The organism is Curtobacterium sp. VKM Ac-2887 (assembly GCF_015350935.1).
Lineage (GTDB): Bacteria > Actinomycetota > Actinomycetes > Actinomycetales > Microbacteriaceae > Curtobacterium.
The window spans coordinates 1-57,671 of sequence record NZ_JADKSB010000001.1 but is presented as its reverse complement, the minus strand read 5'-3'; the positions used below and the strand labels follow the sequence as shown (position 1 = coordinate 57,671).

Annotated in this window: 52 protein-coding genes, 1 tRNA gene and 1 riboswitch (1 of these 54 running past the window's edge); of the genes, 26 read left to right on the top strand and 27 right to left on the bottom strand. The window is 70.5% G+C overall.

Features of this window, described 5'->3' with window-relative positions:
• From ITJ69_RS00265 to ITJ69_RS00245, 5 genes are all read left to right on the top strand, one after another.
• Positions 1-244, top strand: the 3' end of a protein-coding gene (locus ITJ69_RS00265) for a GH92 family glycosyl hydrolase (RefSeq protein ID WP_323742852.1). It extends 2,213 nt beyond the left edge of the window; 244 of the gene's 2,457 nt are visible here — the last part of the coding sequence; its start codon lies beyond the left edge, outside the window; its stop codon occupies positions 242-244.
• Between the two features lie 67 nt (positions 245-311).
• Positions 312-590, top strand: coding sequence for a hypothetical protein (locus ITJ69_RS00260; RefSeq protein WP_194671690.1), 279 nt, complete (start codon positions 312-314; stop codon positions 588-590).
• On the top strand, positions 587-2,458 hold the full coding sequence (locus tag ITJ69_RS00255) for an alpha/beta hydrolase (RefSeq protein ID WP_194671689.1): 1,872 nt from the start codon (positions 587-589) through the stop codon (positions 2,456-2,458). Before ITJ69_RS00260 ends, ITJ69_RS00255 begins: the two co-directional genes overlap by 4 nt.
• A 19-nt stretch (positions 2,459-2,477) precedes the next feature.
• The gene (locus ITJ69_RS00250) at positions 2,478-3,005 is read left to right on the top strand and encodes a hypothetical protein (RefSeq protein ID WP_243649375.1); all 528 of its coding nucleotides are present in this window, start codon (positions 2,478-2,480) and stop codon (positions 3,003-3,005) included.
• 48 nt (positions 3,006-3,053) lie between these two features.
• A complete protein-coding gene (locus ITJ69_RS00245) occupies positions 3,054-3,356 on the top strand; it encodes a hypothetical protein (protein ID WP_131921940.1) in 303 nt (100 codons plus the stop codon).
• Here ITJ69_RS00245 and nagA read toward each other — a convergent pair whose 3' ends face one another.
• The 8 genes from nagA to clpS form a co-directional block, all read right to left on the bottom strand.
• Positions 3,357-4,523, bottom strand: coding sequence for an N-acetylglucosamine-6-phosphate deacetylase (nagA, locus tag ITJ69_RS00240; protein WP_194671688.1), 1,167 nt, complete (start codon positions 4,521-4,523; stop codon positions 3,357-3,359).
• Entirely contained in the window at positions 4,520-4,927 is a 408-nt protein-coding gene (locus tag ITJ69_RS00235; protein WP_194671687.1) for a YrdB family protein, read from the bottom strand. The genes nagA and ITJ69_RS00235 overlap by 4 nt, the downstream gene beginning before the upstream one ends.
• Before the next feature lie 8 nt (positions 4,928-4,935).
• On the bottom strand, positions 4,936-5,841 hold the full coding sequence (purU, locus tag ITJ69_RS00230) for a formyltetrahydrofolate deformylase (RefSeq protein ID WP_228504526.1): 906 nt from the start codon (positions 5,839-5,841) through the stop codon (positions 4,936-4,938).
• A gap of 39 nt (positions 5,842-5,880) precedes the next feature.
• Positions 5,881-7,221 carry an MFS transporter gene (locus ITJ69_RS00225; RefSeq protein ID WP_194671686.1) on the bottom strand — a complete coding sequence of 447 codons (1,341 nt, stop codon included), beginning with the start codon at positions 7,219-7,221 and terminating at the stop codon, positions 5,881-5,883.
• Between the two features lie 100 nt (positions 7,222-7,321).
• The gene (locus ITJ69_RS00220; protein ID WP_194671685.1) at positions 7,322-7,747 is read right to left on the bottom strand and encodes a MarR family winged helix-turn-helix transcriptional regulator; all 426 of its coding nucleotides are present in this window, start codon (positions 7,745-7,747) and stop codon (positions 7,322-7,324) included.
• A gap of 76 nt (positions 7,748-7,823) precedes the next feature.
• The gene (locus ITJ69_RS20805; RefSeq protein ID WP_194671684.1) at positions 7,824-8,750 is read right to left on the bottom strand and encodes a GNAT family N-acetyltransferase; all 927 of its coding nucleotides are present in this window, start codon (positions 8,748-8,750) and stop codon (positions 7,824-7,826) included.
• The gene (locus ITJ69_RS00210; RefSeq protein ID WP_123340930.1) at positions 8,747-9,223 is read right to left on the bottom strand and encodes a DUF2017 family protein; all 477 of its coding nucleotides are present in this window, start codon (positions 9,221-9,223) and stop codon (positions 8,747-8,749) included. Before ITJ69_RS00210 ends, ITJ69_RS20805 begins: the two co-directional genes overlap by 4 nt.
• Positions 9,220-9,525: an ATP-dependent Clp protease adapter ClpS gene (clpS, locus tag ITJ69_RS00205; RefSeq protein WP_194671683.1), complete on the bottom strand. Its 306-nt coding sequence runs from the start codon at positions 9,523-9,525 to the stop codon at positions 9,220-9,222. Before clpS ends, ITJ69_RS00210 begins: the two co-directional genes overlap by 4 nt.
• Before the next feature lie 37 nt (positions 9,526-9,562).
• A riboswitch (ZMP/ZTP riboswitch) is annotated at positions 9,563-9,648 on the top strand.
• Positions 9,649-9,701: 53 nt separating this feature from the next.
• Between clpS and glyA the strand changes: the two genes are divergently transcribed.
• From glyA to ITJ69_RS00190, 3 genes are all read left to right on the top strand, one after another.
• Positions 9,702-11,006 (top strand): serine hydroxymethyltransferase, encoded by a 1,305-nt coding sequence (gene glyA, locus ITJ69_RS00200; RefSeq protein WP_333925078.1) that lies wholly within the window; start codon positions 9,702-9,704, stop codon positions 11,004-11,006.
• A 17-nt stretch (positions 11,007-11,023) separates the two neighbouring features.
• Entirely contained in the window at positions 11,024-11,935 is a 912-nt protein-coding gene (locus tag ITJ69_RS00195; protein WP_131921967.1) for a tetrahydrofolate dehydrogenase/cyclohydrolase catalytic domain-containing protein, read from the top strand.
• A 173-nt stretch (positions 11,936-12,108) separates the two neighbouring features.
• Positions 12,109-12,612, top strand: coding sequence for a hypothetical protein (locus tag ITJ69_RS00190; protein ID WP_194671682.1), 504 nt, complete (start codon positions 12,109-12,111; stop codon positions 12,610-12,612).
• A 123-nt stretch (positions 12,613-12,735) separates the two neighbouring features.
• Here the strand turns inward: ITJ69_RS00190 and galK are convergent, their stop codons facing one another.
• Both galK and galT read right to left on the bottom strand, forming a co-directional pair.
• Entirely contained in the window at positions 12,736-13,872 is a 1,137-nt protein-coding gene (galK, locus tag ITJ69_RS00185; protein ID WP_194671681.1) for a galactokinase, read from the bottom strand.
• The gene (gene galT / locus ITJ69_RS00180) at positions 13,869-14,966 is read right to left on the bottom strand and encodes a galactose-1-phosphate uridylyltransferase (protein ID WP_194647437.1); all 1,098 of its coding nucleotides are present in this window, start codon (positions 14,964-14,966) and stop codon (positions 13,869-13,871) included. Before galT ends, galK begins: the two co-directional genes overlap by 4 nt.
• 64 nt (positions 14,967-15,030) lie before the next feature.
• On the opposite strand from galT, the gene ITJ69_RS00175 reads away from it, so the two are divergent.
• Together ITJ69_RS00175 and ITJ69_RS00170 are read left to right on the top strand one after the other, a co-directional pair.
• Positions 15,031-15,876, top strand: coding sequence for a DeoR/GlpR family DNA-binding transcription regulator (locus tag ITJ69_RS00175; RefSeq protein ID WP_194647438.1), 846 nt, complete (start codon positions 15,031-15,033; stop codon positions 15,874-15,876).
• A complete protein-coding gene (locus tag ITJ69_RS00170; RefSeq protein ID WP_194671680.1) occupies positions 15,873-16,805 on the top strand; it encodes an aldose 1-epimerase family protein in 933 nt (310 codons plus the stop codon). Before ITJ69_RS00175 ends, ITJ69_RS00170 begins: the two co-directional genes overlap by 4 nt.
• A 74-nt stretch (positions 16,806-16,879) precedes the next feature.
• On the opposite strand, the gene ITJ69_RS00165 is transcribed toward ITJ69_RS00170, so the two are convergent.
• The 4 genes from ITJ69_RS00165 to ITJ69_RS00150 form a co-directional block, all read right to left on the bottom strand.
• Positions 16,880-17,200 carry a hypothetical protein gene (locus ITJ69_RS00165; RefSeq protein ID WP_111085292.1) on the bottom strand — a complete coding sequence of 107 codons (321 nt, stop codon included), beginning with the start codon at positions 17,198-17,200 and terminating at the stop codon, positions 16,880-16,882.
• A gap of 170 nt (positions 17,201-17,370) precedes the next feature.
• Positions 17,371-18,120 (bottom strand): SGNH/GDSL hydrolase family protein, encoded by a 750-nt coding sequence (locus tag ITJ69_RS00160; RefSeq protein ID WP_194671679.1) that lies wholly within the window; start codon positions 18,118-18,120, stop codon positions 17,371-17,373.
• Positions 18,121-18,149: 29 nt separating this feature from the next.
• Positions 18,150-18,222: transfer RNA gene (locus tag ITJ69_RS00155), tRNA-Lys, on the bottom strand.
• Positions 18,223-18,275: 53 nt separating this feature from the next.
• Positions 18,276-18,437, bottom strand: coding sequence for a DUF2207 domain-containing protein (locus ITJ69_RS00150; protein ID WP_146249745.1), 162 nt, complete (start codon positions 18,435-18,437; stop codon positions 18,276-18,278).
• A 126-nt stretch (positions 18,438-18,563) separates the two neighbouring features.
• Here ITJ69_RS00150 and ITJ69_RS00145 point away from each other — a divergent pair, with 126 nt between their 5' ends.
• From ITJ69_RS00145 to ITJ69_RS00135, 3 genes are all read left to right on the top strand, one after another.
• Positions 18,564-19,193, top strand: a complete 630-nt coding sequence (locus ITJ69_RS00145; RefSeq protein WP_131921932.1) for a DNA-directed RNA polymerase subunit beta — start codon at positions 18,564-18,566, stop codon at positions 19,191-19,193.
• A gap of 590 nt (positions 19,194-19,783) precedes the next feature.
• Positions 19,784-20,383: an ECF RNA polymerase sigma factor SigK gene (gene sigK / locus ITJ69_RS00140; protein ID WP_123293272.1), complete on the top strand. Its 600-nt coding sequence runs from the start codon at positions 19,784-19,786 to the stop codon at positions 20,381-20,383.
• On the top strand, positions 20,380-21,249 hold the full coding sequence (locus ITJ69_RS00135) for an anti-sigma factor domain-containing protein (RefSeq protein WP_194671678.1): 870 nt from the start codon (positions 20,380-20,382) through the stop codon (positions 21,247-21,249). The genes sigK and ITJ69_RS00135 overlap by 4 nt, the downstream gene beginning before the upstream one ends.
• A 298-nt stretch (positions 21,250-21,547) precedes the next feature.
• Here the strand turns inward: ITJ69_RS00135 and pstB are convergent, their stop codons facing one another.
• The 6 genes from pstB to ITJ69_RS00105 all read right to left on the bottom strand — a co-directional run bounded on the left by pstB (position 21,548) and on the right by ITJ69_RS00105 (position 29,004).
• Entirely contained in the window at positions 21,548-22,327 is a 780-nt protein-coding gene (gene pstB / locus ITJ69_RS00130) for a phosphate ABC transporter ATP-binding protein PstB (RefSeq protein WP_123340921.1), read from the bottom strand.
• Between the two features lie 34 nt (positions 22,328-22,361).
• On the bottom strand, positions 22,362-23,447 hold the full coding sequence (pstA, locus tag ITJ69_RS00125; protein WP_194671677.1) for a phosphate ABC transporter permease PstA: 1,086 nt from the start codon (positions 23,445-23,447) through the stop codon (positions 22,362-22,364).
• Between the two features lie 12 nt (positions 23,448-23,459).
• The gene (gene pstC, locus ITJ69_RS00120; RefSeq protein ID WP_194671676.1) at positions 23,460-24,410 is read right to left on the bottom strand and encodes a phosphate ABC transporter permease subunit PstC; all 951 of its coding nucleotides are present in this window, start codon (positions 24,408-24,410) and stop codon (positions 23,460-23,462) included.
• Positions 24,411-24,581: 171 nt separating this feature from the next.
• Complete coding sequence (gene pstS / locus ITJ69_RS00115) at positions 24,582-25,685, bottom strand: phosphate ABC transporter substrate-binding protein PstS (protein ID WP_194671675.1); 1,104 nt, start codon at positions 25,683-25,685, stop codon at positions 24,582-24,584.
• A gap of 209 nt (positions 25,686-25,894) precedes the next feature.
• Positions 25,895-26,842 carry an NUDIX hydrolase gene (locus ITJ69_RS20800; protein WP_123293276.1) on the bottom strand — a complete coding sequence of 316 codons (948 nt, stop codon included), beginning with the start codon at positions 26,840-26,842 and terminating at the stop codon, positions 25,895-25,897.
• A complete protein-coding gene (locus ITJ69_RS00105; RefSeq protein ID WP_194671674.1) occupies positions 26,839-29,004 on the bottom strand; it encodes an RNA degradosome polyphosphate kinase in 2,166 nt (721 codons plus the stop codon). The genes ITJ69_RS20800 and ITJ69_RS00105 overlap by 4 nt, the downstream gene beginning before the upstream one ends.
• Before the next feature lie 207 nt (positions 29,005-29,211).
• On the opposite strand from ITJ69_RS00105, the gene ITJ69_RS00100 reads away from it, so the two are divergent.
• The 4 genes from ITJ69_RS00100 to ITJ69_RS00085 all read left to right on the top strand — a co-directional run bounded on the left by ITJ69_RS00100 (position 29,212) and on the right by ITJ69_RS00085 (position 37,166).
• The gene (locus ITJ69_RS00100) at positions 29,212-29,493 is read left to right on the top strand and encodes a hypothetical protein (RefSeq protein WP_017888088.1); all 282 of its coding nucleotides are present in this window, start codon (positions 29,212-29,214) and stop codon (positions 29,491-29,493) included.
• 106 nt (positions 29,494-29,599) lie between these two features.
• The gene (locus ITJ69_RS00095; RefSeq protein WP_194671673.1) at positions 29,600-34,975 is read left to right on the top strand and encodes a DUF6531 domain-containing protein; all 5,376 of its coding nucleotides are present in this window, start codon (positions 29,600-29,602) and stop codon (positions 34,973-34,975) included.
• 9 nt (positions 34,976-34,984) lie between these two features.
• The gene (locus ITJ69_RS00090) at positions 34,985-35,452 is read left to right on the top strand and encodes a hypothetical protein (RefSeq protein WP_194671672.1); all 468 of its coding nucleotides are present in this window, start codon (positions 34,985-34,987) and stop codon (positions 35,450-35,452) included.
• A 1,315-nt stretch (positions 35,453-36,767) separates the two neighbouring features.
• A complete protein-coding gene (locus ITJ69_RS00085) occupies positions 36,768-37,166 on the top strand; it encodes a hypothetical protein (protein WP_194671671.1) in 399 nt (132 codons plus the stop codon).
• Between the two features lie 18 nt (positions 37,167-37,184).
• Here the strand turns inward: ITJ69_RS00085 and ITJ69_RS00080 are convergent, their stop codons facing one another.
• Positions 37,185-37,778 (bottom strand): hypothetical protein, encoded by a 594-nt coding sequence (locus tag ITJ69_RS00080; RefSeq protein ID WP_194671670.1) that lies wholly within the window; start codon positions 37,776-37,778, stop codon positions 37,185-37,187.
• A 252-nt stretch (positions 37,779-38,030) separates the two neighbouring features.
• Here ITJ69_RS00080 and ITJ69_RS00075 point away from each other — a divergent pair, with 252 nt between their 5' ends.
• Genes ITJ69_RS00075 through ITJ69_RS00065 form a run of 3 tightly spaced genes read left to right on the top strand, consistent with a single transcriptional unit; the run spans position 38,031 to position 46,447 of the window.
• A complete protein-coding gene (locus ITJ69_RS00075; protein WP_194671669.1) occupies positions 38,031-40,790 on the top strand; it encodes a hypothetical protein in 2,760 nt (919 codons plus the stop codon).
• A complete protein-coding gene (locus ITJ69_RS00070) occupies positions 40,787-42,193 on the top strand; it encodes a hypothetical protein (RefSeq protein WP_194671668.1) in 1,407 nt (468 codons plus the stop codon). Before ITJ69_RS00075 ends, ITJ69_RS00070 begins: the two co-directional genes overlap by 4 nt.
• A gap of 36 nt (positions 42,194-42,229) precedes the next feature.
• A complete protein-coding gene (locus ITJ69_RS00065) occupies positions 42,230-46,447 on the top strand; it encodes an FtsK/SpoIIIE domain-containing protein (protein ID WP_194671667.1) in 4,218 nt (1,405 codons plus the stop codon).
• An 88-nt stretch (positions 46,448-46,535) separates the two neighbouring features.
• On the opposite strand, the gene ITJ69_RS00060 is transcribed toward ITJ69_RS00065, so the two are convergent.
• Genes ITJ69_RS00060 through ITJ69_RS00050 form a run of 3 tightly spaced genes read right to left on the bottom strand, consistent with a single transcriptional unit; the run spans position 46,536 to position 50,118 of the window.
• Positions 46,536-48,539: a serine/threonine-protein kinase gene (locus tag ITJ69_RS00060; RefSeq protein WP_194671666.1), complete on the bottom strand. Its 2,004-nt coding sequence runs from the start codon at positions 48,537-48,539 to the stop codon at positions 46,536-46,538.
• 56 nt (positions 48,540-48,595) lie between these two features.
• Positions 48,596-49,435 (bottom strand): mycothiol synthase, encoded by an 840-nt coding sequence (mshD, locus tag ITJ69_RS00055; protein WP_194671665.1) that lies wholly within the window; start codon positions 49,433-49,435, stop codon positions 48,596-48,598.
• Positions 49,435-50,118 (bottom strand): winged helix-turn-helix domain-containing protein, encoded by a 684-nt coding sequence (locus ITJ69_RS00050; RefSeq protein ID WP_123293289.1) that lies wholly within the window; start codon positions 50,116-50,118, stop codon positions 49,435-49,437. Before ITJ69_RS00050 ends, mshD begins: the two co-directional genes overlap by 1 nt.
• 185 nt (positions 50,119-50,303) lie before the next feature.
• Between ITJ69_RS00050 and ITJ69_RS00045 the strand changes: the two genes are divergently transcribed.
• From ITJ69_RS00045 to ITJ69_RS00035, 3 genes are all read left to right on the top strand, one after another.
• Positions 50,304-50,585 (top strand): hypothetical protein, encoded by a 282-nt coding sequence (locus ITJ69_RS00045; RefSeq protein WP_123936868.1) that lies wholly within the window; start codon positions 50,304-50,306, stop codon positions 50,583-50,585.
• Between the two features lie 137 nt (positions 50,586-50,722).
• Positions 50,723-51,325, top strand: coding sequence for an FABP family protein (locus ITJ69_RS00040; RefSeq protein ID WP_123293291.1), 603 nt, complete (start codon positions 50,723-50,725; stop codon positions 51,323-51,325).
• The gene (locus ITJ69_RS00035; RefSeq protein WP_194671664.1) at positions 51,325-52,419 is read left to right on the top strand and encodes a YgfZ/GcvT domain-containing protein; all 1,095 of its coding nucleotides are present in this window, start codon (positions 51,325-51,327) and stop codon (positions 52,417-52,419) included. Before ITJ69_RS00040 ends, ITJ69_RS00035 begins: the two co-directional genes overlap by 1 nt.
• Positions 52,420-52,626: 207 nt before the next feature.
• On the opposite strand, the gene ITJ69_RS00030 is transcribed toward ITJ69_RS00035, so the two are convergent.
• On the bottom strand, positions 52,627-53,403 hold the full coding sequence (locus ITJ69_RS00030; protein WP_194671663.1) for a class I SAM-dependent methyltransferase: 777 nt from the start codon (positions 53,401-53,403) through the stop codon (positions 52,627-52,629).
• Positions 53,404-53,448: 45 nt separating this feature from the next.
• Here ITJ69_RS00030 and ITJ69_RS00025 point away from each other — a divergent pair, with 45 nt between their 5' ends.
• Positions 53,449-54,195: a phosphoglyceromutase gene (locus ITJ69_RS00025; RefSeq protein ID WP_194671662.1), complete on the top strand. Its 747-nt coding sequence runs from the start codon at positions 53,449-53,451 to the stop codon at positions 54,193-54,195.
• Positions 54,196-54,382: 187 nt separating this feature from the next.
• Here the strand turns inward: ITJ69_RS00025 and ITJ69_RS00020 are convergent, their stop codons facing one another.
• Positions 54,383-54,922 (bottom strand): AAA family ATPase, encoded by a 540-nt coding sequence (locus ITJ69_RS00020; protein ID WP_159570334.1) that lies wholly within the window; start codon positions 54,920-54,922, stop codon positions 54,383-54,385.
• A 45-nt stretch (positions 54,923-54,967) separates the two neighbouring features.
• Positions 54,968-55,636, bottom strand: coding sequence for a phosphate signaling complex protein PhoU (phoU, locus tag ITJ69_RS00015; protein WP_123293296.1), 669 nt, complete (start codon positions 55,634-55,636; stop codon positions 54,968-54,970).
• Between the two features lie 146 nt (positions 55,637-55,782).
• Here phoU and ITJ69_RS00010 point away from each other — a divergent pair, with 146 nt between their 5' ends.
• Together ITJ69_RS00010 and ITJ69_RS00005 are read left to right on the top strand one after the other, a co-directional pair.
• Positions 55,783-56,949, top strand: coding sequence for a sensor histidine kinase (locus ITJ69_RS00010; RefSeq protein ID WP_194671661.1), 1,167 nt, complete (start codon positions 55,783-55,785; stop codon positions 56,947-56,949).
• Positions 56,946-57,626, top strand: a complete 681-nt coding sequence (locus ITJ69_RS00005) for a response regulator transcription factor (protein ID WP_111085241.1) — start codon at positions 56,946-56,948, stop codon at positions 57,624-57,626. Before ITJ69_RS00010 ends, ITJ69_RS00005 begins: the two co-directional genes overlap by 4 nt.
• Positions 57,627-57,671 lie beyond the last annotated feature (45 nt).

Sequence of the window (57,671 nt, the reverse complement as noted above, 5' to 3'; positions counted from 1 at the left end):
GCTCATCGGCAGCCCGACGTTCAGCACGGTCGACATCCGGCGGTCGAGCGGGGAGCGGATCGTCGTCCGGTCCTCCGGCACCGCGCCGTACGTGCACGGTGCGCGGTTGGACGGGCGGACCCTCGAGAAGTCGTGGGTCCCGGCGTCCTTCGTCACCCGCGGCGGCACGCTGTCGCTCCGGGTCGGGGACGCGGCGGACACGACGTGGGCGAGCGGCGCTCGGGGGCGCCCGATCGACCGGTGAACAGCGCTTGACACGTCGTACTCCAGTACTGATATGTTGACCCCGTCCGGAGGGCGGAAGGGGCAGCATGGGGGATCTGGTGGTCGACCTGTCGACGATGCAGGCGGTGTCACGAGGGGTCCTGCAGGCGGCTGGTGACTTCCGGTCGGAGCGTGCGCTGTCCGGGGCGGACAGCGGCACGTTCGGGTCGGTGACGGTGGAGTCGGCATTCGTCCTGTCTGCCAGCGCCCTCGACGCGATGATCCGTTCGCTCGGCGACGACGCGGACACCCTGGGCGGGTACGTGACCACCGCTGCCGAAGCGGTCCTGCGCGCCGACGCCGACCTCGCCCGGCGGGTCCGGTGAGCGCCGACCCCACCGCCGGAGACCCGGACGGCATCCAACGCGTCGCCCGCCTGCACGACGAGCACGCGGATGCCGTCCGCGACGGAGCCCGTCAGGTACTCGTCGCGGCGGAGACCGCGGCGGCCGGGTGGCAGGGTGCAGCACAGCAGCAGTTCCTCACGGTCGCAGCGACGGTGCCGGCGAGTGCGCACCGCGTCGCCGCACGGTTGGACGCCGCGGCGACGGCGCTCGCCGACTACGCGCGCGAGGTCCAGCAGATCCAGGACGACGCCGCTCGCCTGCAGACGGCGCTCCGGAACACGGCCGACGACATCGCGGTGAACGCGCGGGCGGTCCGCGCCGCGACCCGGACGGCGGCCGGACCCGATGCGGTCGAGGCGGACGAGGTCCTCCTGCAGCAGGTGCAGAACAGCGGCGTCTGGCTCGCGGGGCTCGAGGCGCGGTTGTCGGCGCAGTGGGACGAGCTCGTCGCCCGACGCGCTGCCGCGGACCGTGCGGCTGCGTCTGCGCTCGACGACCGAGCGGTGCTCGGCGGCCTGGTCTCAGCTGCGGCCGCCCGGGCGATGAGCGACGGGCAGTTCACGACCTGGCTCGGCACCCTCGACCACGAGAGCATCGCGGCGCTGCGGGACGACCCGCGCATCGCCCGGCGTCTCGCAGGGCTCGACGCCACCGACGTCGCCGGGTGGTGGCAGGCGATGTCCGGCCCGGACGGAGCGCCGTCGGCAGTCCAGCGGGCGTTCGTCGTGGCGTTGCCCACGGTGATCGGGAACCTGAACGGCGTCGCGTACTGGGCACGAGCCCGGGCGAACACGACGGCCCTGGTCGACCGGCTCGCCCACGCAGAACGGCAGGTCGCGCACTGGCGGGAGCAGCTCGACGACGCGAAGACCCCGGCCGGAGCTGCCGCCGCCCGAGCGGAGCTGTCCACGTGGTCGCGGCAGCGCGATGCCTACCGGAACATCCAGGACACCCTCGACACGACCCCGGTGTCGCTCGTGTCACTCGTCGACGACCGTCCGCCACTCGCGCAGATCGTCGCCGGTGACCTCGACCGCGCCGCGCACGTCAGCGTCATCGTGCCGGGCATGAACACCGCGACGGACCAAGACGGCACGGTGCAGAACTACGGCAAGATCGCGATGGGGATGCGCGCTGAGCAGGTCCGCGTGTCCGGCGTCCGCGCCGGCGACATCGCCGTGGTGTCCTGGATCGGGTACCACCCACCGATGGCCGACGACCCGTCGTTCGCGGCCGTCGTCGCGAACGGCCGCGCGCACGAGGGCGCCGACCGGCTGGTGGCCGACCTCGACGGGTTCCATGCGGCACGCGCCGCCGCCGGACGCGACGCCGACCTCACCGTGCTGGGGCACTCCTACGGCACGAACGTGGCGACGATCGCGTTGACGAGGACCCACGCCGACCACGTGGTGCTGCTCGGCTCGGCCGGGGTCACGGACGTCGCACCGAAGGCTTCGGCGCTGCACGTGCCGGCGGGCGAGGTCTTCGCCAGCCAGGGTGCCGAGGACGGCTGGGCCGTCACCGGCCAGAACCTTTCGGGTCGGCGGGATCCGACCGAGTCCTCGTGGGACGCACACGAGTTCAGCTCGGAGACCCAGCGGGGCAGCGACGGCACGCTGCACGGGGTCACGCAGCACGGCCCCTACGTCGGCGGGAACGGTGACGGCCGGTACTCGTACTTCGACGACGGCACCACGGCCCAGCACAACAGCGCGCGGGCAGCGATGGGACTCGGCAGCACGATCCCCGAACAGGGCGGTCCCTTCGACCGGATGCGACAGCAGACGATGGACGATTGGCTGATGTTCGGCTGGCAGACAGGACTCACCGGTGACCCGAGGCTCTGAACGGTGGGGCGGAGCCGTCGTGGCATCGATCGCCGTCACGATGCTGTTGGCCGGGTGCGCCGACGTCGCCCCGTACTCCCCGATGCAGAAGGACACGTCGATGAACGTCGAAGAATCCCACCAGGACGTCCTGGACGTCTTCGCTGCCGTCCGGTCGGTCGTCGGCGAGGACGGCTGGGGCGATGACGATCCCGCATGGTTCATCTGCGGTACAGGGAGCCACGAAGCGGCTCAGTACTCGTACTCGGCGACCCGTCGGCTGCCGCTGCCCGGTACGCCCGAGCAGGTCGCCCGGCGCGTCGTGACGGCGCTCGCCGCTGTCGGGTACGACGGCGCACGGGTGCAGCGCGACGCGACACTGACGCCGGAGCGGACGGTCATCGGCTACCCGAACGGCTACCTCGGCGGTACCGCGAGCGACGGGTTCGCCGTCATGTTCCAGGTGTACGAGTCCCACGCCGACGTGTCCATCTACGGGCACTGCGTGCCGGGGAGGGCACCGAAGTTCGGTGAACCACTGAACCCACGCCCCACCGATCTGCCCTGACCGACGGGCCGGCAGGCCCTACGATCGACCCGACAGAGGGGGACCACCATGACCGAACTCGCCGACTGGGAGACCGAGGGCGCCAAGGCCCGACCGACGACCCCGGACGATCGCAACCGGCCACCAGCACCGGCCGCCCTGCGCGCCACGACCTGGATCGGGGGGCTGCTGCTCATCGCGGCGGTGTTCGTGTTCGTGGGTGCGTCGTCCCTCGGCGTGCGCGAGGACGAGTCCGAGGTGCACTTCCTCACCCGGCTCGTCATCGTGGTCGTCATCGGGGTCGCCGTCGCCGGGCTCGGCGCGGTCGCCCTGCTGCTCCGGCTCGTCGCGGGGGCACTCGTCCGGCGCTGATCAGCGCAGCTCGCGCCCGCCGCCCCACACCCGCTGCACCTCGAGCGCCGGGGACAGCGCCACGAGGTCGGCCGCGTACCCCGGCGCGAGCCGCCCCAGTCGGTCGCCGAGCCCCAGCGCCGCGGCCGGCACGCTCGTCAGGGCCGCGACGGCCTCGGGCAGCGTCCGTCCGGCGAGCGAGACCGCGTTCCGCAACGCCACGTCCTGCGTCAACGTCGACCCCGCGATGGTGTCGGTCCCGGCGACGTGCGCGACGCCGTCCGTCACGGTGACGTCGAGCGACCCCAGTCGGTACGAACCGTCGGCAGCGCCCGCAGCACCCATGGCGTCGGTGATGAGCGCCACCCGGCCCGGGGCAGCGCGGAACAGGGTGTCCGAGACGACCGGGTGCACGTGCACGGCGTCCAGGATGAGCTCGAGCGTCACCCGGTCGTCGGCCACCGCGGCACCGATCGGCCCCGGGGCGCGGTGGTGCAGCCCCGGCATCGCGTTGAACGCGTGGGTCAGCAGCGTCGCACCGGCGTCGAACGCGGCACGGGCCTGGTCGTAGGTGCCGACGGTGTGGCCGACGGCGACGGTGACCCCGGCGGCGACGAACCGGCGGACGGCGTCGAGCGCGCCCGGCAGTTCCGGCGCGATGGTGACCTGGCGGATGACGCCCTCGCCGGCCTCGAGCAGTGCGTCGACCGCTGCGGGAGACGGGTCGATGAGGAACGACTCGTTGTGGGCGCCCTTGTTGTGCGGGGACAGGAACGGCCCCTCCAGGTGCACGCCGAGCACGAGCGGGTCGGTCGCCATCACGGCACGGATCCGTGCAAGCGAGTCCGCGAGCGCAGGGACCGGGTTCGCGACGAGGGACAGGACCGACCGGGTCGTGCCGTGCGCCCGGTGGACGGCCAGCGACTCGGCGAAGGAGTCGTCCTCGTACGACTCGGTCGCACCGCCGTGCCCGTGCAGGTCGGTGAACCCGGGCGTCAGGACCGCGTCACCCAGGTCGACGACCTGGTCCGCCGCGGGGGCTTCGGGGCCGGAGCCGACCGCGTGCACCACGTCACCGGCGAGCAGGACCCAGCCGTCCGCCGTGGACCCGGCCGCGTCGACGACGCGGGAAGCGCGCACCAGGGTGCGCTGGGCCTCCCGGCCGGCCTGGAGGCCCGTGACGGTCATGCGGTCTCCCTGCGGAACGCGATCACGCCGCTCAGGGCGGCGACCACGATGAAGACGAAGCCCACGACCGGGTGGCCGATGGAGATCCAGGACGCGCCCGCGGCGATGACCAACGCGACCTCGACGATCGTCTTGCCGACGATGTCGGTCTCGATCGGCGACGCCGGCGAGCGGAAGAAGTACCAGACGACGGCCGCGAACAGCGGAGCGCCGACCATGAACAGGTAACCGGGCAATGGGAGCTGCCACGACCAGTAGCCCCAGAACGCCAGGGAGAGCAGACCGAACGTGCAGACCAGGACGCGGAGCACGCGCCAGACGTCGAACGGCCGTCGCTGCCTGCCGGCGGGTGCCGGGCCGGGGACTGCTTCCCAGTCGACGGGGGACTGCGGGGCGTTCGTCATGGTGCTGCCTACTTGAAGATGATGGTGCGGGCGCCGTCGAGCAGGACGCGGTCCTCGGCGATCCAGCGCACTGCCTGGGTGAGGGTGCGGGACTCTTCGTCCTGGCCGATGGAGACCAGCTCGGCGGGGTCCTTCGTGTGGTCCACGCGCACGACGTTCTGCTCGATGATCGGGCCCTCGTCGAGGTCGCTCGTGACGAAGTGGGCCGTCGCGCCGATGAGCTTCACGCCGCGGGCGTGCGCCTGGCGGTAGGGGTTTGCGCCCTTGAAGCCGGGCAAGAACGAGTGGTGGATGTTGACCGCACGGCCCTCGAGCGCCGCGCAGAGCTCCGGCGACAGGATCTGCATGTAGCGGGCGAGCACGACGAGTTCGATGTCGTGCTCCTCGACGGCTTCGAGCACACGGCGCTCCATGGCCGCCTTGCTGTCCGCGTCGGTGACCGGACGGTGCTCGAACGGCACCGAGTAGAACGACGCGAGCTCGGACAGGTCCGGGTGGTTGGACAGCACGAGCGGGACCTCGATCGGCAGCTGCCCACCGCGCTGGCGGTAGAGCAGGTCGTTGAGGCAGTGGCCGGCCTTCGACACGAGGACGAGGCTGCGCAGCGGGCGACCGACGACGTCGAGCTGGACGCGGGCGTCGTACCGGGCGGCGACGGGGGCGAGGGCCGCCTCGAAGGTCGCACGGTCCACCGGAGCCATGACCTGCAGGCGCATGAAGAACGTGTTCGTGTCGACGCTCGAGAACTGCTGCGACTCGGTGATGTTGCCGTTGGCGGCGACGACCGCTCCGGAGACGGCGTGCACGATCCCGGGCTGGTCGTCACAGACGAGCGTCAGGGTCCAGTGCGTGGGGGTCGGGTCGGTCACCGGATCAGGGTACCGGGCGTGAGGAGCGCGGTGCTTCGTGAGCAGAAATGGTCGAGTGCCGTCACGCGACCCGACCATTTCTGCTCACGAAGCGGGCGTGGCGGCGGCGGCCGTGCGGAGGCGGCGGTCGGCCAGGGTCAGGACCGTCAGGAGCACCGCGACCCCGAGGATCACCCACGCCAGCACGTGCAGGTCCGGTGTGGTCGGGGCCTGGCCGAACACGCCACCGATGAGCGACGAGGCCCCGATCGCCCCGATGTACACCGCCGTGCGGGACAGCCCGGCCGCGGTGCCGATGTACGACGCGGGCACGAGCCGGTACAGCGCCGCCTGGTTCGACACCGACGCCAGCGCCTGCGGGACGCCGAACAGCGCCGGCGCCAGCGCGAGCAGCACGACCGGCGACCCGGTGTGCAGGAAGAGCAGGAGCGCCCCGCCGACGATCGGCACGACGGCCGCGACGATCAGGGGTCCGCGCACGACGGTCTTCCGGGCGACGACGAACGACGCGATCCCGGCCACGATCGCGGCCGGCAGCTGGATGTACCCGGCGACGTCGCTCGAGTACCCGGCGACGTCCTGCACCCACTGCGAGAACCCGTAGGTCATCGTGTACGCGAGCAGGTAGGTCAGGAACAGTCGCACGTAGGTGCGGGACAGCGCGCCGTTCCGCGCGAGCATCCGGACGTCCACGAACGGCCGGACCGCGCGCAGCTCCCACAGCACGAGAGCGACGAGCAGCACGATCGCCACCGCGAGCAGCCACCACAGCCCGGCGGACAGGTCGAGCAGGAACACGAGCAGCGCCGAGACGGTGCCCGTCATGAGCAGCATGCCGAACGGGTCGAGCGCCTGCAGGACGGGCAGGGCCTCGTCGTCACGCGGACGGAGACGGTCGGACGGCAGCCACATCGACGCGACGACGATGCCGAACGCCGCCAGGGGCACGTTCACCAGGAAGATCGCGTGCCAGCCGAACGCGGCGATCAGCGCGCCGCCGAGCGGAGGCCCGGCCGCCGCGGACACGAGCGAGGTGATGGACAGCGCTCCGAGCACGAGCGGCGGGGTCGGCTTCCCGATCCGTGCCGAATGCTGTCGGAGGGTGGTGAGGGCCGCCGGGTACGCCGACGAGGTGCCGATGCCGATGAGCACGCGGGCGAACACCGCGCCGCCGAAGCCGGTCAGGAACTCGGGCACGACCCCGGCGACACCGACGATCACGAGCCCGGTCAGGAACACCTTCTTCGGGCCGAAGCGGTCGGCGAGCTTGCCCATCGTCGGCTGCGCGATCGCACTCGCCAGGTACAGGGCGGCGACGAGCCAGATCGCCTGCGTCGCACCGATCCCCAGGTCGCGGGAGATCGGCGTGAGCGCGACGGACACCATCGTGGTGTTGATCGGGTTGAGCAGCGGTCCGACGAGCACCGGGATGAGGAGCTTCGGGCCGAAGCCACTGCCGGTGCTGCCCGGGGCGACGACGGGGGTGGGAGTGGTCGAGGTGGACGTGGGAGTGCTTCTTCCGGGGTCAGCGTTCGGTGAACGGGGCGAGGATCGCGACCGCTCGGGCGACGGTGTCGCGGTCGACGTCGGGCAGCGCGGCGAGCCGGTCGGTCAGGACGCGGGTGCGGGTGGTCCAGGCGTCCTCGCGGGCACGGGCGCCCTGGTCGGTCGCGCGGACGAGCGCACGGCGGCCGTCGGCGGGGTCTGGACGTCGTTCGACGAGGCCGAGGTCCTCGAGCGCCTGGACGGTCGCGCCCATCGACTGCGGCCGGACGCCCTCGGCGCGGGCGAGCTCGGCGACCGTGCTCTCGCCGTACCGCAGCAGGCGGCCGAGCGCGGCGGTCTGGGACGCCGTGACCTCGTCGGCCTTGCCGGTCAGCAGCGTGCGACGGATCCGACCGTAGAGCGTCAGTAGGTCGCCGGCGAGCGCGGTCGGATCGGGTGATTCCATACCGGCACGGTACTACTTCGACAGCACGACTTGCAAGGTAGCCTTGCGAGTCCCGGGTCCGCCGCTCCGGATCGGCTCAGTGCTCGAACACGATGCGGCGCTTCGTCACCACGAAGCCGGCCCGTTCGAACGCCCGGCGCATCGGGGTGTTCGTCGCGTCCGTCGTGCCGACCACCTTCGGCTCCACGGCCTCGGCGTGCACGCGCAGCCCCTCGGCGAGCAGGCCGTCGACCACACCGCGGCCACGGTGCTGCGGCAGCACGCCGATGAAGCTGATCGCCGCGTCGTACGCCGTCCGCGTCGCCAGGACGAACCCGACCACCAGGCCGTCGGCGTCGAGCGCGATCCGCCAGCCGTCGCGCGACCCCGGCAGCGAGCGGTAGAACTCGAGATCGTCGGCGGCGGCGCCCCGCGGGCCGAGTTCGTCCACCGACGCCACGGTGTGGGCGTCGAGGCTCCCCACCGCGACGCGGGCGAACAGGTCCACGAACTCGTCGTCGTCACCCGACCGGAAGCGCAGCGAGGACGGCATCGGCACTCCGTGGTCCGGCGTCCACGCCACACTCACCCGCTCCGTCGACCGTCCGAGCCCCGCCGACCGGGCGGCCGCCGTGCGCCACGACACCGCGGCGACGGCCTCGGGGTCGTCGTGCCAGTCCACCGCGACGTCGACGATCCACTCCGGTCGCGCCCCGAACGCAGCGGTCCCCGCCGTGATCAACCCGGCGGCGATCGCCACCTGCTCGTCCTCGGGCACGTCCGGAGCCACCAGCAGGTCGTCGAGGGTCGACGGCACCTCGGCGTCCGCGCCACCCCACCAGAGCGCCCGTGCCACCGGACGGCCGTCGCGCTCGGCCAGCCACGACCACCCCGGCCGGTAGTTGTCCGTGCCGGACTCGGCGCGGTACCGGTCCGGACCGATCCACGCGACCGGTTCCGACGTCGAGAACGCGAGCAGGGCCTCCCGGTCGTCCTCGGTGGTCGCGCGGAAGGTGACCGTCACCGCGGGTCGGTCATCGTCGTGATCAGGTGCTCCTGCACGTAGCCGAGCCAGTCGTAGACGTCGCGCAGGCCGACGCCCGCGTCGGCCTCGACCGAACGCTCCTCGTCGTCGGCGTCGACGATCCCGAGGCGGTCCGCGATCGTCAGCCGCAGGTCGGTCAGGGTGCGGAGCCAGGCCTGCTCGTCCTCCGGGTCGAGGGCGCCGTCGCGGGTCCCCGTCAGCCACTCGTGCACGGTCGTCGCGTTCGAGGTCTTCTGCGCCAGCAGGTCGGACTGCGTGTACTTCCGGAACTCCGCGCTGGCGTCGTCGTCGTCCGGGTAGGCGTCCGGGAACATCCGTGTCGCCACCGGGTCCGCTGTCAGGTCGCCGTCGAGCACCTGGCGCAGCTGCTCGGTCAGGGACGTCAGCAACCCGCGCTCGCCGGAGGACATGCCGAGGTGGACGCCGTCGGCCCGGCGGACGAAGGGGATCACGCTTCGGGAGCCTTGTCGACGGTCGCCTGCAGGCCGTAGCCGTGCATCGACTGGACGTGGGCCTCCATGGCCTCGCGCGGACCCGTCGCCACGATGGCCCGACCCTCGGTGTCCACCTGGTGCATGAGCCGCTCCGCATGCGCGCGACCGAAGCCGAAGTGCCGCTGGAAGACGTACGTGACGTACGACATCAGGTTCACCGGGTCGTCCCACACGACGGTGACCCACGGGGTGTCGGCGCGCGCACTGGTGCGTTCGTCCGGGGTGGTCCGTTCGTCCACGTCGGGCGAGGTCAGCGTCATGCATCCAGGGTGACACAGGGCGGGCGGCTCGGTACGATCGTCACGTCGCGACTGGCGTTGGATGGGTCACCATCGGGGAGCGACACCTGACACGGTGCGCGGCCGTACGCCTGGGCTGCACCGACCGATCGTCCGTGCGCGACCCACCGGTCGTCGCCAACCCACGTAGGAGAACCGTGTCCATCACCGATCTGCCCGCCGTCGACGGCTCCGTCGACACCGACCGCGCAGCCTTCAACGCCCCGCTCACCGAGGTCGACCCCGAGATCGCCGCCGTCCTGCAGCAGGAGCTCGGCCGTCAGCGCGACACCCTCGAGATGATCGCGTCCGAGAACTTCGTGCCGCGCGCCGTGCTCGAGTCCCAGGGCTCCGTCCTCACCAACAAGTACGCCGAGGGCTACCCCGGCAAGCGCTACTACGGCGGCTGCGAGTACGTCGACGTCGCCGAGCAGCTCGCCATCGACCGTGCCAAGGCGCTCTTCGGTGCTGCCTACGCGAACGTCCAGCCGCACTCGGGCGCCACGGCCAACGCCGCGGTCCTGCACGCCATCGCCAGCGCCGGCGACACCATCCTCGGCCTCGAGCTCGCGCACGGCGGTCACCTGACCCACGGCATGAAGCTCAACTTCTCCGGCCGCATCTACAACGCCGTCGCGTACGGCGTCGACCCCGAGACGTTCGAGGTCGACTACGACGACATCCGCGCCAAGGCCATCGAGCACCAGCCGAAGGTCCTCATCGCCGGCTGGTCCGCCTACCCGCGCCAGCTCGACTTCGCGAAGTTCCGCGAGATCGCGGACGAGGTCGGCGCCAAGCTCTGGGTCGACATGGCGCACTTCGCCGGCCTCGTCGCCGCCGGTCTGCACCCGTCCCCGGTCCCGCACGCCCACGTCGTCTCGTCGACCGTGCACAAGACCCTCGGCGGCCCCCGCTCGGGCATCATCCTGTCCAACGACGAGACCCTGTTCAAGAAGCTGAACTCCGCGGTCTTCCCGGGCCAGCAGGGCGGCCCGCTCATGCACGTGATCGCCGCCAAGGCCACCGCGTTCCTGCTCGCCGGCACCCCCGAGTTCAAGGCCCGCCAGGAGCGCACCATCCGCGGTGCCCGCTTGCTCGCGGATCGGCTCACGCAGCCGGACGCCCGCGCGGCCGGCGTCGACGTCCTCACCGGTGGCACCGACGTCCACCTGGTGCTCGTCGACCTGCGCACCTCCGAGGTCGACGGCAAGCAGGCCGAAGACCTGCTGCACGAGGTCGGCATCACCGTGAACCGCAACTCCGTGCCGTTCGACCCGCGTCCGCCGATGGTCACCTCGGGTGTCCGCATCGGCACGTCGGCGCTCGCCACGCGTGGCTTCGGCGACGCCGAGTTCACCGAGGTCGCGGACATCATCGCGCTGACCCTCATGCCGAACCCGGACATCGCAGCGCTCTCGGCCCGGGTGAAGACCCTGACCGACGCGTTCCCCCTCTACGCGTGAGCGACGCCCTGACCCCCCTGCCCGTCGAGCGATGGGCGGGGGAGGGCTCGGCGGTCCGCATCGACGGCACCGCCCTCGCTGCCCGGACCCTCGACGAACTGCGGGTCCGCATCGATCGGTTGCACGAGCACGGCATCCGTCCGGGGCTCGGCACGATCCTGGTCGGGGAGAACCCGGGTTCCCTGTCCTACGTCGCGGGCAAGCACCGCGACTCGGCGCAGATCGGGCTCGACTCGCACCGCATCGACCTGCCGGCGACGGCATCCGCCGCAGACATCCGCGCCGCGATCCTGCAGATGAACGACGACCCCCGGGTCACCGCGTTCATCGTGCAGCTGCCGCTGCCGGAGGGCATCGACCCGACGCCGATGCTCGAGCTGATGGACCCGTCGAAGGACGCCGACGGCCTGCACCCGACGAACCTCGGTGAGCTCGTGCTCGCCGTGCCCGGTGGTGCCGGCACCATCGACGCGCCCCTGCCCTGCACCCCGCGGGGCATCGTCGCGATGCTCGAGGCGTACGACATCCCGATCCGGGGCGCGCACGTCACGATCATCGGGCAGGGCCTGACGGTCGGCCGGCCGCTCGGTCTGCTGCTCACCCGCCTCGAGGCCACCGCCACCCTGACCCACTCCCTGACGGCGGACGTCGCCGCGGAGTGCCGTCGCGCCGACATCGTCATCGCGGCGGCCGGGGTCGCCGGGCTCGTCAAGCCGGACTGGGTGCAGCCCGGTGCGGCCGTGATCGACGTGGGCATCACCCGCGTGGTGAACGAGGAGACGGGGAAGGCCAAGCTGCACGGGGACGTCGACCCCGCCGTCGCGTCCGTCGCGGGGTTCATGTCGCCGGTTCCCGGCGGCGTCGGCCCGATGACCCGCGCGATGCTCATGAAGAACGTGGTCGAGGCGGCGGAGCGCCACCTGAAGTAGGCGCGCGCGGCGGGCCGTGTGGCGCGCGTTCGCATCGTGAGCAGAAATGGTCGGGTCCCGTCATGGGGCTCGACCATTTCTGCTCACCAGATGCGGCCGGGAGGCGCGGCTCGCCCCCGCCCCGCGCGTTCGGGGGACGGGTGCGGAGCCGCCCCCAGTGCTACGGTCACCGCATGGGGGAGAACGTCCAGACCGCGCCCGTGATGGCGGCCACCGGCAGGAAGCTGCGTCCGCGTGCGTGGGGACTCGCACTCGTCGGGATCGTCGCACTGGTGCTGTCCCCGAACCTGGTGCTCTGGAGCACGTCGTCGGGGTACGGCGGGGTCGACGCAGACGACAACTGGATCGACAACGGCGGCAAGGTCCTCGAGACCGCGCCGGTCACGGTGCAGGTCGAAGGGCACGTCGCGCCGGCCGCACTCGCACTGCTGCTGCTCGTGGTCGTCGTCGGCATCGTCCTGCCGCCGACGCTCGCGCGCTCCGGGCACCGCACCCTCGGCGACATCGTCCGGTACTCGGCGTACCTGGCCGTGCCGGTGTGCATCGTCGTCGGCGTGCTGGTCTACACGGTGTGGCAGAGCCAGTTCGTGGTGGACCAGGTGCAGCACGAGGTGCTGCACCCGCACGGCTTCCCGTGGGGCGGCGTCACCGTCACCACGGGGCACATGACGCGCTGACCCCCGAGTCTCGGCCGCGCTGCCCCGAGTCTCGCGGTGAGTGACCGTTCTCGGGGGCGGCACCGCGAGAACCGTCGCCCAGCCCGAGTCTCGCCGGTACTCGCCCGAGACTCGGTGAGGGGCTCAGTCGCGGCGGGCGCCCTGCGCGGCGTGCACCGTGAAGACGCTCGGCTCGCGGTAGCCGGCCTCGGCGAAGGCGGCGGTGACGGCCTCGGTGATCGCAGCACGCGATCCCTGGTCGACCAACGCGATCGCCGCACCGCCGAACCCACCACCGGTCATCCGCGCACCGACCGCACCGTGCTCGACCGCGGTCGCGACGGCCAGGTCGAGTTCCGGCACGGAGATCTCGAAGTCGTCGCGCATCGACTCGTGCGACGCGACGAGCAGCGATCCGATCGCCCGCGGGCCCTGTTCGCGCAGCGTCCGGACGGTGTCGAGGACGCGCTGGTCCTCGGTCACGACGTGGCGCACGCGGCGGAAGGTCTCGTCGTCGAGCAGCTCCTGCGCACGGGGCAGGTCGTCGACGCTCAGGTCACGCAGGGCCTCGACACCGAGCACCTGCGCACCCTTCTCGCACGAGGCCCGACGAGCCGCGTACCCGCCGGTGGCGTGGGCGTGCTCGACCCGGGTGTCGATGACCAGGACCTCGAGCCCGTTGGCCTCGAGCGCCAGGTCGACCACGGCGGTGTCGAGCGTGCGGCAGTCCAGGAACACGACGGCGTCCTGCTCGCCGAGCAGGGAGGCGGACTGGTCCATGATCCCCGTGGGCGCACCGACGGCGTGGTTCTCGGAGTACTGGCCGACGCGCGCCAGGGTCTTGCGGTCGAGGCGGAGCTCCCACAGGTCGTTGAAGGCGAGCGCGACGCCGCACTCGATCGCTGCGCTGGAGGACAGGCCCGCGCCGACGGGGACGTCGGACTCGATGAAGACGTCGAACCCGGTCGTGTCGGACAGGTCCGCGCCGGCCTGCTCGCGGAGCGCCCAGGCGATGCCGAAGACGTACGCCGACCAGCCGGTCATGTTCGACGGGTCGAGGTCGTCGAGCGACAGCTCGAGCACGGTGCCGGCGTCGAACGCGGACGAGACGCGCAGCAGACGGTCCGGCCGCGGAGCGATCGACGCGCTGGTGCGCCGGTCGATCGCGAACGGCAGGACGTACCCGTCGTTGTAGTCGGTGTGCTCACCGATCAGGTTGACCCGGCCGGGGGCGGAGTACCGCACCGTCGGCTCGTACCCGTAGACCTGCTGGAACGTCATGCTCGCTCGATTCCCTGTCGGATGAACTCGGCCGCCTTCTCGGGCACGAGGTCCCCGATCCAGGCGCCCATGGCGGCTTCACTGCCGGCCAGGAACTTCAACTTGTCCGCCGCCCGACGCGGCGACGTGATCTGCAGCATGAGCCGCACGGTGTCCCGCCCGACGTGCACCGGCGCCTGGTGCCAGGCGGCGATGTACGGGGTCGGGTCGTCGTAGAGCTTGTCGATGCCCCGCGTCAGGCGCAGGTGCATGTGGGCCAGTTCGTCCTTCTCGGCCTCGGTCAGACCGGCGAAGTCGGGGACGTGGCGGTGCGGCAGCATGTGGATCTCGATGGGCCAGCGTGCGGCGAACGGCACGAACGCCGTGAAGTGCTCGCCCTGCAGCACGACCCGGTCCGAGGCGCGCTCGTTCGCCAGGTGCTGCTCGAACAGGTCGGGCCCGAAGCGCTCGATGGAGTCGAGCAGGCGCTGCGTGCGGGGCGTGATGTACGGGTACGAGTAGATCTGCCCGTGCGGGTGGTGCAGCGTGACACCGATCGCTTCGCCGCGGTTCTCGAACGGGAACACCTGCTGGATGCCGGGCATGGCGGAGAGCGCGGCGGTGCGGTCCGCCCAGGCCTCGACCACGGTGCGGGCACGCGACTCGGAGATCGACGCGAAGGACCCCTCGGTCGCGGGCGAGAAGCACACGACCTCGCACCGGCCGACGCTGCGCAGCTGCCGGTTCAGGCCGACGTCGGTCAGCGCGTCGAGCGAGCCGGGTGCGTCATCGGCTTCGAGCGCCGGACCGAACGACGGTGACCGGTTCTCGAACACGGCGACGTCGTAGGTGCTCGGGATCTCGGACGGGTTCTGTGGTGTCTGCGGCGCGAGCGGGTCCTGGTCGGCCGGCGGCAGGAACGCACGGTTCTGCCGGCTCGCGGCGATGGAGACCCACTCGCCGGTCAGGACGTCCTGGCGCATCCGCGCGGTCTCGGGCCGAGGATCGAGCGCACGCTCGTCGATGGCACGCTCAGCGGGCAGGGTGCTGTCCGCATCGTCGAAGTAGAACAGGTCGCGGCCGTCCGCGAGCTTCGTCACGCGCTTGGTGATCACCGGAACAGCCTAGCGTCGATCCGAAGCGTTGCGAAAGTCTTCGGAAGCAAGCGAAACTAGAGCCGTGACCGACGACGACCTCTCCTTCCTGGCCGGATCGCTGCCCGCGCCGCTGCGGCAGGACCGCATCGTCTCCATCGTCGAGGGTGCACCCGGTATGGTCCGGACCGCCGCGCTGGCCGCGTCGCTCGGCACGAGTGAGGTGACGGTCCGGCAGGACCTCGCGGTCCTCGACCAGGAGGCCCGGATCCGCCGGGTGCACGGCGGCGCGGTCCGCCTCGGGGCCGGGTCCACCGAGCGCCCCTTCGAGGAGACCGCCGTCGAGCACCAGGTGGCCAAGGCCGCCATCGGCCGTGCGGCCGCAGCGCTCGTGCGTTCCGGCGAGTGCGTCGTGCTCGACGTCGGCACCACCCCGGCAGCGGTCGCCGAGGCGCTCGTCGCCCGCACGGAGCTGTCCGACGTCACCGTCGTCACGAACTCGCTGACCACCGCTCTGGCCCTCGAGCGCGCCGTGCCGCGGTTCACCGTGATCGTCACCGGCGGCACCCTCCGGCCGCTCCAGCACTCGCTCGTCGCACCGTTCAACAACACCCTGTTGCCGGTGATCGCCGCCGACATCGTGTTCCTCGGTGGCACCGGTGTGGACGTCGCGCACGGTCTGACCAACGTCAACCTGCCCGAGACCGAGGCGAAGCGGGTGCTCGCGGCCACGGCTCGGCGTACGGTCGTGGTCGCGGACGGGTCGAAGTTCGGCCGGGCCCACATCGGGGTCGTCCGTGCGCTCGAGGACATCGACGTCGTCGTCACCGCCGAGGCCGAGGCGGACGCGGTCGCCACGATCCGGGCGGCCGGCGTCGAGGTCGTCGTCGCGGACGGCGAGGACACACCCGGAAGGAACCACACCCCATGACCGCAGCACCCACCGGTGGCCAGTACCGCCTGCACCACGCTGGACCGGACGGCGTCGTCGAGGCCGTCGTGACCGAGGTCGCTGCCGGCATCCGAGAACTCCGCGTCGCCGGCTTCGACCTGACCGAGCCGTTCCCCGTCACCGAGCAGCCGCCCGGCGCCAACGGGATCGTGCTCGTGCCGTGGCCGAATCGCGTCGCCGGCGGGGTCTGGGAGCTCGACGGCAAGCGGCAGCAGCTGGACGTCTCGGAGCCGAAGTACGGCAACGCCTCGCACGGTCTGCTCCGCTTCGCGCCGTACCGCGTGGTGTCGCAGACCGAGACGGGCATCGTGCAGGAAGCCACGATCCACCCGCAGCACGGCTGGCCGTTCACCCTCGAGACCCGCGTGCACCACGAGCTCGTCGACGACGGCATCCGGGTGACGCACGAGATCACGAACCGTTCCGGAGCCCGCGTGCCCTTCGCCGTCGGGGCGCACCCGTACCTGCGCGCCGGTGACACCCCCGCAGAGGACCTCGTCGTCACCCTCGACGCCGCCACCGCCTTCACCGTCGACGAGCAGAAGGTGCCGAACGGTTCCGTGTCGGTGGAGGGCACTTCGTTCGACCTGCGACGGGGGCAGCGTGCCGGTGCCGCCGATCTCGACACCGCGTACTCGGACATCACCCCGGACGCCGACGGTGTCCGCCACACGACCCTGCACGGCCCCGAGGGTGACGGCGTGCAGCTCTGGCAGGACGCGTCGTTCCCGTACGTGCAGGTGTTCACCTCTCGGGAGTACCCGCGTGGCGACGCCAAGGGCCTGGCCGTGGCGGTCGAGCCGATGACCGCTCCGGCCAACGCCCTGAACTCCGGCGAGGGCCTGCGGTGGCTCGAGCCTGACGAGACCTGGACGGGCACCTGGGGCATCCGCCGCGTCTGGTCCTGACCGCCTTCGTGCACTGAGAAGGCCCCGCCGGATGTCCGGCGGGGCCTTCTGCGTTCGTGGCGGGGAGCTGCGGGTCAGCCGCGGCGCATGCGGAGCGCCTCGACCGCAAGGGACTCGCTGGCGTAGCGCCCGACCTCGTGCGCCCAGGCCGGGTCGTCCCCGCGCAGGGCGATGAAGTCCTTGCGCTGTCGGCACACGTAGCCGAGCACCGCGGTGGCCGTCGCGACCTCGATGAAGTCCTTGCGGATGTGCCGGGTCGTGACCTGCGCGTTGCGACGGAGCGTGTCGAGCAGGAGCTCGTTGCTCATCGTCGTGTTGGTCGCGGCGGCGAGCTCGACGATGCGGCGCGCGTCCCCGGTGCTGCTGGTCTGCGTGGCTTCGATGGGCTCGATCACGGTGTACCCCGTTCGTTCGTGGTGGTGCGGTGCTGCAGGATCCGGTGGTCGGATCCGGGAACGACACTATCGGCGGCAGCCCACCAGTCGGCTGTGCGCAGGCTGATGTGTGCAGGGGATCTGCCATGAGCCAGCTGGGGACAACTTGTACCCCGAACACGAACCCGAGGTCAGGCGCAGCGTTCGTCGTCGGGCGCAGCGAGCGCGTCGAGGGAGTCCGAGACCCGTCCGGCCATGTACTGGTAGCCGGCGTCGTTGAGGTGCCCGCCGTCGATCGCCGCGTAGCCCGGGCTGTTCGCCGCGGTGAACCACTGTCCGGCGAGCGGGTCGATGAACGGCACACCCGCAGCAGCCGCTCCCGCGGAGACCGAGGCGGCGACCCCGACGTTCGCCTTCGCCCGCGGCATCGGCGCTGACGGCCCGAGCGCCACGACGACGGCGTCCGGCCAGGTCTGTTCCGCCGCGCGGAGGGTCTGCTCGACGCGGGCCTGCAGCGTCGACGAGTCGACGAGCCAGTCGTTCTGGCTGCCCTGCACGATGACGAGCTGCGGAGCATCGGTCGTGGCGTGCCGTTCGAGGCGGGGGCCGAACGTGTAGTGCGAGGACCCGGTGCGCCCGGTGTCGATGTAGCCCGTTCCCGGGTAGCCGTCGATGGTGGCGTCCCAGTTGCGGTCGGCTGCGAGGTCCTGCGCCCATCCGTGGACGCCGCTGGTGGAGCCGCGGCCGGTGGTGTACGAGTCGCCGACGATCAGGACGTGCGAGCCGGGGACGATCGCGTCCGCGACCTCGGCGGAGGAGACGCTCGACGACGTCGAGATGGGCTGGCAGGCACTCGACACGGTCGGCAGGATGACGAGCAGCCCGCTCACGCCGAGAGCCATGGCTCCGAGCGCGATGCCGGGGAGGAGTCGTCGTGCCATCCGCCACATCTTAGACAACGCACTTGGTGTGGGCCCCGTGGGGCTCGAACCCACGACCCTCGGATTAAAAGTCCGGTGCTCTACCAACTGAGCTAGAGGCCCTCACCCGCAAGGCTAGCGGGTGAGGGCCTCTGGGAAGAACCTGGTGTCGACGGTCAGCCGCGACGCCCGGTGAGCGTCCGCAGCAGCCACAGGACGACGGCCACGATGAGCAGCACGATGCCGACCCACAGCAGGAACTTGAGGCTCGCGGTGAAGCCACCGACGAACAGCAGGATGACCGCGATGACGGCCAGGATGATGAGCAACGGGTTCATGGGGGAGTCCTCTCCTTCACGTTCGGGAGGAGCGCCTCCCGACGAGACACCGTACCCGCGGCGCTGCCGTTGCGTTCTGGGCGAACGGAGGGCGGGCGTGTCACCGGCCGTGCCTACACTGACGCGGTGCCTCGCGATCACCACCGTCCTGTCCACTTCACCGATGCCGAGTTCGCCGCGATCCAGGGCGGCGAGGACCCCGCCGTCGTGAACCGTGTCGCGCACGAGACCGCGAACGCGCTGCTGCACCGGGTGCGTCAGGACCCGGACCCCGCTGTGGTGGAGCGGCTCGTGACCTACACCGACGTGCACGGCATCGACGCGATCGCCGAACTCTGGGCGCGGGTGGGTGCGCACACCCTGCCGGGTGCCCTGTGGCGGGTATACCTCGTCCGCACGGTGATCCGGCAGAACCCGGAGGAGATCGCGTACTTCTTCCAGCGCGGCACCGAGCGCATCGGCACGATCGACCAGGCCGTCGCGGGGGCGGAGCAGCCGACCGGTCCTGCCGAGATCCTCACCCTGGCGGACCGCATCCTGCACGGGCTGTACACGGGTGACTTCGCGGTGGCGCTCGACCGAGGGGCGGCGTTCTGCCGGCTGACCGCGGCCGGTGCGACTGCCGTGGCGGACGACTCCGACCTGACGGCGACCGATCGTGCGAGCGAACTGACGCGGCGGGCGCTCCGTCTCACGGAGCTGGCGGCCGACCTGACCGAGGCGGCGGCGCTCTGGCGTCGCGAGAGCCTGGACTAGCGAGCGAACGCGCCGGACCCGCACCGGGCCTCCCGGCAGAACGCCGAAGGGCACAGCCGCGGGACAGAGCCGCAGGGCAGAGAAAACCGGGCCGCAGAAGCGCCTCTCGGCGCGAGGCCGCTCGAAGCGGCGAATTTTGGAGCCCGGGGCTTGCTGCGGCCCGGCGAGACCAACTCTACGACGCGTCGGCTGAGTCTGCTGCCCTGTTCACTCTCGGTGGACAGATCCGGACCCGGGCGTGCCCGGCAGACGGCCCGGACGCGGCGTCCCGACAACTTCTCGGCATCCGATCCAATCCACCACGGGCACCGCGCCGAATCATCAGCGTGACGGACTTGATGACCGTCACGAACGCGAGAGGCCCGGCGTGACCCGGACCGGTATCCGCCGGTCAATTCCCTGTGGGTCACGCTGGCCTCTCGTCTCGACCGCACGACGCGGCGGCTTCGTCCTACCCGGGGCGGGACCGCAGCACAGCTCCAACCGCAGCACAGCACCACCAGCACCACCAGCACCACCGCATCACGCAGCACCCCTGACAGAACGGCCACAACCGGTCGCCGAAGCACCCGAGAGGAGGGAAACCTGCAATGCTTGCCCTCGTGGATAGCGACACCGAACGCTGGAGCTCGTCAGAGCCAGCCCAGGCATCGCCGGACGACCTTCTGGCGCGGGTTGCCTCCGGTGACCAAGCCGCCTTCGCGGACCTCTACGACGTCCTCTCCGGCCGGGTCCTCGGACTCGTGACGCGGCTCCTGCGGGACCGCGCCCAGTCCGAAGAGGTCACGCAAGAGGTCTTCCTCGAAGTCTGGCAACAGGCCACCCGGTTCGACCGGAAGCGCGGGACCGCGTCCAGCTGGGTCCTGACCATGGCGCACCGCCGAGCGGTGGACCGGGTCCGGGCGTCGCAGGCCTCGCACGACCGGGACACGAAGATCGGTATCCGCGACCTCGAGTCCGGTTTCGACCAGGTGTCCGAGTCGGTCGAGATCCGCATCGAACACGAACGTGTCGGCCGGGCCCTTGCCAAGCTGACCGAGTTCCAGCGCCAGGCCGTGCAGCTCGCGTACTACGGAGGCTTCTCGCACAGCGAGATGGCCGAACAACTCGGTGTCCCCATCGGCACCGTCAAGACCCGTCTCCGTGACGGGATGATCCGACTCCGAGACGAAATGGGGGTGACCTCATGACCGAACGACACGACGACCCCGCCCTGCTGACGGGTTCCTACGCACTCGACGCGCTGTCCGACGATGAGCGCATGCTCCTCGAGGACGTCCTCACGACGTCGCCCGAACTCCAGGCCGAGGCCGACTCGCTGCGCGAGACTGCGCTGCAGCTGGCCTTCGCCGCCGCTCCGATCGAGCCGCCGACGTCGCTCCGCGCGTCGCTGCTGGCCCAGATCGCGACGACCCCGCAGGCTGCACCACTGGCCGAGACGGCTCCTGCCGTCGACACGGCCTCCGTCCAGGAGGCCCGTCCCGAGCCCGCCAGGCACGTCGCCTCGATCGCCGACGGCTCCACCACCGGTGGCCGGGCGACCTCCGAGGCTCGCCGCCGCTGGTTCCAGCGTCCGGCAGCCATGCTCACCAGTGCTGCTGCGGTCGCCGTGGTCTTCCTCGGTGTCGGCCTGGGGGTCGGCGTCGCGAACGGCCCTGCCGACGGACCGGGCACCGGCACCACGCAGGCATCGAGCGGCCTCGACCGCATCTACGCCGCGTCGGACTTCCAGCGCAGCACCACCAAGGTCGAGGGCGGCGGCACGGCCACGGTCGTGTGGTCGGGCGACCTCGGCAAGTCCGCGGTCATCCTCGACGGTGTCGCCCAGGCACCGAAGGGCAAGACGTACGAGCTCTGGTACATCGGCTCCGAGAACGAGGGCGGCACGATCAAGTCGGCCGGCCTGGTCGACGGTGTCGCCGACGGCGTGCACTCGGCCGTGCTGAAGGGCTCGATGTCCGACGGCGCGACGATCGGCATGACGGTCGAGCCGGCCGGTGGTTCGGAGCAGCCGACCACGACGCCGATCATGGCGGTCCCGACCACCTCGGCCTGACCCTCCCCGGAAGGTGCTCACGCGATCGATGCGTGGGCACCTTTCGTCGTTCCACGAGGCGATCGACGCGTGCATCGTCGGAACATGCGCACGCACCGTCTGCGTGCGCATCGAGCGACGAACCACGAGACGATCGACGCGTGGATCGTCGGAACATGCGCACGCACGCACCCACGCCGTGCGCCACGCACCCCGCACGGCCCCCGCGCCCAGCGCAACCACGAAGGCCCGGTGCGCATCCGTGGCGGACGTGCACCGGGCCTCCCGGTCGTCCGTCAGACCGACGGACGCACAGCGATCAACCGAAGCGACCGGAGACGTAGTCCTCGGTGGCCTGGACGGACGGGTTCGAGAACATCGTGGTGGTGTCGTCGAACTCGATGAGCTTGCCCGGCGCACCGGTGCCGGCGATGTTGAAGAACGCCGTCTTGTCGCTGACGCGCGAGGCCTGCTGCATGTTGTGCGTGACGATGACGATCGTGAACTCCTTCTTGAGCTCCTCGATCAGGTCCTCGATGGCCAGGGTGGAGATCGGGTCGAGCGCCGAGCAGGGCTCGTCCATCAGCAGCACGTCGGGCTGCACCGCGATGGCGCGGGCGATGCAGAGACGCTGCTGCTGCCCACCGGACAGGCCCATGCCGGGCTTGTCGAGGCGGTCCTTGACCTCGTTCCACAGGTTCGCACCCTGCAGGGAGCGCTCGACGATGTCGTCGGCCTCGGACTTCGAGACGCGCTTGTTGTTGAGCTTCACGCCCGCGAGCACGTTGTCCTTGATGGACATCGTCGGGAACGGGTTCGGACGCTGGAAGACCATGCCGACCTGGCGACGGACGAGCACCGGGTCGACCCCGGGGCCGTACAGGTCGTCGCCGTCGATCTTGACCGAGCCCTCGACCCATGCGCCGGGGATGACCTCGTGCATGCGGTTCAGGGTGCGGAGGAAGGTGGACTTGCCGCAGCCGGACGGGCCGATGAAGGCGGTGACGGTGCGGGGCTCGATGGTGATGTCGACACCCTCGACCGCCTTGAACTTCGAGTAGTAGACGTTGAGGCCGTCGACCTCGATGCGCTTGGACACGTTGATCCTTCTGGTGGGTGGGGAAGTGGGTTCGCTAGCGCGAGAGCTTGGGGGCGAAGAGTCGGGTGACGAACCGGGCGAGCAGGTTGAGCACCATCACGATGAGGATGAGCACCAGCGCGGCGGTCCAGGCACGGTCGACGAACGGCTGCGGGTTGGCGCCCTGCTGCGAGTACTGCGTGTACGCGTACACCGGCAGGGTCATCATCGGGTCCTTGAACAGGTCGTAGTTCATGCTCGCGGTGAAGCCAGCGGTGACGAGCAGCGGGGCCGTCTCGCCGATGACGCGGGCGATGGAGAGCATGACGCCGGTGGTGATGCCGGCGAGCGACGTGGGCAGGACGACCTTGAGGATCGTGAGGTACTTCGGCACCCCGAGGGCGTAGGAGGCTTCGCGGAGCTCCATCGGCACGATCTTCAGCACCTCTTCGGTGGAGCGCACGACGATCGGGATCATCAGCACCGACAGGGCGACCGAGCCGACCAGGCCGAAGCGGGCACCAGGGCCGAGGAACAGCGCGAACAGGGCGTACGCGAACAACCCGGCGACGATCGAGGGGATGCCCGTCATGACGTCGACGAAGAACGTGATGCCCTTCGCCAGTGCGCCGCGGCCGTACTCGACCAGGTAGATCGAGGTGAGCAGCCCGATCGGCACCGAGATGAGCGCCGCGAACAGGGTGATCTCGAGCGTGCCGATCAGCGCGTGGATCGCGCCGCCGCCCTCGGAGATCACACCGCGCATCGAGTAGGAGAAGAAGTTCGCGTCGAAGCGGGCGAGACCGTCGGCCAGGACCGTCCAGAGCAGCGACACCAGCGGCAGGACCGCGATGACGAAGGCGGTGACGACGAGCGAGGTGATGAGCCGGTCGACGGCCTGGCGGCCGCCCTCGACGATGCGCGAGACGACCACGATCAGGACGTCGAACAGGACGGTGCCGAGGAAGAGCGCCGCGACGACGTTGAAGTCCTTGACCGCGCCGCCGGCGTTGAGCAGGGCGAAGACGGCCACCAGGGCGACCCAGCTGCCGACGAGCAGCAGCCACGGCACCGAGCGGTGCAGCTTGCCGTTGGCGTAGACGTTGCCGGCGGTGCCGGTCTGACGGAGAGCGAGGGACATCGGGTGGACCTCTCAGCTGACCCGCGTGCGGACGATGTACCGCGCGAGCATGTTGATGACCAGGGTGATGACGAACAGGATCAGGCCCGTCGCGATCAGGGCGTTCAGGGCGGTCCCCGATGCCTCGGCGAACTGCAGCGCGATGTTCGCGGCGATCGTCGAGGGGTTCTGCGAGGTCAGCATCTGGAAGGTGACGTTCGTCGAGACCGACAGCACCAGGGCGATCGCCATCGTCTCGCCCAGGGCACGTCCGAGCCCGAGCATGATCGCGGACACGATGCCGGACTTCGCGAACGGCAGCACGGACAGGCGGATCATCTCCCAGCGCGTCGCACCGAGGGCCAGGGCGGCTTCCTCGTTGAGCGTGGGCGCCTGCAGGAAGATCTCGCGCATGACGGCCGTCATGATCGGGATCGCCATCACGGCGAGGACGATCGACGCGGTCAGGATGGTGCGGCCGGTGCCGGACACCTGACCGGAGAAGAGCGGGAACCAGCCGAGGTACTCGTTCAGGAAGCCGTAGAACGGCTTCACGAACGGCGCCAGCACCACGATGCCCCAGAGGCCGTAGACGACCGACGGGACCGCGGCGAGCAGGTCGATGACGTAGCCGAGCACCGGGGCGAGCCGCCTCGGAGCGAAGTGCGAGATGAACAGGGCGATTCCGAGGGCGAGCGGGACCGAGATCACGAGCGCGATGAGCGCGGACCAGACGGTGCCGAAGACCAGGGGTCCGACGTAGTCCCAGAAGTTCGTGGCGTTGTTCGGCAGCTCGCCGACCTTGGCGGAGAACGCCGGGATGCTCTGCCAGACGAGGAACGCGGCAACGAGCACGAGCACGAACAGGATGAGGCCGCCGGCGATCACCGAGGCGGCGGAGAACACCCGGTCACCGACGCGGACGACGGCCTTCGGCTTGGTCGGGGTGACGGTGGCCCCTGGCTGGGCCGGTGCGGTCGTCATGGGACTCCTGTCGGAGGAACGCCGGGGGAGGCGACGGGTTCGGGTGGTGGAGCGTGGAACGGCGCTGGTCGGACGGGCGCTGGCGGTGGGGCCGGGCTGCTCGCGTCGCGACGGGCAAGTGCCCGGACGCCGGTCAGGTGGGTGGGACCGGCGTCCGGGCGCTCGAGGGTCTTACTTGATGGAGTCGACCGCGGCAGCGGCCTTGTCAGCCAGGTCGGACGACAGGGCGGCCGACTTGGCCTCCTTCGCCGCGGCGTCCTGCGCGTCACCGGTGACGACGTAGCTCAGGAAGCCCTTCACCAGGTCGGCCTTGTCCGAGTCCTTGTACTCCTGGCACGCGATGGCGTAGGAGACGAGGACGAGCGGCCAGGCACCGTCAGCGGTGTCCTTGCGGTCGATGTCGATCGCGAGGTCGTTGTCCTCGCGGCCGGTGGCGACCTTCGAGTCGGCGACGACCTGCGCGGCGCCGTCGGCCGAGATCTCGGTGGCCTTGTCGCCGACCATCAGCTTCGCCTTGTCGAGGTCACCCGCGCCGGAGTCGTCGATGTAGGTGATCGCGTTGGAGGCGCTGCCCATGGCGGAGGCGACACCGGAGGTGCCCTTCGCGCTGTCACCGACCGAGTACGGGAAGGTCTGGCTCGGCTCTTCGGTCCAGACGTCGCCGGCGTTCGCGGAGACGTACTCCGAGAAGTTCTGCGTGGTGCCCGAGTCGTCGGAGCGGTGCACGACCGTGATGTTCGCGTCCGGCAGGTCGACGCCGTCGTTCAGGTCGGCGATCTGCGAGTCGTTCCACTTGGTGATCTTGCCCGAGAAGATGCCCGCGATGGTCTTCGCGTCGAGGGTCAGGTCGCTGACGCCGTCGACCTTGTAGGCGATCGCGATCGGGGAGATGTAGACCGGGATGTCGATGGCCTTGGTGTCGGCCTTGCACAGGTCGAAGGAGCCCGAGAGCTCCTCGTCGTTCAGTGCTGCATCGGAGCCGGCGAAGTCCGCGGCACCCGAGATGAAGTTCTTGCGGCCGGCGCCCGAACCATCGGGCGTGTAGTTGACCGTGACGCCCGAGGCCTGGTCCTGGAAACCGGCGGCCCAGGTGGCCTGCGCGGTCTGCTGGGCGGACGAGCCGGAGCCGGTCAGGGTTCCGGAGAGGCTCGAGAGGTCGCTGTTGCTCGAGGAGGACTCGGTGCTGCCCGCGTCCTCGTTCGCCGCGCACGAGGAGAGCACGACTGCGCCGGCGATCGCGATTGCTGCGATCGAACCGATTCGCTTGATGTTCACAGGGGTCCCTTCGGGGATGGGGTGCAGTGGGACCACTGCGGTCCCTGGGCCGGTGCCGACCCGGGAGCGACTGTAGGGACGCGAGGTGACGGGGATCACGCGCGTTGGTGAACGGAAGGTGAACGAGGGGTTGTGCCGACCGGGAGGCGCGGATCGCGTTCCGGGCGCGGCGGACGCCCGGTCCGTGGCGGGTGCAGGGCGTGCGGTCGCTACGCCGGGATCGTGTTGCGGTGCGTCTCGACGGCGACGAGGGTCTCGCCGGCGATGTGCATCACCGAGAAGTCGCCGACCGAGAGCATCGCGGCGCGGCGGAGGTCGAACCGGCCGGAGTCGTCGGCGGTCGCGGTGGCGATCCGGGCGATGATGTCCGGCAGCACCGGCCCGTGCGAGCACAGCACCGCGGTCTTGCCCTTGTCGAGCCGGCGGCGGACGATGCCCTTGACGTCGGCGGCGCCGCGGTCGTGGGCGTCCTGGCTGATGTCGGGGGTGCTCGAGACGCCGAGCTTGGTGGTGGCGGACAGCGGTTCGACGGTGGCGAGGCACCGGGCCGCCGTGCTGCTCACGATCTTCTTCGGGCCGAACGCGGCGACGGGCGACGCGGCGGCCTTGGCCTGGGAACGACCGACGGGCAGGAGCGGACGGGTGGCGTCCGGGCCGTTCCAGTCGGAGCCGGGCACGGTCTTCGCGTGTCGCAGCGCGATCAGGGCGAACGTGCGGTGGTGGCCCGCGGCGGCGCGCTCGGCGAACCGGTCGAGGATCGCCACGTCGCGCTCGTACGTCAGACGGTTGCGGGCGTCGTCGATCGTGACCCACTCGAGCGCGGCGACCTCGTGGTTCGGGGTGAAGTCACCCGCGCGGGCGTACTCCTTCGACGAGACGCGGGCGGCCCAGTAGTGCACGACCTTGTCGCGACCGTTCGGCAGCACGTACTCCGCGGTGCCGAGCGGGGCGCCGAGGTGCACGCGGTACCCGGTCTCCTCGTCGATCTCGCGCACGGCGGTCGTCGGGACGGCCTCGCCCGGGTCGACCTTGCCCTTGGGCAGGGAGACGTCCTTGTGGTGGTCGCGGTGGATGAGCAGCACGAGGGGCGTGCCGTCCTGTTCGCGCCAGACGACTGCGCCGGCGGCGAGGACGGGGCCCGAGGGACCGCCGCTCACCGAGTGGAGCGCTTCCGAGCCGAGATCTTCCGCATCGTCACATTCTGCACGTCTTCGAGCGGGCGACCGTCATCGTCGGTCGAGTGGCGGGTCCACTCACCGTCGGACTCGAGGTGCCACGAGCTCGCGGTGTCGGCCATCGCCAGGTCGAACATCGCGAGCACCTCGTCGATGTGGTCCGGTGCCGTCAGCCGGACGAGGGCCTCGACGCGGCGGTCGAGGTTGCGGTGCATCATGTCGGCGCTGCCGATGAAGACCGCCGGGTCGCCGTCGTTGTGGAACGCGAACGCGCGGGAGTGCTCGAGGTACCGCCCGACGATGCTCCGCACCCGGATGGTGTCGCTCACGCCCTCCATCCCCGGCTTGAGCGAGCAGATGCCGCGCACCCAGACGTCCACCGGCACGCCCGCCTGGCTGGCCAGGTACAGGGCGTCGATGATCTGCTCGTCGACCATCGAGTTGACCTTGATCCGGATGCCGGACGGCTTGCCGGCGCGGGCGTTGTCGGACTCGGTCTGGATCCGCTTGAGCAGCCCCTTGCGCAGGTGCAACGGCGCGACCAGCAGCCGCTTGAACTTCTTCTCGATCGCGTAGCCGGACAGCTCGTTGAACAGGCGCGTCAGGTCCTTGCCCACGGTGTCGTCCGCGGTGAACAGGCCCATGTCCTCGTAGATGCGCGAGGTCTTCGGGTTGTAGTTGCCCGTGCCGATGTGGCTGTAGTGCTTGAGCGTGCCGCCCTCTTGCCGGATGACGAGCACGAGCTTCGAGTGCGTCTTCAGCCCGACCAGGCCGTAGACGACGTGCACGCCGGCCTTCTCGAGCTTGCGGGCCCACGTGATGTTGTTCTGCTCGTCGAAGCGTGCCTTGATCTCGACGAGCGCCAGGACCTGCTTGCCCGCGGCGGCCGCGTCGATCAGGGCCTCGACGATGGGGCTGTCACCCGAGGTGCGGTACAGCGTCTGCTTGATCGCGAGCACGTGCGGGTCGGCCGCGGCCTGCTCGAGGAACGCCTGCACGCTCGTCGCGAAGGACTCGTACGGGTGGTGCACGAGGACGTCGTTCGCCTTGATCGCACGGAACAGGTCGGGCTTCGTGTTCGGCTCACCGGGCTGGAACTGCACCGGGGTCGTCGGCACGTGCTTCGGGTAGTGCAGGTCCGGGCGGTTGATCTTCGAGAGCTCGAACAGGCCACCGAGGTCGAGCGGCGACGGCAGCCGGAAGACCTCCTGCTCGGTGATGTCGAGTTCGCGCACGAGCAGGTCGAGGGTCACCGGGTCCATGTCCTCGGTGATCTCGAGACGGATGGGCGGACCGAACCGGCGACGCAGCAGCTCGCGCTCGAGGGCCTGGATGAGGTTCTCGGCCTCGTCCTCCTCGATCTCGACGTCCTCGTTGCGGGTGACCCGGAACACGTGGTGCTCGAGCACCTCCATCCCCGGGAACAGATCGTCGAGGTGGTTCGCGATGAGGTCTTCGAGGGGGATGAAGCGCATCCGGCCGGAGTTGTCGTCCGGCAGCTTGATGAAGCGGGAGAAGTTCTGCGGCACCTTGAGGCGCGCGAACTCCTGGCGCTGCGACTTCGGGTTGCGGACCCGGACGGCCAGGTTGAGCGAGAGCCCGGAGATGTAGGGGAACGGGTGCGCCGGGTCGACCGCCAGGGGCATGAGCACCGGGAAGATCTGCTCGTTGAAGTACTCGCGCATCCGGAGCCGGTCGGCCTCGTCCAGGTCGGACCAGTGCTCGATGTGGATGCCGGCCGCGTCGAGGTCGGGCTTGAGCGATCCGATGAACGCCTGGGCGTGGCGATCCTGCAGCTCGTGCGCCTTCTTGGCGATGTCGCGCAGGACGTCGCTCGGTGCACGGCCGACGTTGGTCGGCACGGCGATGCCGGTGTCGATGCGGCGCTTCAGGCCCGCGACCCGGACCATGAAGAACTCGTCGAGGTTGGACGCGAAGATCGCCAGGAAGTTCGCCCGCTCGAGCAGGGGCTGCGTGCGGTCCTCGCCCAGCTCGAGCACGCGCTGGTTGAAGCGGAGCCAGCTCAGCTCGCGGTCGAAGTAGCGGTCCGACGGCAGCGACTCGTGCTCGATCTCGACGACCTCGTCGAAGTCGTCGAGGTCGGGTGCGACGGATTCGCCGTCGAGCTGCGGTTCGGTGTCCATGTCCACATCCTGCCACCCGGGCACCAAGGCCGGAGGGGCTCCGGTGGACGCTGTGGAAACCCGCGGTGAACGGACTGTTTGTGGAGGAACGATCACGATATACGAACGGTGACATCTGCGCCGGATTGTGGGTATGGTGGGTCCCGTCAGAGCCTCCGGGGGGATTCCACTGCGCGGGGGTGCAGCTACGAATGAAAGAGGTTCATCATGTCGCGTGTCCTTTCGACCGAGCAGGCCAAGACCGCCATCCGTCAGGTCCAGTCGATCGTCAACGGTGGTTTCACCGACCAGATCTCGCAGCTCGACGCCCAGGGCCGGATCCTGTCCGACTCGAACGTCTGGGACGGCCCGCTCGCGGCGACCTTCCGTGGGTCGACCTGGCCGGAGACCAAGGCCGCCCTCGACAAGGCGAAGACCGAGCTGGAGCAGCTCCGCACGCAGCTCGACAAGATCTCGCAGGACATCTTCACCGCGGGTGGCGGCGCGTAAGCAGCCACTCGTTCCGCCCGGACCGTCGCGCTCGCGGCGGTCCGGGCGTTCGCGGTCGGTGGGGCCGCGTGACCAGCACGACCAGTACGACTTCGGGGGATGAACCATGGCTGACCTGCACGGCAACGATCCGGTCAAGTTCGACAACGGCACGGCCGACGCACTCAGCACGGCGCTGAACGGCGCGGCCGAGTCGATCGAGGGGCAGGCCGGCTCGCGGCAGTCCTACGTCACCACCGCGTCGCAAGAGTTCCGCGGGCACTTCTCCGAGCTCTTCGCGCAGAACGCGTCGACGGCAGCGTCCGACGGTTCGACGATCGCCGCGAACCTCCGCACCGTCGCGGGGTGGGTCGACAAGATGAAGGCCGCTGCCGAGCGGGAGAACGCTCGTCGCAAGGAAGCCCGCGACTGGGAAGCGGAGTACGGCGACCGGAACTTCTTCGAGTGGGTGCACGACAAGGTCGCCGGGGCTCCCGTGCCGCCCACCGTCCACCACGAGGACGCACCGACCTTCGACCAGGCGACCGGACCGAGCACTCCGCGCCAGACGCCGAACCCCGGCTCCGGTGGCGGCGGCGGTGGGACGTCGTCGGCCAAGCCCGCCGACCTCCGCTCGTTCGCGACCGGGTCGTCGACGCTGAACCAGTCCCTCGACGGCAAGCCGGCCGGTCTGCGCGGCAAGCTCATCGACTTCGCGTCGAAGTGCTCCTGGGGGCACATCGACGCGACGAGCCTGGTGAACGCCTTCGAGCAGTGGATCACCGCCAACGGCCAGGACGTCACCTGGGCGAACACCATCGCCGACGCGTTCGCTGCTGCCGGCGGTGAAGGCGCCGTCTCCACGGTCTCGGACGCCGCGCTCGCCGCAGCCTTGGCCGCCGCGGGGGTCTCGCAGTCCCGCACCGACCTGCAGTTCGATCCGCCGTCGGCCTACGGGGCCCAGCCGACGACCGGCTACTCGATGGACCCGGTCAACACCACGACGGGCAACTTCCTCGAACCCGAGCTCGACCTCGGGTTCACCGGTGCATCCGCAGCGCTGCAGGTCACGCGCATGTACAACTCGCTCGACCAGCACGCCGGGCGCTTCGGTCCGGGGTGGGCATCGATCCTCGAGACCCGGTTGCTCATCGACGACGAGGGCGCATCCTTCGTCGGAGCCGACGGTCGCCAGGTGCGCTTCCCGCGCGACGGCGAGGGGTGGGCCCGCGGCGTCGGCGAGAACCGCTGGCTCGCGGCCGAGGGCGACCGGCTCGTCGTCCGCGACAACCAGGGCGGGCGCATCGACTTCTCGCCGTCCGGGCTGTGGCTCGGACAGCGCGGTGGGGCCGGCACCGCGGTCCGCGTCGAGCGGGACGCCTCCGACGTCGTCGTGCGCCTGGTGCACGAGCGCGGTCGCTCGATCGACATCGACCACGTCGACGGCCGGGTGGCGGTGCTCCGCGCCTCCGACGGCCGCCGGGTCGAGTACGGGTACGACGATCGCGGCCGACTCGTCTCGGTGACCGATGCCGTCGGCACCCGGATCTACGGCTGGAACGACGACGACCTGATCACGACGGTCACGAGCGCGGCCGGTGTCGTCGAGGTCGACAACACCTACGACGACCAGCGTCGCGTCGTCGAGCAGGTCAGCCCGCACGGCCGCACGGTGCGGTTCGCGTACCTGCCCGGTCGTGTCACGGTGGTGTCCGACCACGACGGTTCCCGGTCCAACTCGTACATCGCCGACGCCAAGGGGCGCTTGGTCGGGGTCATCGACTCCGACGACCGACGCCAGTCGATGAGCTACGACCGGCACGGCAACCTCGTGTCGGCGACCGAGCGGGACGGGTCCGTCACCGTGCACGCGTACGACGACCGCGGCCGGAAGACCCGCACCGTCACACCGTCCGGCGGCGACCTGACCTACGGGTACGACGAGCAGGACCGCGTCGCGACCGTGGTCACCGAGGCCGGCGCCGTCGTCGCGTACGAGTACGTGGGCGACGACCGCGACCCGTCGGTGATCACCGACCCGGTCGGGGGCCGGACGGAGCTGACCTGGCAGGACGGCGCCCTCACCCGCGTCGTCGACCCGGCCGGCGTGGTCCTGACCTTCGACCACGACGCGTTCGGCGAGCTCGTCGCGACCACGAACGCCGTCGGCGACACCGCTCGGATCGAGCGCGATCCGGCCGGTCGCCCGGTCGCCGCGGTCAGCCCCTCCGGCGCACGGAGCGAGTACCGCTACGACGCAGCGGGGCTCCTCGTCGAACGACGTGACGCCGGCGGAGCCGTCTGGCGCTTCGAGTACGGCGCCGGCTCGCGCATCGCAGCGGTCGTGGACCCGCTCGGAGCGCGCACCACGTTCGACTACGCCCCGAACGGCGAGCTCGCGACGACCACCGACCCGCTGGGTCGGCGTGTCTCGCGGACGTTCGACGACCAGGGCAACCTGGCGGAGCTCGTGTTGCCGGGTGGCGCGGTCTGGACGTTCGCGCACGACGCCTTGTCGCGCCTCCAGGCCATCACCGACCCCGCCGGCGCCACCTGGCGTCGTGAGTACGACGTCGTCGGCGAGCTGACGGCGACCATCGACCCGACGGGCGTCCGCCAGGAGTTCTCGGACGACGTCGCGACCGGCGTCGCGACCCTGCGTGACGCCTTCGACTCGGCGACCGTCCGGTTCGACGAGTACGGCCGACCGGTCGAGTCGACCTCCGACGAGACCGGTTCCGAACTCGTCACCTACGACGCTGCCGGCCGACCAGTCGAACTCGTCGACGGCGAAGGCGGCCTGACCCGACTCGAGCGCGACCTCGCCGGCCGTGTCGTCGCCTTGGTCGCCCCCTCGGGGGCGCGCTCGACCTACGACTACGACGCCTGCGGTCGACCCACCGCGGCGACCGACGCCGCCGGGGCGCGGACGACGCTCGCCTACGACGCGGACTCCCGCGTCGTAGCCCGGACCCTGCCCACCGGCGAGGTCGAGGAGGTCACGTACGACGCCGTCGGACGTGTGGTCACGCAGACGACTCCGGGTTCCGGCACCGCGCGGTTCCGGTACGACCAGGCCGGGAGGCTCGTCTCCAGCCACGACGCACGCTTCGGCCGTCGTCGGTTCCGTTACGACCCCGCGGGGCAGCTGATCGAGGTCGTCAACGGTCTCGACGGAGTCACCTCGTTCGAGTACGACGAGCGCGGGCGCCTGGTGACGATCACCGATCCTGCCGGCGGGACCACTCGACGCGAGTACGACGCCGCCGACCGTGTGGTCGCCGTCACCGACCCGCTCGACCGCACCACCAGCGCGGCCTACGACCCCGCCGGGCGCCAGATCCGCCAGACGGATCCCGACGGCCGCACGACGGAGTGGACCCACGACGCGGCAGGTCGACAGCGGGCCGTGCTCGTCGACGGTGCGGTGCAGTCGGAGATCTCCCGTGACGCCGTCCACCGCACGGTCGTCGTGACGGACCACACCCGTGGTGCCGGTCGGACGATCGAGCACGAGCTCCAGCACGACCGCCGTGGCCTGCTCGTCCGCCGTGCCCGGGGCGACCGGTCCGTCGCGTGGGAGTACGACGCCGACGGCAACCGCACGGCTCGGGTCGACCCGAACGGCACCCGCACCACCTACCGTCGCGATGCCGTCGGCCGCGTCGTCGGGGTGGAACGGGACGGCGCCCCTGCCGGCACGTTCTCGTACGACGCCTCGGGTCGGATCGTCCAGGCAGCCACTGGTGAACTGGTGCAGTCGTGGTCGTACGAGGGTGGCGCACTCGTCGCGCACACCTCGACGACGCTCGACGGTGCCACCAGCACGCGGATCGAGCGCGATGCCGACGCGCGGATCACCGCGGTCGACGGACCGTCCGGAACGGTGTCCTACGAGTACGACGCTGCCGGCCAGCTCGTCCGTGCCGGGGACTCGACGTGGACCTACGACGACCGTGGGCGGCTCGTCGCCGAGACCGTCGGCGGGGCCGAGACACGCCACGAGTACGACGCTGCCGGTCAGCTGGTCGCGACGATCACCGAGGATGGCCGGATCGAGTACGTCCACGACGGTCTCGGTCGACGCATCCGACGGACCGCCGTTGACGGATCCACCACCGAGTACGCGTGGTCGGACCTCGGGTACCTCGCTGCCGTCGTCGACCGCGACGCCTCGTACGCTGAGACCGGCCGGCTCGACGTCTGGGTCGATGCCCTCGGCGAGCTCGCCGAGGTGGGTGGGGTCGCCGCGTGGTGGGACTCCGCCGCGGTCGTTCCGTCACTCATCAGCATCGCCGACACGTCGCTGCTCGACTTGCCCGGTGGTGTCACCGCGATCGGCGATGCTGTCACGCAGCCCGCGTGGCGCACTGCTCGCGCGACCGACGCTGCGGACCCTTGGGCGGCGCTCGCTGCCGTCACCGACGTCGGGCTGCCCGCGGGGGTGGCACTGACCGGCTCGGGCGGGATGTCCGTCGCCGGGTTGGAGTGGCTCGGCGCACGTGTGTACGACCCTGCGGCGCGGGGCTTCCTGTCGGTCGACCCGCTCGCGCCGATCCTGGGTGCGGCGTGGTCGGGGAACCCCTACTCGTACGCTGGCAACGACCCGTTGCAGGCCGTCGACCCGCTCGGGCTCCGGCCGGCGACGGACAAGGACCTGCAGGCGTACCGGGATGCGAACCAGGGTGCGATCGCCAACGTGCGCGACTGGGCTGATGAGCACTCGGAGCTCATCTCCAACATCGCCATCGGCGTCGGGATCGCCGCAACCGTCCTGGCGATGTGCACACCGCTGGGGCCAGTGGTGGCCATCGCAGTGATGGCCGGCGGCGGCGCGGCCCTCGCTGGGGGGATGTCGATCAAGTCGAATCGCGGGAAGGACGGGAAGGTCGATTGGGGCGCGGTCGGTGTCGATGCCCTGATCGGTGGAGTCGCTGGCGCGGTTGGAGGAGGGACTTCACTCGGCTTGTCCAAGGCCGTTCCCGCTCTGGGTAGATCGAGCATCAGCTGGGTAGCGCGAGCGGGTGGATCTCGAGTGCTCGGGGAAGCAGGGCGATCCGCGATCTCCAGCGGTGTGCAGAACGCTACGAGCAACATGGCTGACTACGGAGTGAAAACGGGCTGGCAAGGTGACGCCGGTGGGTATCTCCAAGCCGGGGGTGTGGGAATGGCAACAGGCACGGCTTTTAGTGCAGTATCCAGCGCTTCCGCGCCGAAGCTCGGTTCGATGTTGGCTTCGAGGCTGAACCTCGACGACGTTGCAGGATCCACCGGCCGTCACGCGAATCTTGAAGGAGTGTCGACTGCCACGCAAGCGGCTAGTGCCGTGGTGAGCAAGGGTGTCGACTCCGCGGTAGGAGGATTCCAGAGCGTTGTGAACGAGATAGCTCGGCCCGGCGGTGACGCTTCGGGCGCGAACCTCAGCAGGAGCTTCTGGAGCGGCGTTGTCGGAGGCGCTGAAGGACCTGACGTGCACAGCCCAACCGCTCGGCACCGAGGATAGAGTCTTCTCGTGAGCGTTCCTGCGGAAGACCAGACGCCGGCGAGAGCCACCCGTGTAGCAAAGAGCCGAGCCCGGATCCGACGGGAACGTCTGAGCGCCGTGGCAATTCTTCTTCTGGTGATCGGTGTCCCGGTCATCGTCTTCGGGTTCGGCCCGTCGATTCTACGGTGGTATGACGATGGGCATCGCATCGAAGTCGTCTGTAACGTGCAATCCGCGGAGGCGAATATTTCGTCTTCGCGATCCGCGAAAGGCGCAGGGGGGTCGGAATCGCAAGTTACCTTCCACACCGACTGTGGCAACCTTCTCTACCTGAACGGTGTTGATAGATCAAACATGAAGAGAATAGCTGCCGCGGTCAAGGCCGGTGAAGACTATCGGTTTCAAGTCGGGGCAGGCTCGTATAATCTGCGCTCGGGTCTCAAGATAGTGAAGGTGGCACCAACGATTTACAAGTACGCAGAAGTGAGTAAATAGCTTCCTGCGGGTCAAGGTGGGGTATTGTCAGCGATGTTCTTGGTGGGTAGCTTCGCCAATCGGGCGACGCTGCCCGCTCGCCCGGCGGGCGTCTTCGAGATCATCTGTAGATGAGCATTCCCTGGGTCGAAGGCGTCGGATAGCGTTCGTCGGGTCGGAGTGACGGTTGACTGGCACGGGTTCAACGAGGGCGCAGACCGCTGTCGACCATGTTGTCGGAGCGAGACAGTCTGTGGATCACGAGATCGCGCGACCCAACGTTGACCGTGGCGGATTTGCTCCCGGAAGCTCTGGCCGGATTTGTTTTCGGGGCAAAGAGGCCACCTTCGCCGGGGCAATGAGAGGGTGCGTGTTATGAGCGACGATTCAACCGCGCGATCCGTCGGCAACGCTCCTGGTCATGTGAGCCGAGACGCCTACTCGAGGTCGCGTTGGATTCGGTATTTTTCGGCGCTCGGTGTAGTGATCCTGATAGTGATCGCCGTGTTCGTTGCGCCGGCGTCGCTGAATGCCTACGACGCGGCACGCCACGCTTGGATATCATGTGACGTGAAATCGGCTCATGCGGGAACTGGTAGCAATGTCAACCGAATTGGGATTGGTGGTTCGCGCGCGGAGGTTGAAATACAGACGAAGGACTGCGGGTCGCTGCTGCTTCGTCAAGGTGTTACTCAGGCAAACTCGAAGCAGGTTGCGACCAGGCTCGAAGAAGCTGGGCGGGTGAAATTGGAGGTGGGCACTGGGTCCTACGCACTTCGATCGTTTCTTGGTGTGATCAACCGCCTCCCCACCGTCTACCGATTCCGCTCTGCATAGGGGGCTGAATGCTTCAAGTCATCCCGAAGGTGGCTCAGATCCTGCGCACGGCTGGCGGGGCAGGGGTCCGACAAGCAAGTGCCACTATGTTTACCAAAGGCGGGCAGCTGGCCATCGCAGGAGCGGTCCAGGGTGTCGGGGCCAACGTTGCCGCCTACGGCGTGAAACTCGCGATGTGCACGCCGCTGGGTCCTGTGGTGACCATCGCCGTGATGGCCGGCGGCGGAGCTGAGTTGCTTTGGCCGGGGGCCTCTCGAACTGGAAGAACAGGCGGGAGGATGGCAAAGTGGATTGGCGGAAGGTCGGTTTGGCGTGATGCATTCTCGCCTGAAACGTACGGGTTCGAGCTGGCGAAGGGGAGCCGCGGGAAGGCCGTGGCGCGTCCGTCCCGATGCCGGGACGGTGGACTGCCTGCCGGCTGGCCAGTTTGTCGGCACGACGGGCGTCGGAGTCACGGTTGACTGATACCGGCGCTGAACGAGTCGCACGGAGAAGGCGCGTGCGGCGGGAAAGGGTCGCGGCATCGATCGTCCTCGCTGTCGTTGTCCTCGTACCCCTGCTGGGCTTCTTCGTCGGGCCGATCACCTTGAAGGTGTACGACGCAGGACACCGGGTGCATGCAGTCTGTACCGTCACCTCTGCCCACAGCAGCGCCGAATCGTCCAACTCGCTGAAGGGGATCGGTTCGTCGACGTCGCCGATCGTGTTCGAGACCTCGGACTGCGGAACATTCGTTCTGCAGCGGGGCGTCACCCGTGACAACGAGGATGACCTCGCCGAGACCGTCGTCTCGGGCGAGCGCTACGAGTTCGACGTCGGTGCGGGCTCCTTCGCCGTGCAGAGCTTCCTCAACACGATTCGACAGGCCGTCTACGTCAAGAGCTTCGAGCCGGCCTGAGGGTGGCTGAGGCGCTCGTCAGTGCCCGAAGACCCGGACGAAATCGTTCCACTGCGCCGGCGCACGCTGCTCGAGCCATGCGCACAGTTCCGGGTAGGCCGCATCGATGGAGATGACGCTGATGACGCCGCGCTGCCCGTTCACCTTGATGTCCAGGCCGCCGAATCGGTTGGTGGTGGGACGGATGTGCTTGATCGCCGTCGGGTCGATGGTCCGTGCTGCGCGGAACATCGGGGTGACCACCAGCTGGGAGTCGTACGCCTCGACGCGACGGCGCTTCTGCCCGACGCCGAGGTAGACGAACAGGATCCCGAACAGCACCATGGCGACAGCAGTGATGAGCATCCCGATCGCGTCAGGGTCGTCGAGCAGCGTGAGCGTGGCGAGGAAGAAGAACCCTCCCACGACGATGAACACGATCCCGATGATCCGGAGCAAGAGGTAGTTCCACCGGCGTGCGCGGACGGTGAAGAGCACGCCGTACGCCTCGTCGCCCACGACGGTGGGCGGTGGTCGCTTGCGATCGCTGCGGCGGACGAGCGCGCTGACGGCGGCCGGGATCGCGATCATCGCGAGCAGCGCGATGAGGACCGGCGAGAGGTTGAGTGTCACCGATCTGCCCCCGGTCGTGCGTGCGGACGTCGTCGTTCGATGGGCCCGAAGCCCTGGTCCCCCTGGATCATGCGTGCAGAGTATCAGCGTGGTTGTGGACGGCGAACGCGCAACTCGCCGGATGCGATACGTTGTATTCCAGTCGGGGCGTGTGGCCCGAACGGGGGCGGCCAGGGCGGCCGATCGACGCGGACCCGACGCCACCGAGCAACTAGCATCGATGTGCTCGACGATTCTCTTGGGGGGAAGACCGTGATCAACCAGCGTGCCGGGAACACCGGAGCACGAAGCACCACTCGCCGGCTCGTGGGGGCGGTCGCCGTCACCGGCGTCGCCGCGCTGGTGCTCGCCGGGTGCACGTCCGACGACAAGCCGGTGGCCGACCCGTCACGGATCCTGCAGACCGTCGACACGCGTCTGGCCGCGGACGGCTCGATCACGTCGATCTCCGACACCGCGATCTCCGTCGCGGGCAAGGACTCCTCGTCAGCGACGACCGACCACGACCCCGCGAAGGCGGCTGGAGACCTCCCGCTCCGCATCACGACGCAGTACTCGACGTCGAAGAAGACCGGTACCGACCTTGCCGACCTCGACGGGTACTCGGGCCGGATCGCGATCGACCTGACGATCGAGAACCTCACGGTCACGTCGAAGAACCTGACCTACGACGTCGCCGGCACCTCACGCTCGACGCCGGCGCTCGTGGGTGCGCCCTTCAGCCTCGCCGCTTCGACCGTCCTCACCGGCACCGCGGCCGACCGGATCGTCACCGATGCCGCTGACTCCGGTTCGTCCACGGACGGCGTCGTCAGCACGAACGAGGACGGGGACGCGGTCGTCCAGTGGGGCCGCCTGCTGGCACCGCCGACATCCGGCGCGAGCAGCACGTTGCACCTCGTCGCCGACGTCAAGGACTTCACGGCGCCGACGTTCGACGTCGCCGCGCAGCCCGGACTGTCCACGGACTTGTCCTCGACCGGCGTGGTGAACGCGGCGTTCGGGTCCGATAGTGACTCCGAACTCGCGCTCCAGCGCCGCACCATCGACCTCATCTCGCAGGTGAACGAGGTGCTCGCACGAGCGGGCGGCACGATCACCGAGGTCCGGTCCAACCTCGAGACCACGTCGAAGACCCTCGGAGTCAGGACGGCCGAGCGGCTCAAGGAGAGCAGCTCGTCCCTGGCGGGCACCATGCGGTCTCTGTCCGGCGAGCTCGGCTCCCTGAACGGCGACCTCGGCGCGACCGTCAAGGCGACACAGTCCACGGTGCTGCAGCAGCTCCAGCAGACCACGACGAGTCTCGACAGCCTGCTCGGCGACACCTCGGCGACGGCACCGGCCACGGTGCTCGACGGCAACGGGTGCGCGGCGACGCCGAAGACCTCGACCGCGGGCGGCAGCGTCTACGGCAACCTGCTCCGCGTCTCGTCGCAGCTCGAGGGCTACGCCGACGCGAGCGAGGCGTGCAAGCAGCAGGTCAGTGCGCAGTTGGCGGGATCCGTCGGCCCGGCGTCACCGGACGCAGCGACGTGCGCCCCTCAGGAGGCCCGTGGATCGTTGACCTGCGCGCTCTGGGAATCGTCGCGTGCCGTGAGCACCTCGTTGATCGGTCTGGTCAGCACCGGGCAGCAGCTCGCCGACCAGCTCGACCCCAAGCTCGCGGACACGGCGATCGAGCAGTCGAATGCCCTGCGCGCCAATCTCGGCGAGATCGACACCGCGGTCCAGGCCCTCGGAAGCGACGGCACCGGCGAGGTTGCTCGCACCCTAGAGGCTTTGCAGGACCTGCGTGACCAGACCGCCGACGACCTCGGCCCCGTGCGCGACGCCGTCACGACGGTGAACCGGCAGGCAATCGCAGCGAGCGGGCTCGTGGGCAACGCCGGCGATGGTCTGTTCAGCACCTCGATGCAGGCGCAGAACCGTGAGGTCGCCGACCAGCTCTGCGCCCTCGCGGCAACCGACCAGCTCGACGCGGAACAGGCGGATGCGCTGCGGGGCTACCTGACCGCGACCCCCTGCCCCGGCGCCGAAGAGGGCACGACGCTGAAGCCCGGTGGACGTTTCAGCACCCCGATGGATGAACGCCTCACGGACCAGGCGAAGCAGTGGGACGCGGTGATCGCGGCAACCGATCTCCGTTCCGCGACCGGCATCGGTGCCGCGATCACGACGCTGTCCGACGACGTCGATGCACTCGACGACGGCATCGCGGAGGTGCGTCGAGCGGTGCGCAACGACGGGGGTTCGGTCGACGGCGCAGCCCGCCAGCTCGAGGAACTCGTCGAGCAGGCAACGAAGTCGAGCGATGTGGTCGGCACCCAGCTGACCGCGATCAGCGCCCAGCAGACCGAGCTGCAGGACGCCGTCCGCAAGGCCTTCGCAGACGCGTCCACGCAGTCCGAGAAGGACGTCCAGAAGATCATCGACCAGCAGGTGCGGCAGGTCAGCGAGACGGCGAAGGGCAGTCGTGACGCCGTCATCTCGGCCTTCGACAAGTCGATCGCCGGCCTCCGGTCCACCTCGGGCGAGGTCACGAAGGACTCGAAGGGCACGATCGACGAGCAGAAGAGCACGCTCGAGCAAGAGGGTTCGGAGCTCTCCTCCGCGGTCGACCGCCAAACGGCGTCCAGCCTCGAGCGCATCGCGGCCAGCACGAGCGCCTCGACGCGTGACGTCCAGGGTGCTTCGACGCTCCTGACCGGCGACCTCAACCGGGTGATGCTCGACCTCGGCGACCGCAAGGTCAACGGCTCCGGCATCCTCGGCGCCATGGCCACGAGCGCGGCGAAGTCCGACTCCGCCGACTACCAGCTCGCCCTGGCGTCGCAGAACGCCGCGGGATACGCGAACGTCCGCGCCGAGGACGTCGCCGGCATCCTGCTCCAGCAGGAGCAGTTCCGTGCATCGCTCGATGCGGCGACGACGCTGCCGGCGTTCCAGCTGAAGGTCCCCGCCAGCGCGACGTCGACCACGCTGTACACCTTCCGGATCGGGGCTGACCGATGAGTGACCAGACGACCGAAGCCACTGCGACCGAGGGCGCTGACGGAACGCGTCCGCGCAGCCGCCGTCCGCTGCTCTTCGTCGGCATCGCGGTGCTCCTGGTGGCCGCGGTGGTCGCTGCCGTCCTGACGTTCCGGGCGTTCGGCAGCAGCACCCCGGCCGAAGCGGTCTCGGCGACCGTGCCGGTGAAGATCACGGTGGCGCACGTCCCGGCGAAGACGACGATCGGCGTCATCGTCACCCTCGGCGACGGCGAGGGATCCGAGTGGAACGAAGCGGCGCAGGGTGCGCTGGTGGCGGAGCGTCGGCTCGCACTCGGTGGCACCGACGTCGCGCTCGTCACGAAGAACGACGGCGGAACCGCTGCCGGGGGCACGGCCGCGGTCGAGTCCCTCGCGAAGAGCGGGGTCGCGGGCATCGTCGTCGCCTCGTCGGGCAGCCACGTGTCCGGCGCCCTCACTGCTGCTGCGGCGAAGGGCATCCCGGTCGTCCTGCCCTACGCTCCGGCGGAGAAGGACTCCTGGTCGACGGCGCCGGCGGCTGGCTCGATCAGCACGGCGATGACCACGGCACTCGGCGACGCCGACGCGCCACTGTTGGTCGACCTGGGCGGCGGTGCTCCGGCGGGTCTGCGGGTCGCGCACGTCCTGGACGGGGACGACACCGCGGACGCTGCAGCGCTGGCCACGACCGTCGCCGAGCGCACCGGCGCGACGAGCAACGAGGAAGACGCCGATGCCGATGCCGACGCGAAGACGGTGACGCCGGACTCCGACGCGGTCGTCGTCAGTGGCTCCGCGCAGCGCCAGGGTGCCTTCGTCGCCGCGCTCCAGGCCGAGAACGTCACGGTGCCGGTCGTCCTCACCCCGGATGCGACGAGCCCGGCGTTCGGCGCAGCGCTCGTCGAAGCCGGCGGCAGCCTGAGCGGCGCCTTCCGGACCGTGGGTGTCGCCACCGACGACGCCCGAGCGCTCGCCTCCGATGCCGGGGGCCGCGCGATGTCCGCCTTCCTCGGCGGTGTCCGGGTGCTCGCCGGTGACCAGGACGCCGAGAACCTGACCGGTGACCAGCCGTTCTCGGCGGTCGCGGGCGCAGCGGACTCGCGCAGCCACGACGCCGTCATCGCCCTGGTCCGCGCCGTCGGTTCGGCGCGGAGCGTCGAGCCGGCGGACGTCACCGATGCCCTCGCCACGCTCGACCTCGACGCCGATGCGGGCATCGCCGGTCCGGCACTCGACTTCACGCGGCAGCAGGCACTCGGGACGCCCGCGACGGTGCTCGCGGCGTCGGCACAGCAGCTCGGTCTCCGTCCGGCCAGCAGCGCGTCCGGCGACGGCACCGGGAGCGGAACCGACGCTGCCCGGACCGCGTCGCTCGTCTGGTTCGACGACTCCAGCACGGACTGACCCACCCACGCACCGACCCGGAAGAGGAACGCGAGCATGCGCCTGTTGATCGAGCTCGACGACCGACGTGATGCGGTCGAGGTCGACGGGTGGTCCGGCGCATCCTCGCTCGGGGACCTCGTGTCCGCGGCCATCGGCCTTACGCTCGAACCCGGCACCACCCTGGCGGTCGACGGGCACCGCACCAGCGTCGACACCCCGCTCCGGGACCTCGTGCTGCTCGAGGGATCCCGCATCGGACGAACCCCCGAGGAGCGTCCGCTCGGCACCGACGGCTGGACCGTCACGCTCGCCGGCGGGCTCGAGGCCGGCCCCGTGGTGCCGGTCCCGCGCGGGCGGAAGCTCGTGGTCGGCCGGGCGCCGCAGGCCGACGTCGTGCTCCCCACCGAGAGCGCGTCGTGGGAGCACTGCACCGTCGAGCGCGAGGACGACGGTGTGCGGGTGCGTGATGCGGGATCGACGAACGGCACCGTCGTCGCCGGGGAGCGCATCGACGCCGAGGGCGTCCTGCTCACCGGGACGACGAGAGTCATCGTGGGCGGGGCCGTGCTGCTCGTCCGGCCGGCGCTCGACGAGGTCCCCGTGCCCGCGGCCGGCTCGGTGGCGAACCTGACCCCGGCGGCGACGGCACCGTTCAACCGCCCACCACGCGCCGGCCGGACCTCCGACGCCGAGACGGTCGTGCCGCCCGGACGCAAGGACGTGCCGCCGGCCTCGAAGTTCAGCTGGATCACCGTCGCGGCACCCCTGGTGCTCGCCGGCGCGATGGTGCTCCTGCTCGGCGACGCAAGGTTCGCGCTCTTCGCTCTGCTCTCCCCGGTCACCGCGATCGGCATGTGGTTCGAGCAGAAGCACCGCCGCGCGAAGAACCTGAAAGAAGAGGACACCCGCTTCGCCGAGGCCGTGGAGTCCTTCCGCGGTGAGATCTCCGAAGCCGCGGCCGTCGAGGCCGCCCGCCGCCAGGAGCTCGTGCCCGATCCGGCGACCGTGGTGCGGCGAGCCGAGCTGCCGACCACCCTGCTGTGGCAGCGCCGCTCGGATGACGAGGACTTCCTGAGCCTGCACGCCGGCACCGGGGACGCTCCTTGGCGGCCCGAGGTCGACCAGCGTGCAGCGTCCGCGAAGCTCGAGGACGAGGCGAAGGCCGCCATCGCCGACAGCCGTCTGACGGCCGCGCCGGTGGTTGCCGACCTGTCCGACGCCGGCGTCGTCGGGATCGTCGGCGACCGTCAGGGCGCCCTCGCCCTGGCGCGCAGCCTGCTCACGCAGGCCACCGTGCACTGCGGTCCAGCGGACCTGACGGTGGGCGTCTTCTGCGACGCGGGCCGCGCGGAGGACTGGGGGTGGGCCTCCTGGCTGCCGCACGCGCGTGTGGCGGGGAGCAGCACCGGCGCCCGCTGGATGTCGGCACAACGCGACCAGAGCGCGGCAATGCTCCGTGGCCTGCGGGAGTCGCTCGACGAGCTGCCGACGCCGAACCTGCTCGTCGTGGTCGACTCCGAGGTGCTCACCGAGGGACGGGATGCCCCGGCCCGCAACCTGCTCGGCCAGGGCCGCTCGGTGCCCGGGCAATCCCTGCGCCCAGGGGAACGACCACACCGGGTGAGCGGGATCGTCATCGCGACGAACGAGCAGCAGCTCCCCGCCGCCTGCACGTCGATCATCACGGTCGGTGCCGATGCCGCCGCCACGGTCTACCGCCCAGAGGACCGCACCCGTGTCGAGGACGTCGTGCTCGCCGGCCTCAGCGTCGAGACCGCCGAGCGCAGTGCCCGGAGCGTCGCCCACTTCGACGATCCTGAACTGCTGGTGCCGGGGGCGTCCTTGCCCTCGCTCGTCCGCCTGCCCGAGCTGTTGTCGAGCGAGGGGATCCGCACGGCGTGGGACGCCCGCACGGGCTTCTCGACCCCGATCGGCTCGTCCGAGAGCGGTGTGCTCGAGATCGACCTGGTGCGCGACGGCCCACACGGCCTGGTCGGCGGCACGACGGGTTCGGGCAAGAGCGAGTTCCTCCGGTCCCTCGTGGCCGGGCTCGCCGCGCGGAACGACCCGACACGCTTGAACTTCCTGCTCGTCGACTTCAAGGGCGGTGCGGCCTTCGCGGCGTGTGAGCGCCTCCCGCACACCATCGGCACGATCAGCAACCTCGACGAACAGCTCGCCGACCGTGCGATCAGGGCACTCGAAGCTGAACTCGAACGACGCCAGCGGGTGTTCGCCGCAGCCGGAGCCGACATCGACAACCTCGATGCCTACCTGGCGACGAAGCCGGTCGAGCCGATGCCGCGGCTCCTGCTGGTCGTCGACGAGTTCGCGATGCTCGCGAAGGACTTCCCGGACGTCCTGACGTCGCTCGTCAGCATCGCGGCCGTCGGCCGAACGCTCGGCGTCCACATGATCCTCGCCACCCAGCGGCCGGCCGGTGTGGTGAGCGAGGACATCCTCGCGAACACGAACATGCGGGTCGCCCTGCGGGTGCAGAGCCGCGAGGACTCGACGAACGTCATCGGTGTCCCCGCCGCAGCCGGGATCGGTCGACAGCAGACCGGCCGCGCCTACGTGAAGCTCGGGCAGGACGACATCACCCCGGTGCAGACCGCTCTGGTCACCGGCCGAGCCCGTGACGAGCGTGCCGAGCAGCCGGTCTCGGTCCGGCCGACGGATGTGTTCGGTGTCCCGGCGCCGATGCCGGCACCGGCGCCGACCGCGTCGGACGTCACCGACCTCGACCAGCTCATCGAGGCGATCGGGCAGGCGAACGAGGCTGCCGGGTACGCCCCGCCGCGTCCGATCTGGCCCGAGGCGCTCGGCACCCGCGTCGAGCTCGCCGCCCTGACCGACGGGCGACCCACGACGGTGCCCGTCGCCCTCGCCGACGACCCGGACCACCAGCGCCAGATCACCACCGGATGGGACCTCGACGAGGGCAACCTCATGCTCATGGGCATCCCCGGCAGCGGGACGAGCACCGCCCTCGCCACGATCGCGCTCCAGCTCGCCGCCGCGTCGAACCCCGACGAGCTCGACCTGCTGGTGCTCGACATGGGTCCGGGGGACCTCGCTCCGCTCGCACAGCTACCGCACACGACGGCCTACGTCGGCTCCGGTGCGGGTGCGGGGGAGCTGCAGACGCGGTTCCTGCGGCACCTCCGCGTCGAGCTCGAGCGTCGCCGTGCGGCACCCGGTGGGCGCCGTGCCGTGGTGCTCATCGACGGCCTCGCCGCCCTGCGCGACGAGTACCAGGACTTCGAGGGCCAGCAGCTGCTCGACGCGCTCTACCGGGTGTACGCCGAGGGTCCGGCGCTCGGCATCTCGTTCGCGGTCTCCACGACGCGCGCGAAGGCGGTGCCGTCGGCGATGGACGAGGTCACCACGCAGAAGTGGATGTTCCGCCTCGCGGACCCCTACGACTACGCGTCCATCGGGGTCCGCCCCAAGGACGTCCCGCCGCCGGTGCCCGGCCGCTTCATCGACTCGACCAGGCGGCTGCAGTCGCACGTCGCGACCCCGGACGTCCCGCTCGCCGAGGCCGTCACCCGGATCGCGGACACCCGTCCGGGCAGCAGCCGGAAGGCGAGTGCCGTCGGTCGGCTGCCCGATGCCGTGCTCGTGGACGAGCTCGGCGCCGGAGCGGTGTTCGCGGGTGAGCCCTGGCGGATCCCGATCGGCATCGCGGAGGACGACCTGCAGCCGGCGTCCGTCGAGGTCTACGACGGCGAACACGTGCTCGTCGCCGGCCCGGCGCGGTCCGGCAAGTCGAGCGTGCTCCTCGCCGTCGCCGAGCTCGCACGGACAGCCGAGGGTGTTCGTCCAGCGGTCTGGGCGATCTGCGACCGCCGGTCGCCGCTCGCCTCGGGTTCGTTCGACCGCATCGCCGTCGGCCCGGACGAGGTCCCGGCCCTGTTGGCCGGGCTGCGGCTCGAGCGTGGACCGGTGCTGCTGTTGATCGACGACGCGGAGCGGTTCGAGGACGGCGACCAGGCCATCGCGACGCTGCTCACGACCGAGCGCCCCGGACTGTGCGTCGTGGCGGCCGGCCGGTCCGCGGACCTCCGGTCGCTGTACAGCCACTGGACCCGAGCGGTCCGGAAGTCCCGGTGTGGCGTCCTGCTGCAGCCGGACGTCGACTACGACGGCGAGCTCCTCGGTGTCACGCTCCCGCGTCGTGCACCGGTCGCGCTGACCGTCGGCCGCGGCTACGCCGCTTCAGGCGGGACCGTCCGTCTCGTGCAGACCGCGTCTGCTGTCAGCTGACGGAGACGCCGAGACCGTCGACCTGGAGGCCCGTGGCTGCGTCCGCCACGGACGGCAGGATCGACCCGCAGTCACGACCAGAGCGCGCTCAGTCGCGCGTCGTGATCCCGAAGGGCGAGCTCTCGAGGTTCGTGAAGTTCCCCACCGTCGCCCGCACCGTGCACGACGGCGCGACCGACAGCGCCGTGACGACCAGCCCGTCGGACGACACCGCCAACGCCCCCGAGCAGCCGTCGGCGAACCGCACGCCGGACTCCCCGCCGGCCACGTCGACGAGCATCTGCGACGGGCGTCCCGTGGCGGGACTGCGGTAGAGCGGGTTGAGCTCGTCGGCACCGTTCGGCCACACCGGCACCAGGGTGACCGGCAGGGCCGTCTGACTGACCGTGCGGTCGGGCGTGCGGACCTCGACGCCCTGCAGCCGCTGGACCGGGTAGGCGGTCCCGCGCACCGAGTCGTCGCTCACGGCAGCAGTGGTCGCCTCGCCGACACTGTCGAGCCACGTCTGCAGCGCCGCGCCGTCCGTGACGGAAGCGAGCGGCACCGAGGCCTCGACCGTGACGTCGCCGCCGGCGGGAACCTCGACCCCGGACAGGGCCCAGGCGCACGCGGTGTCGACACCAGTCAGCGAGGGCTGGTTGCGCTTCGCCGAGATGCCCTCGCCGGACCAGGTGACCGCGGGGCAGGACGCCCCCGAGCGGGAGCCCGGCACGACTTCGAGGAACGGACCGGTGAGGGCCGACGCCTGCGCCGCGTACGTGACGCGCAGGTCGACGGTGCCCTTCGCGGGGTCGATGGTCGCGCGGCGGGTGGTGGCGAGGCCCGTGGGCAGTGGGCGGTCCTGCTGGTAGGCGTTGGCGGCCTGTGCGGTCGCTTTGCCGGCGCCCGGCGTCTTCCGGAGCGCACCGGGCAGCCAGACGGCCCCGCCGACGACGACCGCGGCCACGAGCACGACGCCGACGCCGCCGAACAGGAGCGCTCGGTTCGTCAGCCACTCGGGGCGGGTGAACCGACGCGTCGGTACCGGCTCGGCGGCGGGCGCGGCCGGCAGCGGCTGTCGTGCCATCGGCCGGATGACGGTCTGGGAACCGGCGGGGCCGAGTTCCGGGGCCGGCCCGGCCAGGGCTTCGTCCTCTGGTACCCCGGTGTCATCCCGATCAGCATCGGGCTCGGGACGGACCCCGCGGACGACGGTGGCGGGCCGCTCGACCTCGTCGAACGCGTCCGGGTCGCTCGTCGCGGCCAGCGCAGGGGCCGAGGCGAGGGACCGGGCGAGCCGCCGCAGGGTCGCCGCGGCGTCCGCTGCTGCCGGACGGCTGTTCGGGTCCTTCGTCAGCAGGGCGGACACTGCAGACCACAGCGCATCGGGCACGTCGAGCGGGGGCGGGTTCGACGTGACGTGCCGGTACGCCACGGCGAAGTCCGTGCCCGGTCCGGCGAAGGGTGTGCGGCCGGACAACAGCTCGTAGAGCATGACCCCGGCGCCGTAGACGTCCGCAGCGGGACCCGCGCGGCCGTGGCTGATCGACTCGGGCGCCATGTACTGCGGCGTGCCGAGGAGCCCGGTGGTGGTGCGCTCACGCTCGGCGACGACCGACGCGATGCCGAAGTCGGTGACCCGGACGTCGCCCGTCGCACCGGCGGCCCAGGGGGTCTGGAGCAGCACGTTGTCGGGCTTGACGTCGCGGTGGGTGACGTCCTGCTCGTGCGCCGCGGCGAGGGCGTCGAGGGTCTCGGCGGTGATCGTCAGAGCGTCCCGCGGGGTCAGCGGACCGTTCGATGCGAGCAGATCGCGCGCTGACCCACCGGGCACCAGGTCCATGACGATCGCGAGCCGGTCGCCCTCGACGACCAGGTCCCGCACCCGCACGATCGAGGGGTGCTGCAGCGCGAGGAGCACCGAACGCTCGCGGACGAAGCGTTCGACGATCTGCGGGTCGGCGGCGAGCTCGGCACGGAGCAGCTTCGCGGCAACGTGCTCGCCGGTCGCGGTGTGCTCGGTGCCCCAGACCTCGCCGGTGGCACCGGTCCCGAGCAGCTCGACCAACCGGTACGACGCACCGAGTGGCTCACCCTGACCGTACTGCGCCACTGCGTCCCCGACTTCCCGATTCCCCCGCTGGCCGACCCCTCGCCGACCACGCAATGTTACCGGCCGGTCGGCGCCTCCGCCTGCTCCGGCGCGGCGTACTGCACGTCGATCGCGTACTGCTCGAACCCGGACCGTCGGTAGAGCGCCAGCGCGGGTTCGTTGTCGCCCTCGACGTACAGTGCGGCGGCGGTCAGCCCGCGGCCGCTGAGCCGAGCGGTCCCGGCACGCATGAGCACCCCGCCGAGCCGTTGCCCCTGCAGGTCGGGTCGGACGGCGACGGCGTAGAACTCGCCGATGCCGTCCTCGACCTTGAGCCAGCACGAGCCGGCAAGCTGCCCGGACATGTCGCGGAGCAGCAGCAGGTCCTCGCCGGAGAACCAGGCGTCCGACTCGCGGGCGTGCAGGTCGTCGAGCGTCATGCGGCCCTGCTCGGGGTGGTGCGCGAAGGCCGCGGCGTTCAAGGCGAGCCAGTCGGCCTCGTCCTCGGTGCCGGGCCGGAACGCGGACAGGCTGTACCCGGCCGGCACGTCGGCAGAAGCCGCGTCCGGAGAAGGCCCGGCTCCGCCGATCGGCGCCCGGAGCTGCAGCAGTGTCCGAACCGCGCGCCAGCCGAACCGATCGGCCAGGGCCCGCGCTGCGGGGTGGTCCCCGTGTGCCCACGCGAGCCGAGGAGCGGCCCCGCCGCCCAGCGCGAGCGCCTGCGTCACGAGGGCGGTGCCGGTGCCGCGACCACGGGCCTCCCGGTCGACCACGAGTTCCAGCTCGCCGTCACGGACCACGGCGACCCCGTCGTCGACGGCGAGGACGGTTGCGCGCCCGGCGCGGACGTCGACCAGGGTCTGGTCCGAGAACGGCGGTGCTTCACCGGGCACGACGAACCGTGCGAGGTCCGGCACTACTGGCCCATCAGGCGCTCGGCCTCGTCGTCGTAGACGTTGAAGCGGTAGCCGACGTTGCGGACGGTGCCGATGAGCGACTCGAGGTCGCCGAGCTTGGCGCGGAGACGTCGGACGTGCACGTCGACCGTGCGGGTGCCACCGAAGTAGTCGTAGCCCCAGACCTCGCTGAGCAGCTGCTCGCGCGTGAAGACCCGGGACGGGTGCGTGGCGAAGAAGCGCAGCAGTTCGAACTCCTTGAACGTCAGGTCGAGCGGCCGGCCGCGGACCTTCGCCGAGTAGCTGGCCTCGTCGATGACGACACCCGACGCCTGGATCTTCGAGCTGGACTGCCCCTTGGCCGCACGGCCCGCGGACAGCCGGATGCGGGCGTCGATCTCGGCCGGGCCCGCGCTCTCGAGCACCACGTCGTCGACGTTCCACTCGCTGTTGACGGCGGTCAGGCCACCCTCGGTCACGACGAGCACGATGGGCGTCGTCGAGCCGGACGAGGCGAGGATCTTGCACAGGGCCTTCGCGCTGACCAGGTCGGTGCGGGCGTCCACGAACATCAGGTCGCTCTGCGGCGCGTTGACCAGCTGTGCGGCCTCGGCCGGCACGTGACGGATCCTGTGGCTCAGGAGACCGAGGCTCGGCAGGACGTCGCCGGGCGCGGTCGAGGTGAGTACCAGGAGCTGTGCCACAGGACCTCCGCAGGTGGATGACGTCGTGGACACATCCTAGTGATGCTCGGGAAGTCCTCATCCGGCCGGACGGTTTGCGCGGCAACCCGCAAGCGCGCGCCGGGCGCGGAGCCGCTGCGCCTGCGCGCCGGGCGCGGAGCCGCTGCGCCTGCGCGCCGGGCGTGACCCCTGTCATGATGGAACGCGTGACCCAGCCAGTGCAGCCCACCGACCAGCGGCGCCTCAAGCTGACGTCCGTCCTGCCGGTCTGGATCCTGGCCGTCGTCGGGGCGGTGCTCGTCCTGACGCTCGCCGAGCGCGACGCCTTCGCCTGGCTGCTGCTCGTGTTCGTCGCCTGCGTGATGGTGAGCTTCGTGCTCCAGCTCATCACCGCGACGAAGGACGGGCTGGTCGAACGGATCAGCATCGCGTCGTCCGGTGCCTTCGTCGTGGTGCTCGTCACCGCGGTGGTGCTCCTGGCGCGTTGAGCCGAGCCGCGTAGACTCCGGGGCATGGATTCGCTGCTTGCGCTCGAGCTGTTCTACGTGGGCCTCCTCGGCCTGGCGTCGCTCGCGATCGCGTTCATCTCGGTCGTCGTCGTCGTGAAGCTGTTCAAGGGTCAGCGTTGATCGAGCTCCCCGAGGGCCTGGCGCCCGAACTGGTCCCGTTGTCGTGGCTCGTCGGCGTCTGGGAGGGCACCGGCGTCGTGGAGTACCCCGTCGGTGACGAAGAGGCACCCCGCACCTACGAGTTCGGCCAGCGCGTGAGCTTCAGCCACGACGGCCTGCCGTACCTCAACTACTCGTCCACGACGTGGTTGCTCGACGACGACCACACCCCGCTCGCCGCCGAGATGGGCTACTGGCGGATCGATCGTCCGACCGAACCCGGCGACCGCGGCCCCGCGATGCTCCTGGGCGAGGGACCGACGCCGTTCACCACCGTCGAGAGCGTCGAGGCGCTGCGCAACACCACCGACGGCTTCGACGTCGAGGCCGCGATCGTGCACCCGACGGGCGTCAACGAGCTCTACGTGGGTCGGGTGCTCAAGGGCCGGATCGACCTGGCCACCGACGCCGTGATGCGCTCGCCGAACGCGAAGGACTACTCCGCCGCGACCCGCCTGTACGGCCTGGTCGAGGGCAAGTTGTTCTGGGCGTGGGACATCGCCGCTCTCGGTCGCGAACTCACCTCGCACGCCTCGGGGCAGCTCGCGAAGGTCGACTGATGTCGGCGTTCGCGGTGCGCGACGGGTTCGTCGCGGCATCTGACGCGCCCGGCGCGCCCGCAGCGCACTTCGGCAACCCCCTGGGTGAGCAGCGGCTGCTGGCCCGTGGCCGCGCGGTCGTCGAGCTCGGTCTCGGTGTCGTCACCGTCTCCGGCCCGGACCGCCTGTCGTGGCTCAACTCGATCACCTCGCAGCAGCTGACCGGTCTGCCGACCGGCGTCAGCACCGAGACCCTCGTGCTCGACCAGTCCGGCCGGGTCGAGCACGCCGCCCGCGTGGTCGACGACGGTGCGGTCGTGTGGCTCCTCACCGAGTCGCAGGACGCCGTACCGCTCGCCGCCTGGCTCGACTCGATGCGCTTCATGCTCCGGGTCGAGGTCGCCGACCGTTCGGCCGACTTCGCGACCCTCGGCTGGTTCGGCGAGGCCGCCCCGTTCGCGTCGACCGTCCTGCCGGACCCGCCCGTCGTCGAGTGGGTCGACCCGTGGGCGGCCGTCACGCCCGGTGGGTGGAGCTACGCCGCCCAGGAGGCCCATCCCGGCTCCGACTGGACCCTCCGCATCGCCGTGGTCACGCCCGGAACCTCGGCCGCGATCGCTGCGTCGGACGAACCCGTCGCGGGGCTGCTCGCGTACGAGGCACTGCGGATCGCCGCCTGGCGTCCGACGCTGTCCGATGCCGACGAGCGCACCATCCCGCACGAGCTCGACTGGCTCCGCTCCGCCGTGCACCTGACGAAGGGCTGCTACCGCGGGCAGGAGACCGTGGCGAAGGTGCACAACCTGGGCCACCCGCCGCGTCGGGTCGTGCAGCTGCACCTCGACGGCTCCGACGCCGTGCTGCCGGCTCCGGGGACTCCCGTGATGCTCGGCGACAAGGAAGTCGGGCGACTGTCGGCCTCGGCGGTCCACCACGAGCTCGGCCCGATCGGGCTGGCCGTGGTCAAGCGTTCCCTCGACCCGACCGCGACGCTGACGCTCATCGCCGACGATGTCGTGGTGACGGCGGCGCAGGAGACCATCGTCCCGCCGGAGGCCGGCGCCACGGCGAACGTCCCGCGGCTGCCCCGGCTCGGAGCCGTCAAGCGCTCCTAGCGTTCGCCGCCGGTCGTCGGTCGCCTGGTGTGTGCGCAGGTTTCCGACAGTCCACGAGTTGATCGACTGGTGTTCCGTCGGGTGATGCGCACGCATCCTGTGCGTGTGCATATTCCGACAGTGCACGCGGTGATCGACTCGTGGATCGTCGCGAATTCGCCGCCGCCGCCGTGGCGCAGTCCCGCCGCCGCGCCGCCGCCGCGCCCTTCAGACGGCGGGCGCGACCACGTCCCACGGCACGCTGAGCTCGCCGAGCCGCCACCTCGTCGGCCCGTGCAGCACCGGCCACCCGCGGTCGCGCATGCCCCGCACCGTGGCGATCCACCGCTGCCGGGGCCCGTACGTGCCGAGCGGCGCCGCGACCGCCCACGACAGGTCGAGGTCGCGCAGGAACGCGTGCACCCGCTCACCCGGCACGTTCCGGTGGATGAGCGCCTTCGGCAGCCGTTCGGCGACGATCGACGGCACGTCGAGCCCGGCGAGCCGCAGCGACACCGTGAACGACACCGGCGCGTGCTCGTCGAGCGTCACCCACGAGGCCACCCGCCCGACCTCGTTGCACGTCCCCTCGACCAGCGCGCCGCCGGGCTGCAGCCGGTCCTGCATGATCCGCCACGACCCCACCACGGCGGACTCGTCGTACTGCCGCAGCACGTTGAACGCCCGGATCACGGCCGGTCGGCGCTGCCCGGGCGTGGGTGTCTCGAAGCCGCCGAGCCGGAACGTCACACCGTCGCGGGTGCCCGCGTTCGCGAACGCCACGCGTGCCGGTTCGATCTCGATGCCGGTGACCTCGACGTCCGGACGCACCAGGGCGAGACGGTCGCGCAGCTCGAGCGTCGTCGTCGGCGAGGCCCCGTACCCGACGTCGGCGACCAGCGGGTCGTCGGCCTTGCGGAGTGCCGGCAGCGACGCGATCCACCGGTCGACACGGCGGAGCCGGTTGTACCCGGTCGTCCCGCGCGTCACGTTCCCGATGGGCATGACGTCAAGGGTACGGGCCTGCCGACGCTCGGTAGACTCGGCAGCATGACCTCCACGCTCGTCCTGCTCCGTCACGGAAACAGTGACTGGAACCAGAAGAACCTGTTCACCGGTTGGGTCGACGTCCGGCTCAGCGAGCTGGGCGAGAAGGAGGCGAAGCGCGCCGGCGACCTCATCGACGAATCGGGCATCGTCCCCGACGTCCTGTACACCTCGCTCCTCACCCGCGCGATCCAGACGGCCGACATCGCGTTGCTCCAGGCCGACCTCGCCTGGCTGCCGGTCAAGCGCGACTGGCGCCTCAACGAACGCCACTACGGCGACCTGCAGGGCAAGGACAAGGCCCAGACGCTGGCCGAGTACGGCGAGCAGCAGTTCATGGAGTGGCGCCGGTCGTTCGACGTCCCGCCGCCCCCCATCGCCGACGGCGCCGAGTGGTCGCAGGCCGGTGACCGCCGCTACGCCGACCTCGGCGACCAGCTGCCGCGCACCGAGTCGCTCAAGCTCGTGATCGACCGGCTGCTGCCCTACTGGGAGTCGGACATCACGAAGGACCTGGGCGAGGGCAAGACCGTGCTGGTCACCGCGCACGGCAACTCGCTCCGCGCGCTCGTCAAGCACCTCGACGACATCTCCGACGACGACATCGCCGGGCTGAACATCCCGACGGGCATCCCGCTGGTGTACGAGCTCGACGACGACTTCCGTCCGACGAAGCCGGCGTACTACCTCGACCCCGAGGCCGCTGCCGCCGGCGCTGCCGCCGTGGCCGCCCAGGGCGCCAAGAAGTAGCACCGCACGCACGAACGCCCCGCCCGGTCTCCGGGCGGGGCGTTCGTCGTTCTGCTTGTGGGGCCGCGAAAGCGACAGTGTGCCGCGAACGTTCCGCCGACTCCTGTCGCTCTGCCGGGAGGAACGGATCACCGCACCGCCGACGTGTCGCTTCGGCGGGGCGGTCGGCTCCTCGAGCCTCGGCTGGTCAGACGAAGTGCGACGCGATCTCCTGCACGAGGGCCCCGACGTCGTAGGGCTTCGTCGTGTCGACGCGGACGACGGGGAGCAGCCCGGTCGGTGCCGCGGTGGGGCCGAGGGTGTCCCAGGTGTCGATGATCGATGCCAGGTCGCCGTGGACCTCGTGCCGGATCGGAGCGTCCGGCTCGTAGCGGTCGCGCAGGCGTTCGTCGGCCGTCGCGCGGTCGACGTGGCACCAGACCTCGACGGCACGCGGCGAACCGGCCGTCAGGAGCCCGGCGGTCAGGAAGTCCCGGCTCTCCGGGGTGACCCAGACGGCGTCCAGGACGACCCCGTTCTCGACCGCGCCGGCCATCGCCCACACGGTGTCCATCGCGATGCCACCGAGCGGACGCGACGCGATCATCGGCCCGACGATGTCGGCGAGGGGCTCCTTGATCCGGTCCTTCGACAGGAACGGGCAACCGAGCACCTCGGCCAGCGCAGCGCCGATCGTGCTCTTGCCGGAACCGGGCATGCCGTTGACGATGATCGCGACCTGAGCCATGCGTCGATCCTCGCAGACCGCGCAGCCGCGATCAGACCACGGCGGTCAGACCGCGGCAGTCGAACTCGAGGCGCCGGTCCAGTCGCCGGTCGCCAGGTACTCGACCTTCTTGGCGATCGACACCGCGTGGTCCGCGAAGCGCTCGTGGTAGCGGGAGGCCAGGGTGGCGTCGACGGTGTCGATCGGTCCGCCCTTCCACGCCTCGCCGAGCACGAAGTCGAACACGCTCGCGTGCAGTTCGTCGACGGCGTCGTCCTCGTCGCGGATCTCCGCGGCCAGGGCGATGTCCTCGGTCGCGAGCAGCCGCGTGAGCTTCTGCGACATCGCGACGTCGTGCTTGCCCATCTCCTTGAAGGTGCCGCGGAGTCCCTTCGGCACGACCTTCTCGGGGAAGCGCTGGCGGGCGAGCTGCGCGATGTGCTCGGCCATGTCGCCCATGCGCTCGAGCGAGGAGCTCACACGCAGGGCGGTGACGACGACGCGCAGGTCGCGGGCGACCGGAGCCTGGCGGGCCAGGATGTCGATGGCGATCTCGTCGAGGCTGTTGGCGGCCTCGTCGATCTTCTGGTCGTCCGCGATCACCTCCTCGGCGAGGGCGACGTCGGAGTCGCTGAAGGCCTGGGTGGCCCGGGTGATGGCGGACTCGACGAGTCCTGCGATCTCGGTCAGTCGCTCCTGGACGTCCTGGAGTTCCTGCTGGAAGACTTCGCGCATGGGGGAGTACCTCTCTCTGCGTACCGGACGAGTGTCGTCAGCCCAGGTGAACGAACGGTGACGTGGGGCTGAACGCTTCGCGATCCGGCCTTCCGGGACGGGTGAACGGTACCGGAACCCCGCATGACCATCCCTACACTGGCGGCATGGACAACGCGTGGCTCGTGCCACTGTCGATGCTCCTCGGCGGGGTCTTCGGCGCGGGCGTCGTGGTGCTGATCATCACCGCCGAGCGCACGGCTCGTGCAGCAGACTTGGCGGAACGCACCCTCCCGGACGGCGTCGCAGCGGTGATCGCGACGATGCACAACCCGGCGGTGGTCATCGACCCGTCGAACACGGTCGTGGCCGCATCGCCCCAGGCACTGACCGTCGGGCTCGTCGTGCGGCGCCGGCTCGTGCACCAGGAACTCCTCGACCTGGTCGACCGGGTGCGCAAGAGCGGCGAGATGGGGGCGGAGGACCTCGAGCTCCCGCGCGGACGGCACGGGGAGCTCATCGGCTACCTCAGCTTCCGGGCCGCGCAGCTCGGCAACCGGTACGTGCTCATCACGGCCGACGACCTGACCGAGAGCCGGCGCATCGACGAGGTCCGCCGTGACTTCGTCGCCAACATCTCGCACGAGCTGAAGACCCCGATCGGCGCCATCGGCCTGCTGTCCGAGACCCTCGTGATCGCGGCCGACGACCCGGAGCACGTCAAGAAGTTCGCGGCGCAGCTCATCACCGAGTCCGAGCGGCTCGGCGCCCTGACGAAGGACATCATCGAGCTGTCCCGGCTGCAGTCGGTCGACGCGTTGGAGAACAGCGAGGAGACCGGTGTCGACAAGATCGTGCAGGCAGCGATCGACGCGAACGAGGTCGTCGCGCGCGCCCGCTCGATCGAGATCATCCGGGCGAAGAAGTCGAAGCTCCGGGTGATGGGCGACCCGGGCCTGCTGCAGGTCGCCGTCTCGAACCTCATCGCCAACGCGGTGAAGTACTCGCCCGACGGCACCCGCGTCGGCGTGGGCGTCCGGTCCGCGAAGGGCTTCGTCGAGATCGCGATCACCGACCAGGGCGTCGGCATCCCCGAGGCCGACCTGGACCGCGTGTTCGAGCGGTTCTACCGTGTCGACCCGGCACGGTCACGGGCCACCGGCGGCACCGGCCTGGGGCTCGCCATCGTCAAGCACGTCGTCGGCAACCACGGCGGCGACGTCCGTGTCTGGTCGCAGCCCGGCAAGGGCTCGACCTTCACCATCCGCCTGCCCGAGGCGGACACCGAACTGACCACCGCACTCGAAGAGCAACTGGAAGAGCAGCCATCGTGACCAAGATCCTCATCGTCGACGACGAGCCGGCCCTGAGCGAGCCCCTGGAATTCCTGCTGCAGCGTGAGGGGTACGAGACCTCCGTCGCGGCCGACGGCGTGACCGCGCTGTCGAAGTTCGACTCGGAGAACCCGGACCTGGTGCTCCTCGACCTCATGCTGCCGGGGCTCTCCGGCACCGAGGTCTGCCGCCAGATCCGGACCCGGTCGAACGCGCCGATCATCATGCTGACGGCGAAGGACTCCGAGGTCGACATCGTCGTCGGGCTCGAGCTCGGCGCGGACGACTACGTGACGAAGCCGTACTCGACGCGTGAGCTGCTGGCCCGCATCCGTGCCGTCCTGCGCCGCCGCACCGAGGACGACCCGGCGGACAGCGGGATCCTGCAGGTCGGCGGCATCCGGATGGACGTCGAGCGGCACACGGTGTCGGTGGACGGGTCGGAGACGGCGATGCCGCTCAAGGAGTTCGAGCTGCTCGAGCTGCTGCTCCGGAACGCCGGCCGGGTGCTCACCCGAGGGCAGCTCATCGACCGGGTGTGGGGCTCTGACTACTTCGGCGACACCAAGACGCTCGACGTGCACATCAAGCGCATCCGCTCGAAGATCGAGCGCGTGCCGTCCACCCCGGAGATCCTGGTGACGGTCCGCGGTCTCGGGTACCGCATCGAGGCCTGAGACGGACGGACAGGAGGCCCGGTGCGAGTCCCTGGGACTCGCACC

Coding starts and splice junctions, on each gene's coding strand:
- ITJ69_RS00260 (WP_194671690.1), top strand. CDS start 312: ATGGGGGATCTGGTGGTCGACCTGTCGACGATGCAGGCGGTGTCACGA.
- ITJ69_RS00245 (WP_131921940.1), top strand. CDS start 3,054: ATGACCGAACTCGCCGACTGGGAGACCGAGGGCGCCAAGGCCCGACCG.
- nagA (WP_194671688.1), bottom strand. CDS start 4,523: ATGACCGTCACGGGCCTCCAGGCCGGCCGGGAGGCCCAGCGCACCCTG.
- ITJ69_RS00235 (WP_194671687.1), bottom strand. CDS start 4,927: ATGACGAACGCCCCGCAGTCCCCCGTCGACTGGGAAGCAGTCCCCGGC.
- ITJ69_RS00220 (WP_194671685.1), bottom strand. CDS start 7,747: ATGGAATCACCCGATCCGACCGCGCTCGCCGGCGACCTACTGACGCTC.
- clpS (WP_194671683.1), bottom strand. CDS start 9,525: ATGACGCTGACCTCGCCCGACGTGGACGAACGGACCACCCCGGACGAA.
- ITJ69_RS00190 (WP_194671682.1), top strand. CDS start 12,109: ATGGGGGAGAACGTCCAGACCGCGCCCGTGATGGCGGCCACCGGCAGG.
- galK (WP_194671681.1), bottom strand. CDS start 13,872: ATGACGTTCCAGCAGGTCTACGGGTACGAGCCGACGGTGCGGTACTCC.
- ITJ69_RS00170 (WP_194671680.1), top strand. CDS start 15,873: ATGACCGCAGCACCCACCGGTGGCCAGTACCGCCTGCACCACGCTGGA.
- ITJ69_RS00160 (WP_194671679.1), bottom strand. CDS start 18,120: ATGGCACGACGACTCCTCCCCGGCATCGCGCTCGGAGCCATGGCTCTC.
- ITJ69_RS00150 (WP_146249745.1), bottom strand. CDS start 18,437: ATGAACCCGTTGCTCATCATCCTGGCCGTCATCGCGGTCATCCTGCTG.
- sigK (WP_123293272.1), top strand. CDS start 19,784: ATGCTTGCCCTCGTGGATAGCGACACCGAACGCTGGAGCTCGTCAGAG.
- ITJ69_RS00135 (WP_194671678.1), top strand. CDS start 20,380: ATGACCGAACGACACGACGACCCCGCCCTGCTGACGGGTTCCTACGCA.
- pstA (WP_194671677.1), bottom strand. CDS start 23,447: ATGTCCCTCGCTCTCCGTCAGACCGGCACCGCCGGCAACGTCTACGCC.
- pstC (WP_194671676.1), bottom strand. CDS start 24,410: ATGACGACCGCACCGGCCCAGCCAGGGGCCACCGTCACCCCGACCAAG.
- ITJ69_RS00105 (WP_194671674.1), bottom strand. CDS start 29,004: ATGGACACCGAACCGCAGCTCGACGGCGAATCCGTCGCACCCGACCTC.
- ITJ69_RS00100 (WP_017888088.1), top strand. CDS start 29,212: ATGTCGCGTGTCCTTTCGACCGAGCAGGCCAAGACCGCCATCCGTCAG.
- ITJ69_RS00095 (WP_194671673.1), top strand. CDS start 29,600: ATGGCTGACCTGCACGGCAACGATCCGGTCAAGTTCGACAACGGCACG.
- ITJ69_RS00070 (WP_194671668.1), top strand. CDS start 40,787: ATGAGTGACCAGACGACCGAAGCCACTGCGACCGAGGGCGCTGACGGA.
- ITJ69_RS00065 (WP_194671667.1), top strand. CDS start 42,230: ATGCGCCTGTTGATCGAGCTCGACGACCGACGTGATGCGGTCGAGGTC.
- ITJ69_RS00035 (WP_194671664.1), top strand. CDS start 51,325: ATGTCGGCGTTCGCGGTGCGCGACGGGTTCGTCGCGGCATCTGACGCG.
- ITJ69_RS00030 (WP_194671663.1), bottom strand. CDS start 53,403: ATGCCCATCGGGAACGTGACGCGCGGGACGACCGGGTACAACCGGCTC.
- ITJ69_RS00025 (WP_194671662.1), top strand. CDS start 53,449: ATGACCTCCACGCTCGTCCTGCTCCGTCACGGAAACAGTGACTGGAAC.
- ITJ69_RS00020 (WP_159570334.1), bottom strand. CDS start 54,922: ATGGCTCAGGTCGCGATCATCGTCAACGGCATGCCCGGTTCCGGCAAG.
- phoU (WP_123293296.1), bottom strand. CDS start 55,636: ATGCGCGAAGTCTTCCAGCAGGAACTCCAGGACGTCCAGGAGCGACTG.
- ITJ69_RS00010 (WP_194671661.1), top strand. CDS start 55,783: ATGGACAACGCGTGGCTCGTGCCACTGTCGATGCTCCTCGGCGGGGTC.